The following is a 45,562-nucleotide window of genomic DNA, read 5'->3' as shown; positions in this document are numbered from 1 at the left end:
AACCTGAAGTTGCAGCGAGATGATGTAGTTTGCGTACTTATAGTAAGACATTATAGAACGTATGCTGTACTTCTTTACACGGCACACAAAGTGCAATTAGCCTATGCAGGTTGTTGAGAGTTTCTTGTCCTACAGTATAGAGCCGGACACAGCCATCCTTCGGAGCAGGTGGCTGGCTGTCATCGACAGCGCGACTTACTGAAATGGCATGCTGCACCTGTGCGGGCGTATTGGGCAGGAACATGTCAGTTACTGGCTCCACCATGCCTCGGAGCATTACGCGCCTAACGTCAGTGACCAGGCATGGATGATGGAGGTGCTCTTCTCGCAGCTCACAGGCACCAGCCTCCGTAGAGTGGCTATTGTCGTGGCGGAGGACCTCTTTCTGCAGTCCGTCTTAGAACAGCTGTGCAGCAGGTCGAGGTCCGTCTTCAAGGGCAGTGTTCAGATGCTCACCTTCCACGATGCGGAAAGCGCTGAAGAGTGGCTGCTGGCTGAATGCTGAGCTTTATCACCCGGTGCCTTGCTGAAGTCCTTCACCTGTGCTTTGGATATAGCGGTAGCAGGTGGCCCTGCCGATGCTCAGTATCTTTGCTATCTCCTCCACGGTCTTTGTTCCGGAGTCGAAGAAGGTGCAGCAAATTTACTCAACCAAAATAGCTGTCTGTGCTCGTCCCGCAAAAGGTGGAATTTTTGAGCAGGAAGGTGGAGGTTAGCTTGCTTGGTCAAGTCCACCCCTGTTTCGTCGGCCTGCATGCTAACCGCAACAAGACGCAACATTCTGACCACAACGTAGCGCAACACCGCGTTGAGCAGGCTATTATTGGGGGCCAACACATTTCAAACCAAAACCAAACCGACCCACTGTATTGGGTGTCTTTTGCATAAGATTCGTGCATAATGCATGAAATATGTGCAGATAGCACTTGATTTCGCATGATTTGATGTTTGCTCTAGCTTTAGTATGCCTTCAGACAAAGTGCTTAAAAGCCCAAAAGCGGAGAATCACGTGTTTCTAAAGCCTTTTTTGCAGGTAAAACAGTCTTTTTTCCCTACGCATTTGCAGCGCATTGATTTACCGTGGTTGCAGACGGTTTGCACCTGGTTGAAAACAGTTGATTTCTGCCATGTGCTGTCCCAAATACGGCGGTATACCGATCCAGCAAAAGCAGCAGTTGCTTCATGTTGCCGAACCTGTTGCTATACGTTGCTGGCAAGTGAGCGCTTGTCTCTTTTCAGTAGCCTTCGCGATAGCATACCGCTGTTTCTGGCCTCTAGTCTGTGTACTGCGCTGTGAGTGCTGACTGAATCTAATGAGAAGATACAGCAGCAACGGCAAGCAACGTGGAGCAACAAGCCTTTTAGGCGATGTCCCAGAAAACGTGGATCCTTAGTACAGCCGGAGCAGCAATTGCTGGTATGTTGGAAAGTGTTGCTTTCTGTTGCCGACAAGTGTTGCTGGCACTGTTGATCTAAGTTGGTTTCCGTTGACTGGCCCTGCTGCATTCCTGAAAGCAAGGGTTCAAATCACAGCAGCTACCATGGGTGATTTTTGTCATTTCCGGGATAACTTCTTGCCGCTTTTTTGCCGTCCCAGGTGGCGCGCATATGTCGTTTTTTTGTAGCTTTTTTGCCGGTTGCTTTGTCTGGGACGGCTTATCCTGAGGAACTAGGGGTGCAATTACTGAAACGTACACAAACCGCCACTTATAAAACATACATAATAAAGGCTCATGCCTACTACTCACTCTTCTCCTTTTCTGTTTTTAAAGAATTTCTTGATGTTCACTCCCGAGAACTCCAGGATCTTGTAGAGGGTAGGTCCAATCTTTTCAGGGGGTTGAATTCCTATTCCAGGTTAAACCCACTTCCGAAGGCTTTGAAAGATTTGGACAGGCTTTACTCTACACTGTATACTAAGGTATATCGATCAGCCTGAAATAGCTGAAGTGGCGGTTTGTGTACGTTTCAGTAACTGCACCCATCGTTTGCTTTGAGCTGTTCAGTGTGGTTAAACAGCTCAGGAAATAACCTCTTTGAGCCAATATAATTATTTCTTATATTGCCTTAATACAACTATTCTTGCTACTAAAATGGATCTTTTCATTTTTTCAGTCCTCCAATTGCTGTTCCCTATGACATGACTATCAGCAACAGAAACTTCTCTGACACCAATGCTTGTCCCCTTATATTACAACAGAGAAAGATAGTAAGAGAGAAGCCGGTGTGGCGGCTATACTTTAACCGGTAGAAATATGAAAGCGCTCCTGTCAGAAACAAGCACTGTTATTTATTCGGACATGGTAACCACTTAACATGATATCACATCAAACATCTAACCCGAAACAAATATGAAAGTAACTGCCATTGGACACGCTGGCCTAAAAGTACAGACGGAGTATGCAATGCTTCTCATAGACCCTTGGCTATCACCAGAAGGCTGTTTTCAGGGTTCCTGGTTCCAGTTCCCGGATAACTCACACCTATTGTCGGACCAGGGTTTATACAAACCAACCGCAATTATTATTTCACATGAGCATTTGGATCATTGCGATCCATGGATTTTATCAAGAATTGATCCTGAGGTTCCTGTGATTGTTCCCAAATACCCTTCACCAGCCTTAAAGCAGAAAATATTGCTGGGTGGTAAAAGGCGTATCATTGAGGTAAATGAGTGGAAAACCTATGACATTACCAGCAACACAAAAGTATTCTTCGTCTCTGAACCGCCCATGAACCATGATTCTGCCATTGTCATTCAGGCAGACGGGCATACACTGCTGAATATGAACGATGCGCGTTTGTTTCCTATGCAGTTAAGAGAAATCAAGCAAAAAGTCGGCGGTGACATCCATATGTTTGCTTTTCAGGGAGCTGGCGCTTCGTGGTTCCCCATGGTCTATGACTTTCCAGAAGAGCAAAAGGAAAAACTTAGAAAGCAGAAAAGAGCAGCAAAATTGTCTTATTGCGTTAAGAGTATGAAAATTGTTGAGCCCATTGTTGGCTTTCCCTTTGCCGGGCCTCCATGCTTTTTAGATCCAAACTTATTCTCCTATAATGAGGAAATGAAAGAAGGAATATTTCCGGATCAGGAGCAGGTAGCCAGTTTCCTGGCTAAAAAGAAGATAAAGAATATTGAGGTGCTGTTGCCTGGAGACACTTGGGACTCAGCCGAAGAACAGAAAACACAGGATTCCCAATGGGAAAACTTCAGATTCAATTCACGATGGGATTATCTTAAAGAGTATCAGGAAAGACGAAGGGATCAGATTCAAAAGCCTTATGATCGCTACCCTGTCCCTGAGGCGTCTCTTTGGAAAGCCTTTGAAACTTATTTTGAGGAGCTGCTTACCCTAAGCCCCTACTTTAACGAGCACATTGATATGCGGGTTGGATTTGAAGTTAAAGGGAAGGGCGGAGGAGACTGGCATGTGGACTTCAGAGAGGGGAAACAGGGCGTGGGAAAGGGTGTAGAAGACTGCGGCTATATCTATACCTTTGAATCCCGCTGGCTGCCACCTGTTCTGGCAAAAGAGGTCCCTTGGGAGGATTTCTTCCTGTCCTTGAGATTTAATGCTAGTAGAAACCCAGACCTTTACAACGACCACCTGCTGGGCCTGCTAAAGTTTGCAGACAAAGGAGCGCTAGAGGAAGTAGCCAAATTTGAAACCACTCCTGTTTCTAACAAAAGAATTACCATTCATTCGGATGGCAAGACCTATTCTGTTTCAAGATATTGTCCTCATGCCGGAAATGATTTTTTACACTCAGGCGAGGTACTCCCGGGTGGTATTTTCAGGTGCCTTGCCCACCACTACGACTTTGACCTGGAATCCGGTGAGTGTATTACTAGCAGTTGCGAAAACCTTACAGTAGAACGGATTGATTAGCGTTTGAGCAGACAAAATGTGCAGGCGACAAAAGCGCCAGAAACAAATCGGCCCGATAGTACATCGGGCCGATTTGTTTCAGTTCATGCTTTCAGCGACAACATTCGCCGGTGAACGTAAAACTGTCATCTCCTGAAATCCATGGATAGCGCGAGCACTGTTGAATAAGCATGACAACTGAAGCTCCCTGGAATAGTGCTTATTCCTAACTTGAGCCACTTGTACAGAAAGAGCCTCTGTGATAGCTACTTGAAATCGAGTTGTACAGAAAAGTTGACAGTTGGTCTCGTCCTGGAAAAGAGGTAGATAAAGCTGTGGACTTCATTGCAAAAGCTCCTGGTAGCAAAGATGAAATTCTTTATTTTGAATCATCAGAAAACTACAGCAGGTACCTTTCCCTTACTGCTGAATGACTTGTTCACCTCTTACGTAGTTACAGGATCGGCAGCATCTGCATCATATGTTTTTAATCAATTTATTTTTTGAATAGGGTAAGGAATCGAGCCAGCGTATCCTACATTTTTTTTTGATGAATAATACCTGGCGCAGTTCCAGTGGGGGGCATAAATAATATTGTTTTAGGTAAAAATTATTTATGCTTTGCTCTTATTCTGCTTAAGGTTTCAGCGCTAAGGCCAAGATAGGAGGCGATGTATTTTAAGGGTACTCGTCGAAGCATTTCTTTGTTTTCGAAAAGAAGCTTTTTGTACTTCTCTTCAGGGGTATCGAGTAAGAAGGAAGCTTCACGGTTCTCTTTTCTTACAAAAAGATTTTCAACAGAGAACAATAAAAACTTAGCCCATGCAGGGTATTGCTCTACCAACTGCAAAAGGTGGGGCCTGTCAAAGATCAATAAAGAAAGGTCTTCCATGGCCTTAACATTAAAGCGGGAAGGACTGCCGGTGATAAAGCTGGCATAAGAGCCGCAGAAGGTATTTTCGAAGTTAAATTCCTTTGTTACTTCTTCATCTTCAACCAAAAAGTAAAAGCGCACATATCCTTTTGCAATAAAGGCCATGTGCCGGCATACCTGCCCCTGTTCTAAAAATAGCTCATTCTTTTTAACCTGTTTTGGCTTGAGGATGCTTTGGAAAGCCGCCCATTCAGCATCATTGACCTTTATTACCTTTTCTATTTGTGTCCTTAGTTGTTCAACCATGTTCTTACTTGGTAAATCTTGATCAAAGTCAAGAAAGCAGAATGCCGTTCTAGCTTCCTTTGTATATAAATAAATGTTCACCTAAAATAATCAAAGCAATGTTCACTAGTGTAAAAATGGTATTTTTAGTTCTATATCTCATCGTTGTTTCTCAGGGTATTTTCTACCTCTATGCTTTAAGTGAGGCTTTATCGGGTATCTCAATGGATGCTTATGCCGAAATAAGGAATTCCACTGATAAGGTAATTGAATGGCCCCACAAGTTTGTATATCCAGCTGCAGTGCTCGTAGGTTTGATTGCTGTTGTCCTTTCCTTCATAAAAGCACCAGGTTCTCTGGTCTCTATTACAACTGCTATTGCGTTTGTGTGCGTTGTTGTGGATTTAGCCTTGGCTGTTAAGTTCAATCTGCCCATCAATGCACAGTTTCATACCTATCAGGCGGGGATGCAAGGTGTTGATTGGGAATCACTTAGGAATACATGGCTGCAGGTTTTAAATTATCGAGGAGTGTTGCAGGTGGTGGGATTTCTGGCGCTGCTAGTAGGAATGTTTAAATGATTAGTCTGCTATAATACAGCGTGTCGAAATTGTATGATACGCATATTCGCATGATAGGGCATTTGTACATCATTATTACTTATATCCACCCTTAGTTTTTAAACCTCTGATAGACAGCTTCTCACCTGAGCAACAAGTATGGACTCTGCAAAAAAGACTAAGGCTTTATCATTTGATGTCCAGTTATCAATGCTCAGCAGTTTCGTAACTCTTAACCTTTTATTTTTCTTATGAGCACACTTGCTTATGATCTTGTCGTGTTGATAGTAACATTTTTTTGCTGTCTCGTTTACAATTTTTTGCTGTACAGGCATCCTGCATATGTTGCTAAAAAAGGATTCACCTATTTGCTGGTGTTCCTGGCAATGTATCCGCTGCTGAACATGATTGCGCATTTAATTGCGGTAGGTACTCTTTCCGTAATTCGCTGGCAGCACGGGGTGTTTCAGTATGATATTAAATTTTATGCCCTCACACAGTTTGCTGTTCTTCTGATTCTGATCAATGCCTACCTGCTTAGCTGCATAAAACAGATTAGTCGCGGCAACTGGGGAACTTACCGGCACATGGTGCTTGCCTGTGTTTTGCAGATTGCTATTGTTCTTCCGTTGTTTCCATTCAATCCCATCAGCCTGTTGCCAGTGGCTACTTCCTTTATTTTAGTGATACGACTGATGCTGGCAATGCAAACTGGGCGTGTTAAAGGACTTAAGCTGGAAAAGAGTATAAAGGGTTGTACAACTTATGCATAATCTGTTGCTATTTTCTTATTGCAGAAGGAGCTTGATGTTGTAATGTATCAGTGATGATAATCCAGATTTGTAAATGAAAAAAGTAATACTGTTTGGCGCCACCGGTAACATAGGAAAAGCCATTGCCAGGGAAGTGCTGCAAGGAGGATACCGACTGTTGATTGTTGTTCGGAATAAAAATAAAGCAGAACAACTATCACATATCACAACTAGTTTCGTGGTTGCGGATATTACTGCACCGGGCTCACTGTCGGATATATGTCAGGGACAGGATATCGTAATTTCTGCCTTAGGTAAAAGTGTATCACCTAATGATAGAAGCAGGCAAACTTTCCGGGAAATAGACTTCGTAGGAAACTCTAATATTCTTCAGGAGGCCAAAGCAAGTGGCGTGAAAAAGTTTGTGTATGTTTCTGCCTTTCACTCTGAAAGGTACCTACACCTAAACTACTGTAGAGTGCATCATGAATTTGCCGAATTGTTGAAGTACTCAGGAATAGACTATACAATCATAAAACCTCCGGCTGTATTTAGTGCCTTTTTAGATATGATCGAAATGGCAAAGAAGGGGCAGCTAATTACGATAGGTGCTGGCGATAAAAAAACCAACCCAATTTATGAAGGCGACTTAGCCAAAGTTTGTGTGGATTCCATCAAGCATACCAAAGCTGTAGTTGAAGCTGGAGGTAAAGTTATATATACCAGGCATGAACTAAATGAGCTTGTTCAAATTGCCGTTAATCCGAAAAAAAAGGTTCGACACATTCCGCTAGGTTTAATGAAAACAGCTCTCCCCCTGATCAGGCTGTTTGATAAAAACATGTATGACAAGTTTTCCTTCTTCATTGAAGTAACGCAGCAGGATACAGTAGCGCCTCAACTAGGGGAAATGAGATTTGAGGATTATATCAGGAGCAAAGTGAAAGTATAGTTTTCGCTGTAGCGGTATAGAAGATTCACTACAATGGCCTTCTTCAGACCTCCAGTGAAAAGTATGAGCCATCAGACAAGGTGGAGCTCCCTGGCTCTCTTCAGGTACATGTTGATGGTACCGGTCCTGAGCTTCTTTCCCCTGATGGTTTTCAGGTTGATGCTGTTGCAGGTAACTCTAACTCAAGCTTGTGCTTTGGATGTAGCGGTAGCAGGTGGCCCTGCCGATGCCCAGTATCTTGGCTATCTCCTCCACAGTCTTTGTTCCGGAGTCGAAGAGTATCCTGGCTGACTTTGCCTTTTCCATGGCTGCTTTTGAAAGGCCTGTGGGTCTGCCGCCCTTCTTTCCCCTGGCCTTTGCTGAATCGAGCCCCGCCTTTGTTCTTTCGCGTATGATTTCCCGCTCAAACTCTGCCAATGAGGCAAAAATGTTGAAGGTGAACCTGCCGGTGGGAGTGGCCGTGTTGATGCCGTCCTGCAGGCTCACAAACTCCACCCCCCTTTCCTTGAATTCCGACACCAGGTCTATCAGGTCCCGCAGCGAGCGACCCAGCCTGTCCAGCTTCCAGACCACCACTGTGTCTCCGGAGCGTAACTGGTTTATCATCTTCTGCAGCTCCGGGCGCTCCTTGCTCTTGCCTGATTTCTTCTCACGGAATATCTGTTCGCACCCGTGTTTGGTGAGAGCGTCGAGCTGCAGCTCCAGCTTCTGGTCTTGTGTGCTGACCCGGGCGTATCCTATCTTCATAAGTGTCTCATAAACTCATCTCAAAAATAAAAAAAGATTTTGATTTTTGAGACGGCAAAATGAGACGCCATACAGGCTGTAGGGGCAGGTGCTGCTGCAGGTTCCACGATCTCATTATTCCCACGTTTTATAAGAAAAGTTTGTTAACCTATTTCAGGAGAAGCCCCCCCTTTATGTAACATTCATTTAAGTCGAAGCTAATTATGCGATTGCATCCGCTCATAAAGGAAGCTCAACTAACAGACACAGAATAAACAGTCGCCTTACATTCCCCCCGCCTTTGGCGTCTTTAATATTTTATGTTATATAATGGTATTTTATAAATAAAATACGTAAGAAATAAAATCCTTCAATTCTTTACTCGGCTTTAATTTAAAACTTCAGATATATGCAGACGCTAGAGATTACACTTGAAGCAATTCTTCAACATCATTTGGAGGCTTTTCGCAACAATGACATCGAAGAACTAATGAAAGACTACATTCAAGAGTCAGAGGTGTGGGGTCCGGATGGCGCTATGGTAGGACTAGAAGCAATTTCCTCCTTCTATTCATATGTTTTCACCCTTCTCCCAAAAGAGAACACCACCCTTGATTTAAAGCAACAGGTTGTCAAACAGGATAAAGCCTATATTGTCTGGAGCGCAGACAGTGCAGCAGTAGATATACCTATTGGTACAGACAGCTTCCAGGTGAAAGACGGCAAAATCCTGTGGCAGAGTTTGGCAGCTCACATCATACCTAAACCTTAGTCCATTCACCATATAATGTTGGAGTTATGCTTTCAATGTTTGAAAGTGTGACAGTAATTCTGTTACCGCCACATCTAGTGTAACTACATCTTGTGTAACTACATCTTGCACTTCCATGTTACGTCTTGTTGCGGTTAGCATGCAGGCCGACGAAACAGGGGTTGACTTGACCAAACAAGCTAACCTCCACCTTCCTGCTCAAAAATTCCACGTATTCCGGGACTGCAATTTTGTGAGTTAGTATGATTGCACCTTCTTCGGCTCTGGCATCAAGACCGTGGTGGAGATAGCCAATATGCTGGGTATCGGCAGAGCCACCTGCTATCGCTACATCCAAACTGCCAGCCTGAGTTAGACTCATTGGCTTAGCTATAGGGATGAAATTACTGCAGTAGATAAACACAGTAGCCGGAAAGCAAAAGCATCAATCTGCCATGGCAGGAATTATTACAGCTGTGTTTGTGTCTGCTTTTTAACTCTGAGAAGAGTTTTACATTACATGTTAGTTGGAGAGGGGTAGCTATTAGCTACCTCTTCTTTAGCTTGGCCAGGAGCGGCTGCATCATGCAGTTGATGCAAGCACTAGTCCGCCAAGGAGCAGGAAGGCGGCCAGAACAGCAACTATCAGCGCCAGGAGCCCTTTACCGCTTCTGACCCTCCGCCTGCTCCAGAATTTCCTATGACTTCCCCGCAGCTCATGCACAGGAGGCTGCCAACACCGCTCCCGTGCATGCCTGTAAGCAGCATTGCAAAGCCCTTTATAATGGCCTGTGCTGCGGCCTCTACTGCACCCTTTCTTTTCCCATGTACCGACAGTTTCTCTGAACCGCACTTAGGGCATTTGACTTTGTTCTCTACCATAGGATGTGTTTGCTGCACTCTAATGCTGTGTTCCTCTATAGCTTAGCAATATAACAGAATATTCGGGATGAGGTGCCTTCTCTATGACGAAAGGCCACTGGTTTTAAAGCAGCACTATCCCCCGAGCACGTCACACGCTTCTCGCTTCCTTGATTTATGAACAAAGCATGGGACGCCCCGTAAACTCTTTAACAGAAGCAGGAATGACTTCTGAAATGCCGCCCTAACTGCCTTACATGCCCTCACCTCCCTTTGAGGAGCAGAATCTAAACAAGTATCTTTTATATTCTTACGCGTGCAGTTTCTTAAGCCTCAATACCTCTCCGCATTACTGCTTTCTCCCCTCTACCGAGGCTATACCATAACTTTTTTAACCTAAACTTTATATCTATGAAACACAACTTATCTCAAGTGAGCAAGGACGTGCTGCGTGCCAGCACCCTTCTTGGACTGTTAGCAAGGGGCGCCAGGCTTTTTTCAGTACTGTTTATGGCTTTTTTCTTATTCAGCTGTGACTACATTGAAGAGGTGCTGCCGGACAAGGACCCGGTGGACAAAGCCGACAAGATTCAGCCCAAGGGCCCGAACCCGGAGTGGGCCCCTGACATTGACCCGCAGATGCTGGCTGTTATCGAGCAGTTCCAAAGCTACAACGTGGTGCCCTACCCGATGCTGACGGCAGAGCAGGCGCGGGAAGAGCCAACGTTTAAAGACGCCTATGTAGATTTGCTCCGGGAGAATAACATTATCCCAGAGCCGGCTAACGTGAACATCAAGCACATGACCATACCCAACGGAACCGGTCAGCAGCTGCTGGTGCGCACATACACCCCGCGCAGCGGCACAGGGCCCTTCCCTGTCATCGTGTACTACCATGGCGGGGGCTGGGTGATAACCGACCTGGACACCTATGAGGCGTCTGCCAGTGCGCTTGCTGAGAAAACCGGAGCCATCGTCATGTCAGTGGCATACCGCCAGGCCCCGGAGCACATGTTCCCGGCGGCACACGAGGATGCCTTTGCCGCTTACCAGTGGGCGCGCGAGCACGCCTCGGAGATATACGGTAACCCAGCCATGGTGGCCACTGCCGGCGAGAGCGCAGGAGGAAACCTGGCGGTAGCAGTGGCGATTATGGCCAGAGAGCGGGGAGTGCAGATGCCGGAGCACATTGTCTCCATCTACCCTATTGCAGACGGTGACATTGAGTCTCCTACCTATGAGCTGTATGAGAACGCCCTGTTCCTCAACAAGGCCCTGATGCGCTGGTTCTTCAACCTGTATGTGCCAGACTGGCAGACAGAGGTGCATCCGCTGATTTCCCTGGTGGAGGCAGACCTGAGCGGGTTGCCGCCAACCACCATCATTAACGCAGAGATTGACCCGCTGCGCTACGAGGGGGGTGTGCTGGCCCAGGAACTGGAAGCCGCAGGCGTGCCCGTGGAGCGCAAGGTTTACGAGGGCGTGACGCATGAGTTCTTCGGAATGAACGCGCTGCTGGAGGAGGCGGTGGCTGCGCAGCGCTTTGCCGCCATGCGACTCAAAGAGGCGTTTATGGAGTAAGTAGCTGGGACAGCAGCAGGTACGCTGCCCTAACTCTCAGTAAAGAAAGCGAAAGCTGCTTTATCATGTGATAGGGCAGCTTTCGCTTTCTTCATCCAAGCCAACTTCACCGTTAGGGCAGCCTTACCAATAAATAGCCACAAACAGCATTAGGAAGGCTAGACACTTTATTGGCAATAGCACGTAACAATTTGAATATTCAGGAGAAAAAGCATAAATGAATTGGATTGAGATGCTTGGTTATAGTCAAGCTTTAGCGGAAGTTGCAGCATGAGGGACACCTTTTTATGGTAGATGCATAAGCAAAGGCACGTTTCTTCTTTGCACTTCAAAAGTTGGAGGACGTTGTGCGAATAAGGTGAGAAAACGATTAAAGCCGAGGTGTTGCGGGTGCCCACGCCTCGGCTTTTTTGTTTGCTAAAAACAAGCTTGCTGCTCAGCACCCTTTGCCATGCCCCTCTCTGATGAACCTCCCTTTCAGCCTGCTCTCCTCAAGGCCATGAAACAGAGACACACCGCCTTTAAAAGACAGTGCCACTATAGTTTTTCATAGCTCTTAAAAGTACCTGGGCAATTCATCTATCCCAAATGACAATGCTGCTTAGGTGCCTCCTTAAAATACAGCTCAATATTTCCACATTTGCTGGGACAGAAAGTTTGGATGGCGAGGAGTCTGCAAACCGGCTGTATCATTATCGCAGCATTCTGCAACTTAAGGTAACAGGCACCTGCGAAATAAGAATAACAGCTGCTAAAGCAGCAATAGCCTCAACTAAAGCCACCATGGCTTATGGACGCAGCTCGTGAAGTTCTTTCTTCGGATTATTGACTTCGTTTCTCATTGTTGCATTTTTATGTTGCAGCTACTCTACAGCCAATTTGCAAACCTCCGGCAAACCAGAGCAAACGCAAGGCAAACAAAGAGCCAACCATCACAGCACTGATGAGGGACAGCTAAAAGGGGTGGTTACCACCTTGTCATGTCCTCATTTAAAGGGACGCAAACGGAGAGACCAGTATAATCACAGAAAGATAGCGTTTACATGGTGAACAGTCCTTTTTTAGAAGTTAGGAAAAAATCCAGGGAGAAGGCGCAGCGCGTATATAAGTCTTTAACCTTCAAAATCATACGCTATGAAAAAATCATTCACTTGCAGCACTTTGTTCGCTGCCGCGCTGCTCATTTTCTCCTCCTGCGACCCGGAAGATGACTTTGACTTCGAGCTTCCCGGAGATCAGGAAGGAAGCACAGCCTACGTTAGTAGCAACACCAGTGGCTTGGTGACGGTGCTGGAGGCAGATGGGCTGGGCGATGTAGACGTCATGCAGAAAAGTATTGCCTCGATGGATGCCGACGGCATCTACTATGACGAGGAAAGGAATGAGATCATCCTGGCATCACGAACAACTAACAGGATCGAGGTGTACCAAAAGATGAAAGACGGATCCCTGGAGTTGAAAACCACCAGCACGCCCGACTTCACCAATGCCAGGGAGGTAGCCGTAAGCGGCAACATGATTGTGGTGGTGCAGGATGCTGACCCAGCCCTGAACAACAACATGAACAAACTGTATGTGTACGAGCGCACGCCAAGTGGTGTGCACCTCCGCAATACCTACGATGTAGGCATCAACCTGTGGGGCATCCATGCTGAAGGCAGCACCCTCTATGCCGTGGTGGATAACTCCGGCGACATCGCGTCTTTTGAAAACTTCTTCTCTAATGCAGACGGCATGATCGAGCCGACAAAGCGTGTGACAGTAGGAGGCATCGTGCGGACACACGGCATCACCTACTCTAAAGAAGACCACAGGATGGTACTCACTGATGTGGGCGATGGCGCTGTGGCGGACGACGGTGCGTTGGTTATAATCGACAACTTCAGCAACGTGTTCAGCAGCACCGCACAAGGGGGCACAATTGGTGCCGACTCACAAATTAGGATTGAAGGCAGCAAAACCATGTTGGGCAACCCGGTGGACGTAGCCTACGATGAGGAAACAGGGTACCTATACGTAGCGGAGAGGGCCAACGGAGGCGGGAAGGTGCTTATCTTCGAAATGCCGATGTATAACGGAAACCTGTCGCCTGGCTACTCCAAAGAAGTCGCCGGCGCTTCATCCGTCTACCTAGACCAGGAATAGTTTCTCCGGGGGTACAGTTTCAGGTAGAGCAGTTTGCCTTAAGGCTGCTCTGCTTTCCTGTGCTCCTCAAGCTGCATGACAAGGGCTAACAGCATAAGCTGCAGGTGTCATGGTGCTCACGGCAGCGGGTAAATTGTCACCTAATGGGAAAGTGAACAGGGCTGAAGCATCCTTACTCACTGGTATATTAGTTATTGGTCCTAGTGAGCATAAGAGTCGTAGTAGAACAAGAAAAGGCTCCACGTGATGTGGAGCCTTTTCTTGTTTGTAGCCTACAAGCCCCCTTTATGATAAGCAGGAGCAGCTAAAGCTTGTAACCCACGCGTAATAGTTAGATCAAGGATTAAGCCTGAAGTTCAGGTAAGGGCCTATGTTCAGTGTATAGGTCTTGTTAAACCTACCCGGCATGTTCCCGCTGCCAAGGAAGATGTTCTTCAATCCCCTTTCCACGCTCACTCCATAGCCGATGGTCAGGCCCGCAACTCGCTTCTCCTGCCCCAAAGCCCCGCGCACACCGTAGTCGTGCCGGCTGTACCGGCTTTCAGTGTCCCTCAGCTCTCCCTGCCGCTCATGCAGCAGCCCTGCAAACAGGCCGGCCTGAATGGTGATGCCGGAGAGCGGTGACTTGCTGTTCTGAAGCAGGCTGTGCTGATACTGCAAATATCCTTTGTAGTAGATTAGCTCCAGCCCCTTTTCGCTATAGCTGCCGCCCCCGAAGGTTTTGTAGTCCTGGCCTGCCTTTGCTATGTTGACCCCCAAGGTAACCAGGCTCTTGTTGCCCATATGGTACCCAACCGTAAGGCCTACGCTCTCTTTGAATGTCGGGCTGGCGGAAATAAGGCTCCCCTTCTCAAAGCTCCTCTGCGTCTCATTGTTGAGTAGCCAGCTGTTGTGGTAGGAAAAGGCCAACCCAAGGCTCAGCCTGCCCTCCACCGGCTCCTTTTCACCGGCAGCATCGCTTTCAGCCGCCGTGACGCGCTTGGATGGAAGCAGGTCCGGCACAGCAGGCGCCTGCATGCCAGCCGGGGCCAGGCTTGTTTGCCTTACCTTCAGTAGCCCCACAAGGACCCCATCAGGCAGGCTGTCCGGGACAGGGGCACTGCTGTTTGCCGTAGGAGGTGCTGATGCTCTGTCTAAGGCAACAATGTTGTCCGGAAGTCCAGGAACAGATTTGACAATAGGCCTGGATGCCCTTTCAGCGCCACCTTCAAAGATGGTGCCTTTCTCTGGTTGGCCTGCCCGATGTCCCGGCAGGCTTTCGCCACTCCTCCCAAGCCGGGACAGCAGCCGCTTTCCATCGCTGCCAAAGGCGTTTGCATTGTCGTTGCCTTTATAGAAACCGGCAGCCGGATGCGCTGCCTCACGGGCTTTAGGAGAGGCTATGCCGGCCTCTGCCTTTCCGCCTGATAAAGGGATATTGCCTTCCTTCTTCAGATAATAGGCACCTGCAAACCCTGACATGAGCAGGAGCATGGTGGCTACCGCTGCCCACTGCCGCCAGTGCCTTTCCCTGCCACCCTCTCTGTCTAGCTCTTTGCTTATCCTTGTCCAGACCAGGTCGATGTTGAGTTGCTTGTTGATGGATTTCCAGGCGCGGGAAGGCGCTATGCGGTGCCGGGCCGAGTAACTCTCCCTTATCTTCCGGTATAAACCCAGCTCGGCCTGCTCAGGCGCTGCCTGGGAAGGTGCGCCCCCGTCCAGGGAAGCCGACAGGCCCTCCCACGCAAGGGCGGGAGCCTTCCTGCTTCTCTGGTCGAAGCTGCTTTTTACCTTCTCGCTGAGCTTGTCGTCCTTCTCCTTCATCGCCTATGGTACAGGGCCTGCCAATGTGGCGGCATTAGTAAGTAAACACTGTCTCGGCCCCTTTGCCGAGCCGGCTCACGACAATCTCGTAGATGTGCTCGTTTGCCTCTTCATTGATAAGAATGGTGGCCACTCCGTTCACCTCAAACACCTCCGCGTTGTCCAAAGAGGATGACGGAACTGCCTGGAACCAGTAAAGCGGGTTTAGCCTGATAGTGGCGGAGGCCGGTGCCTCCCGCTTGAGGACAACCTGGCTGCCGCCGGAGACGCTTTTTGCCACTGTCTCAAACTCCCCTGAGGAGCTGAGCTCAAAGAGCAGGGGAAGCTCGCTCCCGCTGCCCGTCCGGTACACGCCTTTCACGACAAGGCCGCTCCCTCCGCTCTCCTCCTCCTCATCCCCCTCAGCGGTTTCAAAGGAGATGGCAATGCGCCTGTAGCTCCCCTGCGGGACCTGGAACTTCAGCTCACCCGGGGCTTGATTTGGGGAAAAGGGGATGTACAGGCCCTGCCCGTACTCTTTTTCAAAATGAACGCTCTCGGCCTGCTCCCTATCTCCCTCAAACTCAAAGGAAGAGAGCACGGCATGCCCTTCCGTGAAGCGAAGGCCGCTGCCGGTGGCCTGCTCCCGCTGCATGTCCACCGCGAAACTGACATCCACGGGTATTTTGAACTCCTCCTCCTTTTCACATGAAAGGAAAAAGCAGGAGAGCAAAAGCGTTAAGCACGCTATATTCTTTTTCATCTGGAGAAGCTGTGGTCAGGAAGCCCTTGCCTTTAGGATTTCAGGGCTGCCGCTGTGTAGACTCGCCGCAGGCCGCAAACGTTGGAAGATAACCGTAATTTATTTTTATTTTCCCTACACCACGGACTCCGCTTTTGTGCCTGCCCCGTCGCTGTCTGCTATGGTGAAGGGGATGACTTTCCCCTCCCGCCTTGTGATAGCCTCCTTCAGCAGGTGCCTGGCCCTGTTTAGCTGCGAGCGGGAGGTTCCCTCGGAGGTGCCCATCAGCTCCGCGATCTCGCTGTGGTCGTACCCCTCGATGGCGAAGAGCTTGAGAACCATGCCCGCCTTTGCCGGCAGCCCGTCGACCAGGGCTATCAGCTCCTCGGCATGCAGGTCGTCCAGGGTGTTGTCTATCACAGGGTCAATGTAGGTTTGGTAGACATCCAGGTGCTCCCTTTCCCTCTGTTTTTTCTGGTAAGAGGCAAGCGCCGTGTTGACCATTATCCTTCGGACCCACCCTTCAAAGGAGCCGGTGAACTCATACGAGGAGAGGCTGCGGAAGACTTTGATAAAGCCCTCCTGCAGCACATCGCATGCCTCGTCCTCATCCTTTGCATAGGTTAGGCAGACATTGTACATTTTGTCTGCGTGCCTCCTGTAGAGCATCTCCTGCGCCTGGCGCTCCTGGGCGATGCACCGCTCGATGAGCTCTTTCTCAGACATAGCAAGAACGCTGGCCGCCTTTAAACGCAAGGGAACTGTGACAGCCAGCGGACTTCAGCAGCTCGCCAAAGGCTGGAATCAGAAAACCAGTAAGGTTGATTCTTCTGTTTTGTTCCATTTTTACTAATGAAAAAGTATTTTAAATATTGGTATAGTCTCAAATATTTAAATCATAAAGGATGTTTCAGGACCTTCTCAACAGGATAAAAGTATGCAATACATGCAAATAAAAGCATATACATAGAATATTTATTTTGAATATCCTATGTTCCTCCCCTGGCGCTTTATTAGAATCTGACAAATAGCGAAAACTCTATAGAAGCAAAACTTCCTGGATGAGACCAGTATCCACAGAAAAATATTCCGGGCTGCTCAAAAAGCTTAATTAACTGTATGTAAATCACTTAGCACGGCGTCCCATTCAATTAGTGCTAAGCTATATAGAAAATAATTGATTTTTTTCTGGTGCGCTTCCAACGTTTAGGGCCCGGGGCCTGTCTATCCCCCAAACAACCTAATTTAAGACCTATATGAAAGCTTTATCCCTATTACTGATCGGTTCCCTGTCACTTGGCCTGCTTGCCTGCGGGGAGGAGGAGACCGCAGCCCCACAATCTCAGGTGGGCCTCAGCTTTAACACCATTACAGCAGCAGCCCCCGTGAGCGGCAGGACGGCCTCCACCAACAGCCTGTCCTTCAGCTCCGGCACCATCACACTGAGTGAGATTCAGTTCGAGGCAGAGGGCGACGCTGACTCCCTGGAGGTGGACTTTGAGCTGGAGCAGGACGTGCGGATAGATTTCGCCACCGGCGCCACCTCTCCTGACATCAGTGCCGTTGCTATCCGCCCAGGCACCTATGAGGAGATAGAGGTGGAGATGGAACTCCAGGATAAAGGCACCCAGCCCGCCATTGTGCTGAACGGCACCTTCACTGACGCACTGGGGCAGGCCCACCCGGTGCGCTTCGAGTTCAACTCATCTGAGAGCTTTGAGGTGGAGAGAGAAGGCACTGTCACCTTTGCCGAGGGGCAGAGCGTAGTAGCACAGGTGACATTCAACCCTGTTGCCTGGTTTGCCGGTGTCTCCGCAGAAGAGCTCTTAACGGCAACAAAGAACGAGCAGGGTGTTATCGTCATCAGCTCGACCCAGAACACCGATATCTTTGAAGAGGTGGCCGATGGCCTGGACCTGGCAACAGAGGTGGAAATAGAGGAAGAGGACTAAGCGGCGGTTTCTCAAACGATTCATCATTAAAGACAAAAGAAGAAAGACAATGAAGCAAGCGAATATACTCATGGTGCTGCTTTTAGCTGCCGTAGGACTTTTTAGCAGCTGCGAGAAAGAGGAAGGCCCGACAGCCAGCGCCACCTTTACCACCATCACAAGCGGTGACATTGACGGGGATGTGACAGGCAACGGAGGCTCTTTCACAAAGACCTACACCTGGCAGAACTCCATGCCCACTGCCGATTACAACATGGACATCACCGCCTCCAGGGGAGGAAGCTTCCAGCTCGTGATAAAGGATGCTGAAGGGAAAAACGTGCTTGACAAGAAGCTCACTGCCGGGGACGGGGAAGACTCAAAGTCAGGAGTGACCTCCTCTTCCGGTTTGCCCGGAGCGTGGACCGTGACCATTGTTTTGACAGACTTTAACGGTGACGGCAGCTTCTCCCTGAGCAAGGGCGACTAGGCCTGTTTTTTTATGAAGAATTATACCTAATACTACTTATGAAAAGCCATCTCTTTAAGAGGTGGCTTTCTTTTTTTATATACACCTGCAACAGTTCATTGCCTTCTAGCGCCAACCCTACCTGTTCCCTTTTTACAGCCCCTGCAGCTCCGGTGTTAACCGCATTGCTGTCATATGAATCGCCTATCATATGAAGTAAAAAGCATATGATAGGCGCATATGCAGGTCATATAACATGATAAACTATTCATATAAACAAGGCTACATATAATATAGAGGCAGGGAAGTCCCTGTGCAGGCGTAAAAGGAGCAACGCTGCATGATGGGAACGGCTGTAAAAAATTGCATTTTTAAAACCCTATATAGGAAACGAATTGCAATGCCAAGCGTATTTCCCTTGCCGCCAGAACATGCCAGTGCTGCATTTTGTGTCACTTCGTGTAAGGCTGCGCAGGTAGGAGATATCCATTTGTTTCATCTGCTGCCTTTGGTTTTTTGCAACATTATTATACCAATAAGATGTGCGCCCTTGAGAACAAAGACTTAAAGCTTAAGTATGATATCATCGTGGCCAAGCTCCGCGCGGCCATCGCCCGGAATAAGAATGCTTTCCCGCAGCTCACCCTCATCAGCACGTACCTGGACGCCACGCTGGCAGATGCTGAGGGGGAGGAAGACTACCTGCAAAAGCTCGAGGGGCTGTGTTCTTATCTGAATGAGATGGGCGCCATCTCCTATATCGTGCGTCACCTGCACCACAACCTGTGCGCAGACGTCGAGTCGGCCAAAAACAACAGCGTGTTCTTCAACCAGAGCAAGGATTATATTACAATGCCGAAATAGATTTTTATTTGAGTGTGTGATGGAAGTCAGGTAGTGCTAATACGCTGCCTGGCTTCTTCTTTTTAGATCAGCTGATGGCTGGAAGCCATACGTGCGCTCCTTTTACTGCTTTATGAGGTCGCTTTACCACAGGCAGTGTAACGCCTACCATTTATCTTGCCCTCCTGGAACGCTTCTGCAGCGATTTTTGTGCTTATTATCGCATTTGCTGCATATAGCTGCTTTAGCCGCTGCAACAGGCAAGACACGTTCACCCACTGACTTTCATAAGTTCATTCCCTATGGCGCCCGAAGAAGTGCACGCCTCTGCCAATGATGGCATAAAGGCAAAGTATGATGCCATCGTAGCCAAACTACAGGCTACCGCAGCCAGGCATAAGGCTGCTTTCCCGCAACTGGCAGCCATTGAAGCGTTTTTGGGCATCAGCCTGCCGGAGCCCGGCAAAGACGAGGACTACTTGCAAAGGCTACAGGAGCTGTGCGCCTACCTCTATGAGCTCAGCGTGAGTTCTTACGTCATCCGCCACCTGCACTACAACCTGACGCTGGACGTGGAGGCGGTAAGGCACGGAAACGAGCTGGTTAGCCAGGACGAGCATTACCTTATCATCCCCAGGTAAGGCGCAGGGTCCGCGTCACCTTCACCCGCCTCCCGAACGCACTAACATTGAATCAGCCTTTGTCCCTGCGACAGCTAAAGTCAGAGGAATTGCCTTATATTTGATTTGTCTCTCCAGTAACAAGGTGCAGCCAGCATCATTCCATTCCCCTGGCCAGCCATGGCACGAAGTACTGCCAGGCAACTGGCCCCGAAGCTACACCTGAGCCTGGAGAAGAAAACCGACTTGACATTTACCTCCAGCTGCAAAGCACACCATGAAGTACTACAAGTTTTTGTCCGGGCTTCCGCTCCTCAACAAGTATTCCTACAAGTTCCTCTTTGTCTCCTTCCTCGGCATCCATGTCCCGCTCATCGGCCTTATCCTGTTTATCGTACTGGGGCCTGCTGCCGTGCTGGAGCCGGCCATCGTGATTGGTATCACCCTGCTGCTGACCCTGGTCGCCACAGGAGTTACCCTCTATATTCTGCATCAGCTCATCTCGCCCATACGCCTGGTGAAGTCGGCGCTGCATGAGTACCTGACAGTGCAGAAACTCCCCGCCCTGCCCACCCAGTACAGGGACGAGGTGGGGGTGCTCATGCATGATGTCCAGCACACCATCACAGCGGTGAGCGGCCTGCTGGAGGAGAAAAGGGATTTGCTGGCCATGCTGGCACACGACCTGCGAAGCCCCAACATCAACATCCAGCAGGCAATGCAGCTGACAAAGGAGGAAAAAGACCCTGATATAATAAAACAGCTGTACAGGAGCGTGGAGCACTCAGCCGAAAAACAGCTGGCGCTGATTGAGGCGGTGACAGGCCTGTGGAGGCACGAGAGCACGGGCGTGCAGCTCTACGACCTGCAGCGGGTGCAGCTATCCGCTGTCCTGAAGGAGGTGCTGCGGCAGCACGACGCCACGCTTGCGCGCAAACAGCTGGTGGTACAGGACAGGGTGCCGGAGGGAACCCATGTCTGCGCAGAGCCCAGCCTGATTGCGGAAATCTTCAGCAATTTGCTTTTCAACGCCATCAAGTTCTCGAGGCCCGGGGGCGAAATCAGCATCTGGAGTGAAGAGGGAAACGGGAGCATCAAGGTCTTTGTAAGGGATCAGGGGTTGGGGGTTGGGGTTCAGGCAAGAGCAGGCCGAAGCCCTGTTCCAGCGCTTTACCCCTTTCCGCAAAAAGGGGACCGGGGGCGAGGACACCATAGGGTTAGGATTGTACCTGTGCCGCAAGATGCTCCACAAGCAGGGCGGCTCCATTACCGCCCACAGCCCCGGGGAAGGGCAGGGAGCGGTGTTCACAGTGGAGCTGAGGGCTGCAGAAGCCTGCTGATTAAGATAACGCAGCAAGGTTATGAACAGGCAATACCACATGTATTTGCCGCCCGCACTCTTTGCCGGAACAGGTTGCAAGGTTCACTTTACTGCCCCTGTTCACTATCTTCCTGTAACAGCAGCAGAAAAATACAGTAGGCATACCTAACTTTATATATACATATTAGCTATGTTTACGTTCCCATAGCATAGAACAGGCTGGCATGAGTGAATTAACTGAGTTTTTAACCCGGCTTACCGACTGCGACATGCTTGTGCTGACGCTCGTCAGCACAAACCGCCTTTACTGCCGCTTCTTTCTCCACGGCCTGTACCAGGATAGGATGTTCCTGTCAGACCCATTGCTGATGGCGGAGCTGAGCCTGCTGATGGGTGAGGGGGAGGTGGTAGACGCCGGCGGGATAGCCAGGCTGAAGCAAACCTTTCTGGCAGTCTGAGGCTGCACATTTTGGCTGTTCCCTTAAACCAAGTAGTTGCCGCATCGTACACTAGGTTTTTTCACAGTTACAGGTAGTTACAAGAAGAGGGGGCATTTAAGATGCATTTCGACATAGACAGGTTTTTCGACAGGGTGCAGGAGGAGGCGCTCACAAGGCAGGAGGCCAGCCGCGCCATCCACGTTGAAATCAGGGACGCGGAAGCCCAGAAGGTGGCTTTCCTGGACCAGGCCACCGAGAATCCCGAGTTCTACAGGTTCCTCAGCGGCCAGATAAACCGCTACGTTCTTTACCTCAAGGTGCTGTACAACAGGATTTCCCCACAGGGAAAAAGAGAGTTTGACGTGCAAGGATATGACACCGGCAGTTCCAGTGCCTGCCACACCATGAGGCTGCTCCTGCAGCTGGAGCAGCTGGAAAAAAGCAGGGCGCGCTAAAATAACTGCATTATCCTTCATAAAACAAGAAGGCTCCTCATCTAGAGGAGCCTTCTTCATAAGCCTGCTGTTATATGGAAAGTAAGAAATGGAAGTTGCCATAGCCTCTAAGATTACGCATTTATCCGTAAGCTTATCCGCCTTTATTTGCTGAGCGAAGGCAACCTACCTTCTGTTCCCCTTTGTTTCCTTGTGCGTGAAGACAGGAGAGGGAAGTAGAAAGCCCCCGCAACGCGGAGGCCCTTTTCAACAGTTTACCTATTCGTTCACTACTTTTTAGAGGCGTCGCCGCCTTTCTCGTCCATTCTGACAACACCTGTCTGGCCCTGCGCGTTGGTCATCATTACCTCATACACCAGAACACCTGCAGTGGCCCCTGCGGCAGGCTTTATGGCATAGATGTCCCCTATTGTCCAGTCTTTGTAGGTGTCGCTCTTCAGCGCTGCCTGAACTGGCGCCGGTAGCTGGTCTTGTGTTACTTTCTCCTTTTTCTCTTCCTGGCCCTGCTGTGTTGCCGGGGCCTGCTCCTGCGTGGTAGTGGTCTGTGCATTTGCATCCATTGAAGACATTCCCATTAATGCGATGGCTGCTGCCAGAAAAGTTACTTTTTTCATAGTTTTATTCTTTAAGTTCTGCCTCATGCAATAGCAGAACCGTGCCAAAACAGTTAAAGGCCATTTTATTAAAAGGCTCTCAGCGCTTTACAGATTTACAGAGAAATAAGCAAAAGACGGGAAGTGTGGAAGCAATGCGTGGACTGTGGGCCTGACTCCACACTCTGTGGATGATTACCTCAGGTGCGCACAAGGGAGGTGAGAGTTGCCCTTCTTCCCTGCCGGGGCGGCTTGTAACCCTGAGGTTGTTTTCCGGGTATGAAGATGTCTTTCTCCCGGATAGAGCCAACTGTCTGGCTTTGGGAGGGTTGATAAATTTAGGCATATGGAGAAGTTCAATGAGCACGTGCTGCCTTTCCTGGAGGGGGAGGACATCCGGTACCAGCACAACGGGGAAGCCAAGGCCATGTCGGCAGACTACTTCAGGCGTAACTTCCGGAGCGTGGCCGCCACGGAGCTGCCCCACATCGGGCAGCGCTCCTTTTACTACCAGAGCGTGCAGGACCCCGACCTGGTCCTGCGCTTCAGACTCTCCCAAACAACCGGCCTGTCGGCCATGCTGATGCTGCACAGCGACTTTGAGAAGCAACTGAAGGTCCTGGGAAGCCTTTAGGTGCTTTTTAGCTTTGAATTCAGGAGATGAAAGAGAACCAGCTCCTACGCATCAACCAGGCTGCCGCCAGCTACTTCAAGCAGGCAGAGGCGGCGCCACAGCCCCACCATTTCGACGACTGGCTGGAGAGCATGAATGGGCCCATGCAAAACTACTTCAGGAGGCAAGGCTTTGAAGCTTCCAAAGACGTACTGGATTTCCGCCGGTTTGTGGCCGAGCAAAATGGACAGGGGCTGAAGGAGTACATGCGGCGGCACCTTTCCGGGCGTGATTACGAGGCATGGCTGCAGCAGAATTCATGAGGTTCTGATGAGCATAACCTTGCTTATAGGCTATAAACAAGATTATAGTTTAATAGGACAGCTCTTACCCTTACCGTCAAAACAGAGCTGGTGGCGTGCGTGTCACAAAAATTCTAATAGCTTATCCAGGGTTAGGGGCTTTTGGATATAACCAATGGTTGGGTAGTTCCTTGCCTTTGCCATATCCAGGTGGTGCGCGGAGGAGCTAAGCAAAACGATGCTGATGGCGGCAGTGCTCAGGTTAGCAGACTCCTGAAACTCCTCCAGAAACTCGAAGCCGTCCATGACCGGCATGTTGATGTCCAGCAGAATTAACACGTGACATTGCTTTCTCAGATATACTTCCCTGAGTATATCAAGGGCTTCCCGTCCATTCTTCGCTAGCTGGACATCTGCTTCTGCCGCCGCTTGTTTAAGTAGTCTCTGCGTTAAAAAAGCGACAGTAGGATCATCATCCACCAGTAGTATCTTTTTTATTTTTGATTCTTCCGTTCCTGTCATACATCTAGCGTTCCTGTCATACATCTAGTATATAACTTAATATACGGGGATATTCCACTAAACAGGCACTCCTGTGAAAGTACCAAAACGCCTGCCCCCTCCAGGAGGCTCTGGGGGCGTTTTCACCTATAACACCTATTATGGTAAGTACGAAGACTGCTGATTATAAAAGCATCTCAAGAACTTCACGTTTTTTTGAGATTTCCTATTTCATTGACCCGTCCTGAAATCAATGGACAGCGCGAGCACTGTTGAATAAGCATGACAACTGAAGGCAGGGTTAAGGCAGGTGGAAAGGGGCATTCAGGCGCTTCAACTAAGTCAGAGTGAGCTTGAAAATATTTTCTCAAGAGCCTCTATTATAGTTACTTGAAATAGAGTTGTACAGAAAAAGCGTTGACCGGTTGGAGAGAACCCTCATGGCTTTCCCTGGTACCCAATGTACAAGGAAGTACAGGAGACAGGGAAGAGCTCAATTGCATTGAGTCGCTGCTTATGAGGTGGTGCACCGAGCCTTCAAAAGCGCTTTGCTTTGTCTAAGGCACGCGCTGGGTGTTAACCCTTCAAACCGTGCTTCGTTTGATAAGCTAACAGAGCAAAAACACAGGCACATGAAAGATAACAGAGGAACAGACGCGGACAGTCCCAAAGATATACCCGGTAAAGGATGGAAGCAGGTAATGCTGAGGGTAAAAGGGCAGTTAGGCGCTGACAATATTCACATTGTAGCAGCTGGTGTTGCCTTTTACTTTTTCCTGGCGCTTTTCCCTTTGCTGACAGCCATCATCTCCATCTACGGACTGGTAACAGAGCCGGCAGTGGTAGAACAGCATATAGAGCAGCTGGCGACCTATTTACCGCAGGAGGCCCACGACCTGCTGGCAGAAAGACTGCGCAGCATGGCAAAGGACGCTTCTGGCTCTGCGCTTGGATGGGGCGTAGCGCTTAGCATTCTGCTTAGTCTGTGGAGTGCCAACAGCGGGACCAAGTCCTTGTTCGAAGGCATAAACATTGCCTATGACGAAGAGGAAGGGCGTGGATTCTTAAAGCTAAATGGCATCACCATGCTCTTCACCGTTGGGGGCATTGTACTGGGCAGCCTTGGTTTTGCACTGGTAGTGGCCTTTCCTGCGCTGGTGGGCAACCTTGGCCTACCCGGTACGCTGGAAACGGTGTTGCAGTGGGGAAGATGGGTGCTGTTGGCTGCTGTGCTGATGTTTGGGCTCGCCGTCCTCTACAAAGTGGCTCCCTACAGAGACAATCCTAAGTTCAGGTGGGTAAGCTGGGGCTCTGGTGTGGCCACCGTCCTGTGGCTGATAGGTTCCCTGCTGTTTTCGTGGTACGTTAAAAACTTCGGCAGCTACAGCGAGACCTACGGTCCTGTTGCCGCTGTCATCATCCTCATGCTATGGTTTAACCTGACCAGTTTTGTCATCCTGCTAGGCGCCGAAATAAACTCGGAGCTGGAGCACCAGACTGCAAAAGACACCACTACTGGGCGGGAAGAGCCGATGGGGCAGCGCGGTGCCTTCCATGCCGACAGAGTGGCCGGCGGCACAGAAGACGATGGCTCACCTGATAACGGTGGGTCAGGCAGTGACAGAAGAGATAACGGCAGGCCAGACAGGAGATACCAACAATAGCATCCGAAATATAGAAAGTTCCTGCTTACTGAACATATAAAGCGTTATAGAACAATAAGCCGCTTCATAGTAAGTAGAACAAGTCCAAGAGTAAGGCTTTTTTCTTTATATTAGCTATACTTGTTCACAGACCCTTCTCCAAGGATAATTAGCCTTGCCCATGAATTGAATTTCTATCGAAGAGCGGCTCCCGGAGCAGGGAAAGCCTATCATCCTGACACTGACAGATGACAAGGGAGCCAGAACTGTTGAGTTAGGCTATGTTGATGCCGCTAAAGCGATACACACTCTCATTCCCACAGAGGCCACCTTCAGCGTTGTCGCCTGGATGCCACTTCCGGACCCTTACATGGGGTAAGGAGGCAGGCAGGTGCTCGTTATCTTATTGGTGGAGCAGCCTTTCGATGTCCTCTATCTTGCCAAAAAGCACCAGGATGTCTCCGGCCTCGAACCTTGTATCGGGGGAAACCACCCCTACGGCGGCTGGTTTTTTGTGAGGCTTTCCAAACAGGTTCCGGCTATCCCTCATCCGGATAACGGTCAGCACGTTGATGTTGAACCGCTGCCGGAAGTTTACCTCCCCGATAGTCTGCCCCACATACCTGTCCGGCACCGTGGCCTCAATAATGTTGTAATCCTCCGTCAGGTCAAAGGAGTCTATGACCCCCTTCATGTCCATGCTCTTGGCATGGCGCTCGGCTGACTCTGCCTCCGGGCTGATTATTTTGTCCACCCCGATAGCCTCCAGCACGGTCTGGTGCAGCGGCGATATGGCGCGCCCGATGAGTTTTTTTACCTGCAGCTGCTTCAGGTTCGCCACCGCCATCACAGAGGCACCGAAGTTCTCCCCGATGCCCACCAGCACCACGTCTGTGTCATGGAGGGGGAGGGTGCCCAGCGCCTGAATACTGGTGGCGTCAAGGGCCACCGTGTGCGTGACCAGGTCTTTATACTGGGTGACCTTTTCCAGGTCCTTGTCGACGGCTATCACCTCATGCCCCATCTCTGTCAGCCTCATGGAGAGCGAAGAGCCAAAATAGCCTAAACCGATGATAATGTACTTCATAAGTGCTGTCTTTGCTTACGTGATGATGATGCTCTCTGTCGGGTAGCGGTAAAACCGGGTGTTCACTTTTGTTACGATGCTGGCAATCAGGGTAAAGATGCCCACCCTGCCCAGGAACATGGTGATGATGATAACGACCTTGCTCCCGGCATGAAGGTTCCCGGTGATTCCTAGGCTCAGCCCAACGGTGCTGAAGGCGGAGAAAGTCTCGAAGGCAATCGTTATCAGCTGTATCTCCGGGTTAAAGTAAGAGACTAGCAGGGTTGCCAGGCCAATGACCAGGAAGGAAAGCAGCATGACGGCGAAAGCCTCCCGCACCGACTTACTTGCAATCTCACGACCGAAGGCCTCTAGCGCGCGATGCTGACGGTGTTCATGACGGCGAGCGCGAAGGTGGTTGTTTTTATTCCCCCTCCCGTTGAGCCGGGCGAGGCCCCTATCCACATCAGCAGCAGGTAAACCAGCACCAGGGGAAGCGTGAGCTGGGTCATGTCCACGGTGTTGAAGCCGGCAGTGCGTGGTGTGACGGAACCGAAAAGAGAGGTTACAAACTTGCCATAGCCTGTGTGGTCTGCCAGCGTGCTGTTATATTCCGTAATAAAGTAGATGATGGTGCCGGCAACAAGCAAAACAGCAGTTGTGATAAGCACAATCTTGGTGTTGACGGTGACGATGCGGGAAGTATGAACATACTTTTCATCAAAGTTGACCTGCCGAAAACGGTTCCGGCTTACTTCCATCAGGTACCCATACAGGTTGAAGAGAATGGGGAACCCGATACCGCCAAGGATGATGAGGCAGATGATCACCAGCTGGAAGTCATAGTTGTACCTGAAGCCAACATCGTTCAGACCTGCGGTCATAGTAGAGAAACCGGCGTTGCAGAAAGCAGAGATGGCATGGAAAACAGAGAATCCTATCCGGTCCGGCACTCCCGCAAAAGCAGCGTCACTGATAGTGGCGTAAATGAAAGCGGCACCCACCGCTTCTACAGTGAATGTGAAAACCACAATTTTCCCGACAGTGCGCATGGTCTCCCCGAGCTTCTCCTCGTTCATGATGTTCTGCATGAAGAGCTGGTTACGGAAAGAGGCGTTCCCTTCAAAGAACATAGCCAGAAAGCTGGTAAAGGTGATAATGCCCAAGGCACCCAGCTGAATCAGAATGAGGATAATGATTTTCCCGAACAGGGTGAAGTAGGTAGCCGTGTCCACCACGATTAAACCGGTTACGCACACTGCGCTTGTGGAGGTGAACAGCGCGTCGAGCAGGGTGATGCCGCCCACTGTGGCCCTGGGAAGAAGCAACAGCCCTGTTCCAATGAAGATGAGGATGAGAAAGCTGAAGACAAAGAGAAGGGCGGGGTTAAAGCGGATGCGGTAGAGGTTAATGCTGCGCTTGGAAAGCTCTATCAGGAAGGTGTAGACGATAAGCCCGGAGGTAAAGAAATTTCGCGTGATGAACTGCTCTGCCCCCGTGCCCCCGAAAAACTGGTCTGAGAGGAAGTGGACAATTATTCCCCCTACCAGGAGCAGGACCAGAACGTACTCCACCACGAACCAGCCCTTGCTTACCCCGTGCCTTTTGGCCAGCAGCAGGCGAAGCGTAAGGATGAGAAAGAGCAGAAGGGAATAGCCAACATAGAAGTTGCTCAGGGTTTCTTTTTCCCCTTCTCTGTGCACAAAGCCCAGGTCGTAGAGCAGAATTCCGATTCCTATCAGGCTCAGGTAGAACAGGGTATTGTCGGCCTTATCCAGAAGGCCGTAGGCTTTCTCATTTATACTATCGCTCAGCTGCTTTCCGAATAGATTTTTGAACATTAGTTTTTCCTGATGTTAAGGAAGAGAACATACCGCTGCAGTCATTTGGCAGCCTCTGCTACTATACTATGCTGCAATCACCTATGTTACTCTTTTTTGCCTGCTGAAAATACTATTTTTAGCAGAACACCTTTGTTACACCGGTAGCCATACAGCGCATTAAAACAAAATCTGGGCAGCAGCGTTGGTTAAAAATTAGTCTACGCGTCTGCCCACTTTTAAAGTGGCACCAGGCCACTGCTTCGCGCTGTTGCACACCTCGAAGTAGTGGCCTGGTGACTTGTGACCAGTAAAAGGAGCTTGTGCCAGAGCCGGAGAAAATAAAGCTGTTAGCCTAGGGAAATAACAAGCTTGCTATTAGCCGGGCGCTGTAGTTTGCCAAAAAGCATTAATTTAAAGAAATGGAGGAGCAACAGTTCCGGCGCATAGGTCAGGCCGCCGCCGATTACTACAGACAAGCAAGGGCAGAGCCGGAGCCAAGCCATTTTGAAGACTGGCTGAGCACCCTCAATGAGTCGATGCGAGACTACTTCAGAAAAGAGGGTTTCGAAGCCTCCAAAGGCGTAGTGGATTTCCGTCGCTTTGCGGCAGAGCAAAACCGGCAGGGACTGAAGGAGTATATGCGGCAGCACCTTTCCGGGAGAGATTACGAGGCATGGCTGCAGCAGAACCCATGAGGATTTGGTGAACATAAGAGCTGTTATGGGCAAGTTCTATCTTTCTTCGTAATTCCAAACCCATGTACCACTCCGCTTATCTATTCTGCCTAAGCCGGGAAAGTCAAAATGAAAGGCGTTTACGAGCATATTGTCCTTATAAGCTAATTCGAGTAGCTTGATTCGGGAGAGTTTTGCCTTCTGGTGATCCAAATCATAGTTGGTTTGCCAGTCTATTCGCTCAATGTGTAAGGGGTGAAGAAAGGCGTCAGAAATGTACAGGAGCTGTTCCCTGCCTGAGTGGATGATCAGGGCTATCTGTCCAGGCGTATGACCGTCGGCCCTAACCGCTGTGATTCCGGGAATTAACTCTACAATATCGCCTTTGATCAAGTGTAGATTTTTATTTTTAAGCTTGGTGATGTTCTTTTCAATGAAGAATTTGAATAAGGCAGGTTGATTATCAGACTGTGAGGAATGCCAGTATTGCCATTCATCTCCGTGCATGTGAAAACGTGCAGCAGGGAAATTTAACTGCGCGTCTGCGGAATAGACGCCGCCAATATGGTCGGGATGAAAGTGCGTGATGATGACATCAGTGATGTCCTCTGTGCGTATGTTTTCTTGCTGCAGCAAATAATGTAGTCTGCCTTTGAACTCATGCGAAGCACCTCTGAAAACAATGGGCTTTTCAGAGAAACCAATTCCCGTATCAATGAGTATTTTCCGATCCTCGTGTTGAAGCAAGATGGCTATAAAGGGAGATGGAATGTTTTCGGGAGTACCGTTATACTCTTTCAATGCTTCAGTCAGTTCCTCTGCATCAGCATTGATGAAAAAATCTTTTGCCATGTATTTGAACTGCATATCCTGGAATATCATGCAATCAAATGCACCTATTTTTAGCTTAACAACCTCTGTATTTATACCAGACGCTGTATTAAGAGTGATAATTGGGCTATTCAGAAGGAAAGGAGATAAGCCCACAAGAGCCGAGCTACTTTTTAGGAACTGCCGTCTTTGCATGGTAGAAGATTTTTGCGTTTACAATATTACCCATGTTCCCCACACCTAGGTTATAAAGTAAACTCCTGCCAGTCCGTCTCTAACTACTATAGGTTCTACTATTTTAGCCTGGTAAAGGTCAATCAACTAAAAGGAGTTATTCCCTCTGCTGTACTTCTCCCTGTCCGCCTCTTTTATTTTCTCTTCGTTTAGAAACACCATTCCTGTGGTGTCTATTTCTCTTTCCAAGAACCATGGAATCATACTGCTCGGGTACATCCTGATACTTTATACTTTCCTCTTTTAAAAGATTTGAATAAAGTGCATGGTTGAAGTTGATGTATCTCCGTCACCTATAATCCTTTTCTGTAAAAAAGCTGTTGAGCAGTTGGTCTCATAAGATTAGAATTTGGAGTTACTAAAGAAGATGGACTCATCAAATACAAAGAGAAGGTTTAAGAGGGTGCGAACTTCTCCTAAGAAGGATAGTATTAAACAAGTTACAATATGCTTTGTTCTTACAGTATAAAAATTTATCAGAAAAGTTAAAGATTAAATTTATTAATGTCAATACTTATTCTATAGTATTAACATCGTAAATCGTTTACGACTGTTAACAGAGCTTTATAATAGAAATCTAGCTAACAACTGCTGCAGCTAATCTTTAAAAACATCTTTTTAAGCAGGAAAAACGCCTCAATCAACTTTTAAAGAACGAGGTATAAGGACAGGCAAACTTGTCCGCTGTCCCAGAGAGGGATAAGTTTGGCAGTAGATTCTTAGGGTAAGTTGTGAGCATGAGCTTATAACGTGCTTTATGTAAAACAGGAGGGTGTCGTGTTGCGCTGCTGTTCAGTTCCTGCCTGCCATCACTCCCCCGTCTACATCCCAGATGGACCCGGTTACCCAGGAGCTTTTGTCTGTGAGCAGGAAATGAATGACATTGGCAACATCCTGCACCCGCCCGACTCTTCCTATCGGGTGAAAGGAATTGAACCCCTGCAGTGCCTCCTCTATTTTATCTTCCTCGATGAACGCAGCGTAGATAGGTGTCACCACCACTGCCGGGGAAACGGCGTTGACGCGGATATTGTAGTCTGCCAGTTCCATGGCCAGGTGCTGGGTAAGGCTATGCAAACCCGCCTTGGCCATGGAATACGCGGAGGAGGGAGTTGCCTTGACTGCCTGTTTGGCCCACATAGAACCGATGTTGACGATGGACCCGCCCCCGTTGCCTCTCATCACCCTGGCAACTTCCTGGGTGATGAAGAAGAAGGCCTTGTTGAATGCGTGGTAGCGGTCATAGTCCTCCTCGGTATGCTCAAGAAAGGGCTTTGGGCTGAAGTATCCTGCTGCATTGAGCAGGTACTTTAAATCAGGAAACGCTGTCTTTAAGTTGCTGCTGAACTGCAGCACCTCAGGCAGGCGCGACAGGTCTACGCCTGCTGCATGAACTTTGCCATGGGCGGAAAGCTCCTCCCTTGCCGCCTCTAGCTTCTTGCCGGGCCGGCCCACGATTACCACTTCGATGCCGCCTCTGAGCAGCAATTCTGCTGTGGCCCTGCCCATCCCTGTCGTGCCACCTACTATCAATGCCTGATCTGCCATCTTCTCTTCTTAGTCGTTAATTCACTTTTGGTTGTTAATCCATATGATACGGAAGCAAGGAAGGTAAGGGGGTGCGGAGAGTGATAAATCAGTATCCCTGTTCAGTTGAAGCAGCCCCTTTTAAGTTTCAAAACCTGAGAAGGCTGTTTTAGCCAGATTCCGGTGGCACAGCCGACGTATGCATGCCACTCCCCTTCCCGAACAAAAGTATAGTCATGCAATGGCTTTCGATTCTTTCCAGCTACATACATTATATTTTTGCTACAGCTCGCTCACATGCCTTCTGAATGAACATTATAGAAAATAGTTGCAGCAGCAACAGCTGGCAGACGTAAATTGAATTTTGATTTAACTCTTCAAGCATGAATGAACCAGAAGAAAAACTCAGGAATCTAGGTATAGAGTTGCCACCGCCTGTTCAGCCGGTTGCCAACTATGTTACTTTTGTTCAGGTCGGAAATTTGTTGTTTCTGTCGGGGCACGGTTACTGCGGAACCCCGACGGCTGTTGACATAGGCAAACTGGGAAGAGACCTGACGGTAGAGCAGGGGTATCAGGCAGCCCGCAACGCAGGCGTGTGTGTTTTGGCCACCATCCAGCATGCACTCTTCACTTTAAGCAAAGTGAAGAGAATTGTTAGGGTTCTGGGAATGGTGAACGCCACCGAGGACTTTGCGGACCACCCGAAAGTAATCAATGGTTTTTCGGACCTGATGGTAGAGGTCTTCGGTGAAAAAGGCAAACATGTGCGTTCCGCTGTCGGCATGGGTTCCCTTCCGGGAGGTATAGCCGTAGAAATAGAAGTAACATTAGAGGTAGAAGAGTAGACCAGGCGAAGGCAATTGTTTAACGAACTAAAACCGCATGTACAGCAAAGAAACAACTTGTGTTTACAACCAGCTGCAACACCAGGGAGTGAACACTCCCGTCTTTGTTTCCACTGCCAACCGGTACATTGGCTTTGATGAAATCCTGTACCCCCGAAATTTTAACACAGAAAACCAGAAAGCCATTGTTGACAAACTCTGCCGGCTAGAACACGGGGAGGCCGGCATGATCTTCAGCTCAGGAACGGCGGCCATAGCCACAGTTCTCTTCTCCTTTCTAAAGGCAGGGGACCATGTCCTGTTTTCGCAGGAAATATACGGCGGTACTGTCAAGCTGATAGAGGAAGAATTCCCCAAATACAACATAGCCTTTGACTTTGTGTCCAGCGCAGATATGGGTAGTATGGAGTCCATGGTCAGGGAAAACACAAGGGTTGTTTACACAGAGACTCCCTCAAACCCCCTGCTTTCTGTTGTTGACCTGGAGGCTGTTGCAGCTGTGGCAAAGCAGCACAACCTTCTATCCGTAGTAGACAATACATTCGCTACACCCATCAATCAAAACCCAATCCTGCTGGGCATTGACATGGTGGTGCACAGCGGCACCAAGTACCTGGGAGGCCACCACGATTTATGTTTCGGCGCAGTGGTCACGTCTCAGAGACTGAAGGACGTCATCTACAAAAGCGCTCTGAATTTTGGAGGCAGCCTGAACGGCTTGGACTGCTACTTGATAGAGCGGAGCCTGAAGACATTGGCCCTGAGGGTAGAGAAGCAAAACGCCAGTGCGATGAAAATCGCAACTGCGCTGCAGGAGAACCCGCAAATCTCCACTGTATATTATCCTGGCCTGCAGCAGCATCCTAACCACGTAGTGGCTGCCAGGCAGATGACAGGCGGATTCGGAGGCATGCTTTCCTTCGAGCTGAAGGATGTGGCCAGGACAGAGGCCTTCTTAGGCAGGTTGCAACTCATTATACCTGCTTTGAGCCTGGGAGGTGTGGACACCACTATCTGCCAGCCCTCCAAATCATCCCATGCCAACCTGCCTGAAGAGGAGCGACTGGCACTGGGAATAAGGGACAGCCTGCTGCGACTTTCTGTTGGGGTAGAGGCTGTGGCGGATCTGCTCAGAGACATTGAAAATGCTTTGAATCATTGATATCGGAAGGACGTGATTTAGCACGAACCGCCACTGCCCATATGTTGAACAGCTTTTGTGCAATTCGGAAAAAGCCAATCAATGGAACAGCTAGTAATAAGCAGCCTGTTTCTTTACTTTTGTAGTACCAAACAAGATTCGGAACATGAATTTATTGAAAGTAGCCCTGGCTCAGATCTCACCGGTATGGTTGAACAAAACCGAAACGCTGGATAAAGTGTGTGCCTTTGTTTCAGAGGCAGGGGAGAAGGGGTGCGAACTCGTTGCTTTTGGAGAAGGATTACTGCCGGGCTATCCTTTCTGGCTGTCTTTAACCAATGGGTCAGCATTCAATTCTTCTGTACAAAAGGAAATACACGCGCACTATGTAAGGAATGCAGTTCAGATTGAAGCGGGTGATCTGGATGAAGTCTGTAGGCTGGCAAACGTACATAAGATCGCCATTTACCTGGGTGTCATTGAGCGCGGTAAAAACCGGGGAGGGCATAGCCTGTACTGCTCTCTGGTTTATATCAATGAGGCAGGGCAGATTCAGTCTGTTCACCGAAAGCTGCAGCCTACCTATGAAGAGCGGTTAACCTGGTCTCCCGGTGACGGTAACGGCTTACAGGTACACCCTCTAAAGGCGTTTGCAGTTGGCGGGCTCAACTGCTGGGAGAACTGGATGCCATTAGCCAGAACGGCGCTGTACGGCCTGGGTGAGAATTTGCATGTGGCCGCCTGGCCCGGCTCAGACAGGAACACGGTGGATATTACCCGCTTCATCGCAAAGGAGTCCCGGTCATTTGTCGTCTCTGTGTCTGGCCTGATGAGCGTAGCGGATTTTCCGGCCGACACACCTCATCTGGAAAAGATTGTAGAAAACGCCCCGGATGTGCTGGCCAATGGAGGCTCCTGTATTGCAGGCCCAGACGGAGAGTGGATAGTGGAGCCTGTTATAGGAAAAGAAGGGCTGATTATCCAGACCCTGGATTTTAACAGGGTGCTGGAGGAGCGGCAAAACTTTGATGTTGCAGGCCACTACTCCCGTCCCGATGTGACAAGGCTAACAGTAAACAGAGAGCGGCAGTCGATATTGGACATCATAGATTAAAATAGAAGAGCAGCTGGACCTTTTTAGTATCAGCTTGAGGTAAACAGGTAGGGATTATGCAGGAGGTGATTATAGTAGGTGCGGGTTTGAGTGGTTTAGCTGCAGCCTACTATCTGAAGAAAAACGGAACAGGTGCCCTTGTGCTGGAGGCACGGGAAAGATGGGGAGGAAGAATAGAAACGGTCAAAGCAGCAGGCAATAATACACCCGTTGAAATGGGTGCTACCTGGTTTGCTGAAAAGCACACGCACCTGATGCGCTTGCTGAAAGAGCTGGGACTGCCGTTTTACAGGCAGTATCAACAAGGAATAGGCATGTTCGAGACGGATGCAGCACGGGAGGCGCAGTTGTTTCAAATACCAGACTCGGAGGAACCGTCTTACAGAGTTGCGGGAGGCACACTAAAGCTAATCGATGTCCTTGCGCAGCATATCGGGCATGACCGGATCATCCTGGATTCTCCAGTAGTAGGTGTATCAGAGCAGAAGGACCATCTGGAAATTACCACCAGCAAAGGGGAAAAGCACGCCTGCAGGTACCTTGTTCTCACCATCCCTCCTTTTTTGATTTTATCGCAGAAGATAACCTTCGATCCGGCCCTTCCTGGTGAACTGGTCCGTGTGATGGGGAGTACACATACCTGGATGGGGGAATCTATTAAGTTTGCTGTTGAATATGAGAGCCCTTTCTGGCGACAGGAAGGATACTCCGGAACGATTTTCAGCCACGCAGGGATCGCCGTCGAGATGTACGACCACAGTGACTTTAAGGAGACCCGTTTCGCCCTTAAAGGGTTTCTCTCTGCTGATGCGTCTGTCTTAACCAAAGAGGAGCGAAAGCTTAAGGTGGTGGAGCAACTGACAAGGCTGCTGGGCGAGCGGGCAGCTGACTTTCTTTCCTACACAGAAAGGGTGTGGAAGGAAGAGGTTTACACCTTTGCCGACTACCAGAAGTATGTCATGCCTCACCAGCATAACGGCCATCCGCTCTATTCAGGCACCCTAATGAACGGCAGGCTGTACCTGGCAGGCACTGAGACTTCGCCCGCTTTTGGAGGATACATGGACGGGGCCGTTTACAGTGGCATAGCCACAGCTCAACGCATTGCCAACAAGATGAGTGAAGCCTGACTTCTCCCTTTGGAATGCCAGGTTGTTCATTAGAGAGCCCGTATTCACTCAAAGTATAGAATGTAAAAAGTAAGTTGGAACTGGTTTGTCAGGTTTTTGTCCTCCAGGCCTTAGGCATAACAGACAGGACAGAGTTGAGGCAAATGGAAACGGCTGCGGCACTTATCGTGACGATGATGTAGTAGACCATGCCGCCGCTGGTGCCTTTCATCCACAGAATCAGTAGCGCGACAGCCACAGTTCCTATCATAACGCCGCCCCAGTAGCGCAGCTTTCCCACAGGGGAGGAAAAGGCCTTGGCAGCGGAGGTGGGTTTCTTAAACAGCAGCCACACCATAAAGGAAAGCCCCAGTACGGAACCCGCTCTTTCGATGAGCCTGTAAAGAGGCAAATGGACAGGGCCGTACTGGACTTCTCTGCTGAAGAACGCGGGGTCCAGGTAAAACACCCACCCATCCGGAGAGGTGAAAATATCCCAGAGAAGGTGGGTCAGCGTTCCCACAAAAGCGGAGACGGCAAAAGCCGGCCATGCGCGCTTCAGGTATCCCATAAAATCAAACCCGAGGCAGTCAGCCCACTTTCTGTCAAGGGGCGAGGGCAGGTGCAGTATCAGCGCGTCCCTGACCCAAAGGTGGAAGGCAACGGCCACCAGGAAGGACAGCGGCAGGTCAAGCAGGAAGATGCCTGCCAAGGTGTGACCGAAGTCCGAGCCGGTGTTCATCTTCAGAAAATAGGGAAAGTCCGGAGCCATGCTGCCAATGACCAGCCCGCTGGAGGAAAACCAATTGGGCTTTAATTTCTTGAGCGGAACTGCTATTGCAGGATGAGAGAAGGTGAAAGGCATGCCTCAGGTAAAAGATGTGCAGAACTGAGAAGCGGGCGGGGCAGGTTTTACAAGTCTAAGCCTCTTTCTTTTGCTTTGAAAGGGAGGGCACAACTGGTTGAATAATCCTCAAGGCAATGCGCTGCCTGCCTCGCAGCATGCCAGCCAGGGGGGTCACTTCTCTACCACCACGATTTCCACGCGGCGGTTCTGCTGCCTGCCGCGCGCCGTCTCGTTGGTGGCCTCGAACATGTGCTCCCCCACCGGCACCAGCCGCATGCGGGCCGTGTCCAGGCCGCTGTTCTGGCGCAGCCAATCCTCCACTGCGCGGGCGCGCTCCCGTGCCAGCTGCCGGTTGTAGGCCTCACCTGCCAGGGAGTCCGTGAAGCCGTACACCCGGAGCATCCCCTCGGTGTTCCTCTCCTTGAGCGTCCGGACGATTTCCTGCAGCTTCTGCTCCCCGCTCGGGCGAATCTCCGCCTCGTCCAGGTCAAACATGATGTCTTCGCCGACCGTGTATATCCTATAGTCTTCTGTGCCGCGCACCTCTATCTCGGCCGCCTGCAGGGCCGGCTCCTCCAGCACGGGAGCGCCGAAGTCCACCTCCTTGAAGGCCAGCTCGTCCGTCTCCAGCACGCCGCCCGCCAGGTTTCCGTCATCGTACATCACGGCGGTGTCTTCTGTTGCAATCTCACGCACCTCGGCTGCGCCGTCCACATTGTCTTCCCTTACCTCGTTGCAGCCTGCCTGCAGAACGGCGGCGGCAAGAAGAGTGACTGTGAAATTTGTCTTCATCTTTGTTAACTTTTGGTTATAGATACTGTACGCGCCTGAAATAACTGCGTTATCTCTTCTTTGCGCTGAGCGCAGGGAGCCTCTGCTCCTTCACCGCCAGGGCACCCGCAGGTACATCAGGTAGTCGATGATGAGGGAGAAGCGGGAGAGCCGGGTGGACTCCTTCACCACGATGGGTGCCGGGTAGCTGCGCCGTATGCAGAAGGTTCTGGAGTCGGTAAGGCAAGGGAAAGGAGGCATACCAGGAGGTAGCCACACTCCGCCTACAACCCCAACCTTCGCCTAATTTCCCTGCTGCGTTTCCTTCGGCGTCTACCGGGACTGATGTACACTTTGTAGATGAGGTAGGAAACCCCTGCCAGCGCCGCCATTAAAAAAACTATCGCCTGATGAACGGCACCTTCTCTGCCCTGGCGCCGGATTGTGAAGCTGTTAGCACAGCAAGGAAACAAGCGGCACAAAAATTTCCTCCGCTACATATTCGTAAATAGAAATTTTTAATACATTGCGCGCCTCAAGAGCCTCCTGCTCTTTTATCATATACCAGAACCCGGAACGGTTCGCTCCTGACATTGTATGATGTCAACAAAGAGGCTGCCCTTTTAGAGCAGCCTCTTTTGCTTTGTCACGTTGACCAATGACGCTAGATATCGCCTTTTCTCTCTTTAAGCGGCCATGGCCACGGCAGGCAGTGCTTCCTTACTTTCCTCTGCCTTCAGGTTCAGGATGTAGCTGGCTGCCTTGAATGCCCTGGTGCCGGCGTAGATTAGCATGGTCTTGTCGTCTTTGAATTTGCTCACCCAGCCCTGCAGATAAGCCACTGAGTTCTCGAACACCTCCTCCCGGATGCCGGTGAAAGCACACAGGAAACTGGCGCCCATCTCGGCTATCAGCTCCTCTTTGCTGTAGTCCTCGTCCCCGAAGCGGCTGACCTTGTCTGTGAAGCGGTCCAACCTGGTGGGATGGCCGACGGAGTGGATCAGCTCATGAAAAAGCGTAGCGTGGTAGGCGTGGGGAGAAACAAAGTACTTCAGCTCCGGCAGCTGCACCCTGTCGCTCACAGGGGCATAATAGGCCTGTGCGCCGCCATGCCCGATGTGGGGCCGCGGCAGAGGGTAATTCTCCACCACGCGCTGGCAGGTTTCTATGACCTGCAGCTCTGTGCGCTCCACCGCTTCCGGCAGGGCAAAGTCCACGCCCTCTATCTGATCGATGTTGAACACGGTCCAGAGAAAGGGGACAAACTTTCTTCCGTGCTCTTTCTCCTCTTCTGCCTGCTCATTAGCATTCTCACTTTCCTTCTCCTCTTTGATTTTCCAGTAGATGATGGGGGTGCCTTTCTCGCCTTTCTTCACGTGCCCGCCTAGCTCCTTTGCCTGTTTAAAGGTGAGGAAGTAAGGCGTGGTGAAGTGCCGCTCTTCGGTGATGTAGTGGAGGTAAAAGGCGTTGAAGCCTTCGTAGTGCCGGCCGGACAGGTAGTTCTTCGGAAGGCCGTAAGAGGTCCAGGGCTTCTGCCAGGGCACCTTGCCCTGCTCCAGCTGCGCAATGACTTCATTTGTTACCTGCTCTGCCAATTGATTGAATTTTTCGAATGCGTTCATAGGAGTAAATATTAACAGATGATTAGATAAATACTATTATGCATGATGGTGTAAGGGATACCTGTGGCTTATCTAGCCTTTAGAGGACTTCTCTTCTGTGGCCTTCTTTTGGAAATCAAGCAGGCCGCTTCCCTGCAGCAGGGCATCCCGCATCCGCCGTAAATCGGAGAGTAGTTCGGCGTAATGCGTCCCATAGGTGCTGGCGTCGCTGACCAGGTACTCAGATAGCAGCGTGTACACCTTGTCCAGGGAGCGGGCCATCTCCAGCGGGGTCCCTTCTTCTGTGAGCACATGGAGCAAGGGGGCCATGTCAAACTTACTTTTAGGAGCACAACTATTAGTTGCCAGCCTGTAAAAGGGCTTCTTTATTTCCGGGGATGGTGTGGACTGTTCCATGGTCTCTATTTCCTGTTAAGGTGTCTTTCTTTTAGTTCTGTCAGCTTGGCCCTTGCCTCCTTCTCTGACCAGGTGAAGCGTACCAGGCAAAGGTTTGCGGCTTCTCTGTTTGTCATCATCTTGGCTTCACGCAGTTTCAGGATATTCTCCCAAATCAGCTGCTGCACTGGCATTCCTTCAGGCTCCTTCTCCTGTTCAGGCTGCACCTGATACTGCAGGGTATCATTAAGTTTCATCGCCTCCAGGAACTCCTTTGCCCACGCCTCATGTGTCTCCCGCTCTGCTTCGGTAAAGGAATCACAGTAAACCCAAGCACCGTTGCGGTAGATTTTCACCTCGCGCATCTTTACCCGCTCCGCTGTTTTGTAGGTCTTGAAGCCAACAGTGTACCTGGCGGTTTCTATGCTGTTTCTTTGCTTTGTGGTCGTCTCCATAGGAATAGGTTATAAGTTGTGACGGATGGCTAAAGCTCTGCTCTGGAGAATGTGCGTCAGGTCCTGCACACGTCCGCGCTCGTCCGTAGACTGCAGCGTCTGTACTCCTTTGCTAATAGCCACCTTCACAGCCCGCTGCCTGGTGGTGTAGTCGAGGCTACTGGCCTTGCATATCAGCTGCTCTTCTCGGGTTTGAAATGTTGCTTTCATAATTCTTAATGTTCTATTTATGGAACACTTTGAAGATTAAAAAAAGGCTTACTTTTATTGCCCTCGCTTTCTTTATTATACGTTGCAGTTTATAAACTGTTCTATATATAGAACAGTTTTAGCAAATATTTTAATCTTATTTTTTCTGAGGCCGCTTATGTTCAATAGGGTAGTCGATTAACCTGGCGGGAGGGAACTTATCTGTGTCTATGAAGCGCTTTGTACTCCCGTCTATTTGAGGCACATCCTCTGCATCCAATACACCTCGCTTAATTCTCCTGTTAATGGCAGTAGGAGAGACACCGCACAGCTCTGCATACTTGTAAGGTGTAACGTATCGGGGATGTTGTTCTTCTGCCATAGTGGAAGTGTTTACGACAAATATACTTTATGTGTTCTACATATACAACCTGCGTTCAAAGACTCGTATTTTGAACTAACATAGAGCAGCGTATCGCTTTCTTTCCCCTTTTGTAATTTTAAATTATTATTCTCAGGCATGATCAAAGTCAAACACCCGAATCCGGCAAAGAACCAACCACAGGAGGGGCAGCGGAGCACGAGCCTACGCATCAGGATTATGAGGAGTGGCTGGAAGGCCTGCCGGAGAACGTTTCCTGGGATATGGCCGCTAAAGGATTCGAAAGGTGCCGAACAGTGCTCAGCTTCACCAGGTATGTGAATGAAAAGAATGATGTAGGGCAGGAGGAGTATGTGCGGGGCCTGATGGGAGAGGAGGAATACGAGGAGTACAAAGCGTTAACGGCATAGCTTGCTTCCTTTTCCCTTTTGTAGTAATAATAGTTTACCTAGTAATATGATATTATTAGATTTACCCAGTACGTCTAGTAATACCATGTTTGCCTGTTTGTTCTTTCTTCAACTATAGCAGGGAGGTGCTTGCTTTGCGCGGGTGGGAAAGTCACTGTTATGACAGCTGCAGAACACAGCGCAGCGCAGAGAGGCAGATGGCGGAAGGGTGGCCAGCACACCTCTCTCTGGCAAATGAGCAGCATTTGGCAGAGTGCTGGATGGTGGAGCAAAGCTTGCTGGGGAGGGGCTGCCTTTCCCGCTAGGCATGTGGCAGGCAGTAACGTTTTTTAAAGTGCGTTTGTAAAACGTTATAAGCTGTCATCCTGACAGACTGCCCTGCGCAGCCAGGGATTTGAGAAATCAATAAGTCAAAAGGAGAATAGAACCTACAGGGAATAACCGTCTGGTGTCGGCAGGGGAGGAGGTAAAAGCTGGACAGGGTAAGACTTCGATGAAGCACATATACACTATTGCAGATTTAGCTATAGGTCATGCATGAAAATTTATGGGCTACAAAAGCTATAATCAATGACAGTTTTTTAGACAAGATGTATGCCTTATCACAGGCAGTGTTTTGCATTACCTGCTTGCGTATGTACTAAAGCGGGTAGATATGATTTCCAAAACAGTTACTATTTCCTCCGGGGCTGGCAGCGTACCATACACGAGTGAGCGGAATTCCTGCTGGTATGTAGTCTCTAAAGAGTTCCAGGTTCCTCTCACATCTGTAAACAGCAGGCACGCATCCAGTGGCTGCATAGCCCAGTCCCCCTGAAACTCGCTATTGCGGGCATCGTCAGCCTGCACGGCCCGACTCATCTCGAAGAAGTTCTCGCTGTGCAGAAAAGTGGCCACTGCAGGCGCTTTCAGCATGGCGTGCAGGTCATAGACATGGCGGATCTTACTACCCAGCTCAGCTACCGGGTCATCGGCATAAGATGCCCGCACCAGGGCCAGAACCTTCTCGGTAAAGGTGCGCTCCAGGCTCACCACATTCACCTCAAAGGGAGCCAGACCGTACTGGCGAATCAGGTCCAGCAAGTTACGCTGGGCCATAAACTGGCTGATGTAGGTCTTGATTGACATGCGCTGATGTGGATTAGGGCTGGCGAAGGAGTTTATTTCCACCAGAATCTTGTCAGTTGCTTGACCGTAGTCTCCTTGCACGGAGGCTCCGTAGTCGTGCAGCGTTTTGCGGAAGCGGGAGCCTTTGCTGGTCCGGTACGGGTCATCTACCTCGACCATGTCCTTTGTGATTTCTTTTGAGATTCTGCGGAGCAGCTGCATGACCTGGTTGTTTGTCATGCCTTCATCGGCATTGATGGCCAGGTCGATGTCCTCTGAAAAGCGCTCAATCAGGTTGTAGGCCTTGGATAGGGAGGTGCCGCCCTTGAAGATGGCCTTCTCCACGTAGGGGGAGTGGGCCAGGCGGTAAAGTACCAGCGTCACCCAGTAGTCCTTTTCCACGTACACATCCCTGATCTGCAGGGCCTCTGCCGTGGCCGTGATGGCGTCCCGGAACACCTCCGGGTTTTGGTGTAGGTTCATACGATATTCCAATCTTTTCCGTTAGGCAATATGCTCTCGCTTATGCCCAGTTTGTATTTGGTCAGTAGGTTGAGTGACTGCCTTAGCCTGTCCGCCTCCTGTGCATAGCCCAGCTGATCCAGCAGGGCTCCCAGCAGGGCACGGGTAGCGGGGTTGTAGTCCAGCGCCAGTTCTATGAGCCGATCCATGTCGCCTTCAGCTAATTTTCTGATATACTCCAGCAGAATGAGGATTGTCTTCTCGCTGTTGCGGTCCGGGATCTTCTTGTAACCGCGCAGTGCATCCAGGACCTGAAGCTTGTCAATGTCAGACTCCTTGAAGTTGGTAGGGCTCTGAACATAACGAATCTTGGTTTTGCCAATATTCGCCACCCTGCGCTGCTTGCGGGTCATCAGCGTCACCTCCTGAGGAACCTGCGTCGTCAGGCCCAGTTGGTTGTAGAGCCCCAAGCCGCTTTCGTATCCCTTTACTTTGCCTTTGGAGGTGCTCAGGCTTTTGATGATCTCTTTTTCCGATGGTTTTACTTTACCGAACACGGTTTCCTTCGGCTTATAGTAGCGACCTTTTGCCAGCCGATTGATCACCCCTTGCCTGGCCAGGCGGCTGAGCGCCGCTGCTAGGGCCTCCAGCTGGCTACCATTTACCTGAAAATCGGCATAAGTCAACAGCTGCCCGGGTTGGGCCTGTTCGATTCTTTCCCGGACTTGCTGCATAATGCTCATGTTCTGCTTCCTCTGTAGCGTAAAACTAAACCCAAAGATAAGCTAAATCAGTTTATTTTGTCAAGTTTTATAACAAAAAAACTTGACAAAATAAACTGATTTAGCTCGAGAATAGGAGTTAGTTCAGATGATTGGAATCCATGATCTACAATAACACCACAAACATCAGTTATTATCCATCTGGTAATTAATGTTGGTAGGGCTTTTCTGTCACTCAGCCTTTTTGATGGTTAACTTATCCAAGAGCGACCAAGTCAGGACCAAGCTGGTGACTAAGCTGAAGAAAAGCTAGCAAAGGACCTGACTAAGTTAGTGGAGAAGGGGCTGCTTGTAAATAAGGGGAGAAAAAGGCAACTGTATGCATTTACAGGAACTGGAATGTCGGATAAAGGGCTTGAATGTCGGTTAAATGTCCGATAAATCACTTTGCTTACCTGGAGCAGTCCCTACAAAGCAAGTGGCAGAGACAGCCCCTATTTAACATAAGAAATATTATAAGACACATATATAGCTATAACCAACGACGGTTAATTTATAACAACCTGTGTTCTGCCTCTTTTGTTTTTTCCAAACAATTAAATACAAGCTTGTAAAATTCAGGGTGCGACTGCCATGTTTTCCCGGTAATAATTTTTCCGTCCTGAACGGCCTGTTCCGCGGTCACATAAATCCCACCGCATGATTCAACTTCAAATTTTACATGCTCATAACAAGCGATTTTTCGTCCATCTACCAGGCCAGCGGTTACCAATATCTGAACGCCATGGCAAATAGCAAAAATATATTTATCGCTGTTATAAAACGCTTTAACAATGTTTATTACCCGTTGATCATTGCGTAAAAATTCGGGTGCCCTGCCGCCAGGAATAAGAAGGGAATGGTAGTCACCAGGATCTACATCTTCAAACGCAAGGTCAGATTCTATAAGGTAACCGGGACGTTCTATATAGGTATCCCAACCCGGTTCAAAATCGTGCATCACCAGGTTCATTCGCTTTACGGCAGGTGCTGCAATTACAGGTTGGTATCCGGCCTCCAACAGGCGGTGCGATGCATACAAAATTTCAAAACTTTCACCTGCATCACCGGTTATAATAAGAATCTTTCTACTGTAATTCATAAAACTGATTTAGGATAACATAACTTTAAATATCTTCAATATTTTACAATTAAAAAATTAGCAAAGCAAGGCATTAATAAATTTCCCGAAATTAAAAGACATAAATGAGCTTTACTGTGGAGTATCTACAGAATCTTTACCTATCAGCGTTATGAATGATATTCTGAATTAGGAGCAATAGCTTTTATGACTTCGGCAAGCCACTAACCAAAGAGCTACAGGGGATGCTGAAAGCAGAACAGGAGCTGCCAGTTTCAAGACAGCTCCTGTTCTGTGGTCTACAGGCCTTGCTCGTCGGCACTTGGCCCGTAGCTACCTGGGATAGGAATGTTCAGAAGACGCAGGTATAAGCCAAGCTGTGCCCTGTGATGGACAGTTTGTGCCAGCGCATGGCGAATGGTGTCATACTTTGACAGGGTCATGTACACAACAGCACCGTTCCGCAACGTCCAGGGCTCATCCAGTTGCTCTTCTGTTACCTGCTCCATATTTGCTTTCGCCTTTGCCAGGTTCTTCTCGAAGAGCGTTAAGAGCCCCTCTGTGTTATTTACATCACCTGGATTATAAGGGCTGGCGGCAAAGTCAAGTTCATCTGTTGTAACAGCTAAGGTTATCCAGGTGGGCAAATCGGCAATGTGCAGTGCGAGGTCTTTAACAGGCATGCTTTTGGGGTGAGGCTGCCAATCGTATTTATCGTCTGGCACGATCACTAGCATTTTGCGGGTTTTCTGCCCTTCTTCCTCGATTTCCTTCAGAAGCTTTTCGATGATTTTCATAGGTTTATTCTGTTGATTTAGACGAAGCAATATTACTAATTAAATTAGCGTTTGCCAACACATTTAGCTTAAACCATTGTCGTTGTTAACCTTTGCCAATCTAAGTAAAAGGCATTGTGGGTAAAATCTCAATAGTCCTTCTTAAGCAGTGCTCTGGCTGGGTCTGAATGTACCGCAGATCTGTCCCCTGATAGGAGTGGCTACGATTAGGACACAAACTTTGAGGCGCATTTGTTCTCTGTTCTAAAAGGAGCAAATGAGCGGTGACATATTCAGCGACCGGCGTATCAGCCGTCGTGTAGAGGATTTGGCAACGAGGATACTA

Annotated in this window: 51 protein-coding genes; 25 read left to right on the top strand and 26 right to left on the bottom strand. The window is 49.4% G+C overall.

The genetic code is table 11. The annotated features are described in order from the left end of the window. The first annotated feature begins 208 nt into the window (after positions 1-208). Together E1919_RS23415 and E1919_RS23410 are read left to right on the top strand one after the other, a co-directional pair. Positions 209-505, top strand: coding sequence for a hypothetical protein (locus E1919_RS23415; RefSeq protein WP_162055840.1), 297 nt, complete (start codon positions 209-211; stop codon positions 503-505). A 1,846-nt stretch (positions 506-2,351) separates the two neighbouring features. Then, entirely contained in the window at positions 2,352-3,890 is a 1,539-nt protein-coding gene (locus E1919_RS23410; protein ID WP_162055839.1) for a Rieske 2Fe-2S domain-containing protein, read from the top strand. Between the two features lie 589 nt (positions 3,891-4,479). Here the strand turns inward: E1919_RS23410 and E1919_RS23405 are convergent. Continuing rightward, positions 4,480-5,130 carry a Crp/Fnr family transcriptional regulator gene (locus E1919_RS23405; RefSeq protein WP_162055838.1) on the bottom strand — a complete coding sequence of 217 codons (651 nt, stop codon included), beginning with the start codon at positions 5,128-5,130 and terminating at the stop codon, positions 4,480-4,482. A gap of 17 nt (positions 5,131-5,147) precedes the next feature. Between E1919_RS23405 and E1919_RS23400 the strand changes: the two genes are divergently transcribed. From E1919_RS23400 to E1919_RS23390, 3 genes are all read left to right on the top strand, one after another. After that, complete coding sequence (locus E1919_RS23400) at positions 5,148-5,609, top strand: DUF1772 domain-containing protein (RefSeq protein WP_162055837.1); 462 nt, start codon at positions 5,148-5,150, stop codon at positions 5,607-5,609. Between the two features lie 230 nt (positions 5,610-5,839). Beyond that, positions 5,840-6,361 carry a hypothetical protein gene (locus E1919_RS23395; protein WP_162055836.1) on the top strand — a complete coding sequence of 174 codons (522 nt, stop codon included), beginning with the start codon at positions 5,840-5,842 and terminating at the stop codon, positions 6,359-6,361. Positions 6,362-6,434: 73 nt separating this feature from the next. Then, on the top strand, positions 6,435-7,292 hold the full coding sequence (locus E1919_RS23390; protein ID WP_162055835.1) for an SDR family oxidoreductase: 858 nt from the start codon (positions 6,435-6,437) through the stop codon (positions 7,290-7,292). Between the two features lie 177 nt (positions 7,293-7,469). On the opposite strand, the gene E1919_RS23385 is transcribed toward E1919_RS23390, so the two are convergent. After that, the gene (locus E1919_RS23385; RefSeq protein WP_162055834.1) at positions 7,470-8,039 is read right to left on the bottom strand and encodes a recombinase family protein; all 570 of its coding nucleotides are present in this window, start codon (positions 8,037-8,039) and stop codon (positions 7,470-7,472) included. A gap of 388 nt (positions 8,040-8,427) precedes the next feature. Here E1919_RS23385 and E1919_RS23380 point away from each other — a divergent pair, with 388 nt between their 5' ends. After that, entirely contained in the window at positions 8,428-8,790 is a 363-nt protein-coding gene (locus tag E1919_RS23380; RefSeq protein ID WP_162055833.1) for a nuclear transport factor 2 family protein, read from the top strand. 118 nt (positions 8,791-8,908) lie between these two features. Here the strand turns inward: E1919_RS23380 and E1919_RS23375 are convergent, their stop codons facing one another. Together E1919_RS23375 and E1919_RS23370 are read right to left on the bottom strand one after the other, a co-directional pair. After that, positions 8,909-9,151, bottom strand: coding sequence for a hypothetical protein (locus E1919_RS23375; protein ID WP_162055832.1), 243 nt, complete (start codon positions 9,149-9,151; stop codon positions 8,909-8,911). Positions 9,152-9,414: 263 nt separating this feature from the next. Beyond that, complete coding sequence (locus tag E1919_RS23370; RefSeq protein ID WP_162055831.1) at positions 9,415-9,651, bottom strand: hypothetical protein; 237 nt, start codon at positions 9,649-9,651, stop codon at positions 9,415-9,417. Between the two features lie 390 nt (positions 9,652-10,041). Here E1919_RS23370 and E1919_RS23365 point away from each other — a divergent pair, with 390 nt between their 5' ends. Both E1919_RS23365 and E1919_RS23360 read left to right on the top strand, forming a co-directional pair. Beyond that, positions 10,042-11,211, top strand: coding sequence for an alpha/beta hydrolase (locus E1919_RS23365; protein WP_162055830.1), 1,170 nt, complete (start codon positions 10,042-10,044; stop codon positions 11,209-11,211). A gap of 1,134 nt (positions 11,212-12,345) precedes the next feature. Next, positions 12,346-13,356, top strand: coding sequence for a hypothetical protein (locus E1919_RS23360; protein WP_162055829.1), 1,011 nt, complete (start codon positions 12,346-12,348; stop codon positions 13,354-13,356). A 336-nt stretch (positions 13,357-13,692) separates the two neighbouring features. Here E1919_RS23360 and E1919_RS23355 read toward each other — a convergent pair whose 3' ends face one another. From E1919_RS23355 to E1919_RS23345, 3 genes are all read right to left on the bottom strand, one after another. Continuing rightward, positions 13,693-15,159, bottom strand: a complete 1,467-nt coding sequence (locus tag E1919_RS23355; protein WP_162055828.1) for a hypothetical protein — start codon at positions 15,157-15,159, stop codon at positions 13,693-13,695. A 34-nt stretch (positions 15,160-15,193) separates the two neighbouring features. Then, positions 15,194-15,901 carry a hypothetical protein gene (locus E1919_RS23350; protein WP_162055827.1) on the bottom strand — a complete coding sequence of 236 codons (708 nt, stop codon included), beginning with the start codon at positions 15,899-15,901 and terminating at the stop codon, positions 15,194-15,196. Positions 15,902-16,015: 114 nt separating this feature from the next. Further along, positions 16,016-16,606: an RNA polymerase sigma factor gene (locus tag E1919_RS23345; protein ID WP_162055826.1), complete on the bottom strand. Its 591-nt coding sequence runs from the start codon at positions 16,604-16,606 to the stop codon at positions 16,016-16,018. Between the two features lie 530 nt (positions 16,607-17,136). Between E1919_RS23345 and E1919_RS23340 the strand changes: the two genes are divergently transcribed. From E1919_RS23340 to E1919_RS23310, 7 genes are all read left to right on the top strand, one after another. Further along, entirely contained in the window at positions 17,137-17,832 is a 696-nt protein-coding gene (locus E1919_RS23340) for a hypothetical protein (RefSeq protein ID WP_162055825.1), read from the top strand. Positions 17,833-17,881: 49 nt separating this feature from the next. Further along, positions 17,882-18,301: a hypothetical protein gene (locus tag E1919_RS23335; RefSeq protein ID WP_162055824.1), complete on the top strand. Its 420-nt coding sequence runs from the start codon at positions 17,882-17,884 to the stop codon at positions 18,299-18,301. Between the two features lie 519 nt (positions 18,302-18,820). Then, a complete protein-coding gene (locus E1919_RS23330) occupies positions 18,821-19,144 on the top strand; it encodes a hypothetical protein (protein ID WP_162055823.1) in 324 nt (107 codons plus the stop codon). 281 nt (positions 19,145-19,425) lie between these two features. Then, the gene (locus E1919_RS23325; protein WP_162055822.1) at positions 19,426-19,764 is read left to right on the top strand and encodes a hypothetical protein; all 339 of its coding nucleotides are present in this window, start codon (positions 19,426-19,428) and stop codon (positions 19,762-19,764) included. 256 nt (positions 19,765-20,020) lie between these two features. Continuing rightward, positions 20,021-21,223 carry a sensor histidine kinase gene (locus E1919_RS28290; protein ID WP_162055821.1) on the top strand — a complete coding sequence of 401 codons (1,203 nt, stop codon included), beginning with the start codon at positions 20,021-20,023 and terminating at the stop codon, positions 21,221-21,223. A gap of 65 nt (positions 21,224-21,288) precedes the next feature. Beyond that, positions 21,289-21,522: a hypothetical protein gene (locus E1919_RS23315; RefSeq protein WP_162055820.1), complete on the top strand. Its 234-nt coding sequence runs from the start codon at positions 21,289-21,291 to the stop codon at positions 21,520-21,522. Between the two features lie 101 nt (positions 21,523-21,623). Next, positions 21,624-21,959 (top strand): hypothetical protein, encoded by a 336-nt coding sequence (locus E1919_RS23310; RefSeq protein ID WP_162055819.1) that lies wholly within the window; start codon positions 21,624-21,626, stop codon positions 21,957-21,959. Between the two features lie 269 nt (positions 21,960-22,228). Here the strand turns inward: E1919_RS23310 and E1919_RS23305 are convergent, their stop codons facing one another. Beyond that, on the bottom strand, positions 22,229-22,573 hold the full coding sequence (locus E1919_RS23305) for a hypothetical protein (RefSeq protein ID WP_162055818.1): 345 nt from the start codon (positions 22,571-22,573) through the stop codon (positions 22,229-22,231). A gap of 325 nt (positions 22,574-22,898) precedes the next feature. Between E1919_RS23305 and E1919_RS23300 the strand changes: the two genes are divergently transcribed. Continuing rightward, positions 22,899-23,186: a hypothetical protein gene (locus E1919_RS23300; RefSeq protein WP_162055817.1), complete on the top strand. Its 288-nt coding sequence runs from the start codon at positions 22,899-22,901 to the stop codon at positions 23,184-23,186. Positions 23,187-23,212: 26 nt separating this feature from the next. Then, a complete protein-coding gene (locus tag E1919_RS23295; RefSeq protein WP_162055816.1) occupies positions 23,213-23,488 on the top strand; it encodes a hypothetical protein in 276 nt (91 codons plus the stop codon). Positions 23,489-23,590: 102 nt separating this feature from the next. Here the strand turns inward: E1919_RS23295 and E1919_RS23290 are convergent, their stop codons facing one another. Beyond that, complete coding sequence (locus tag E1919_RS23290) at positions 23,591-23,989, bottom strand: response regulator (protein ID WP_162055815.1); 399 nt, start codon at positions 23,987-23,989, stop codon at positions 23,591-23,593. A 611-nt stretch (positions 23,990-24,600) separates the two neighbouring features. Here E1919_RS23290 and E1919_RS23285 point away from each other — a divergent pair. Next, the gene (locus E1919_RS23285) at positions 24,601-25,632 is read left to right on the top strand and encodes a YihY/virulence factor BrkB family protein (RefSeq protein WP_162055814.1); all 1,032 of its coding nucleotides are present in this window, start codon (positions 24,601-24,603) and stop codon (positions 25,630-25,632) included. 169 nt (positions 25,633-25,801) lie between these two features. Next, the gene (locus E1919_RS28175; RefSeq protein WP_162055841.1) at positions 25,802-25,990 is read left to right on the top strand and encodes a DUF551 domain-containing protein; all 189 of its coding nucleotides are present in this window, start codon (positions 25,802-25,804) and stop codon (positions 25,988-25,990) included. A gap of 24 nt (positions 25,991-26,014) precedes the next feature. Here E1919_RS28175 and E1919_RS23275 read toward each other — a convergent pair whose 3' ends face one another. From E1919_RS23275 to E1919_RS23270, 3 genes are read right to left on the bottom strand one after another with little or no spacing between them, the layout of a single operon-like run. Beyond that, positions 26,015-26,698: a potassium channel family protein gene (locus E1919_RS23275; RefSeq protein ID WP_162055813.1), complete on the bottom strand. Its 684-nt coding sequence runs from the start codon at positions 26,696-26,698 to the stop codon at positions 26,015-26,017. Between the two features lie 15 nt (positions 26,699-26,713). Next, positions 26,714-27,016: a potassium transporter TrkG gene (locus E1919_RS27965; RefSeq protein ID WP_262888757.1), complete on the bottom strand. Its 303-nt coding sequence runs from the start codon at positions 27,014-27,016 to the stop codon at positions 26,714-26,716. Between the two features lie 32 nt (positions 27,017-27,048). Beyond that, positions 27,049-28,518, bottom strand: coding sequence for a potassium transporter TrkG (locus E1919_RS23270; protein ID WP_202915981.1), 1,470 nt, complete (start codon positions 28,516-28,518; stop codon positions 27,049-27,051). A gap of 401 nt (positions 28,519-28,919) precedes the next feature. Here E1919_RS23270 and E1919_RS23265 point away from each other — a divergent pair, with 401 nt between their 5' ends. Next, positions 28,920-29,195: a hypothetical protein gene (locus E1919_RS23265; protein ID WP_162055812.1), complete on the top strand. Its 276-nt coding sequence runs from the start codon at positions 28,920-28,922 to the stop codon at positions 29,193-29,195. 36 nt (positions 29,196-29,231) lie between these two features. On the opposite strand, the gene E1919_RS23260 is transcribed toward E1919_RS23265, so the two are convergent. Further along, positions 29,232-30,200, bottom strand: coding sequence for an MBL fold metallo-hydrolase (locus tag E1919_RS23260; protein WP_162055811.1), 969 nt, complete (start codon positions 30,198-30,200; stop codon positions 29,232-29,234). A gap of 831 nt (positions 30,201-31,031) precedes the next feature. Further along, on the bottom strand, positions 31,032-31,787 hold the full coding sequence (locus tag E1919_RS23255; RefSeq protein WP_162055810.1) for an SDR family NAD(P)-dependent oxidoreductase: 756 nt from the start codon (positions 31,785-31,787) through the stop codon (positions 31,032-31,034). Positions 31,788-32,149: 362 nt separating this feature from the next. Here E1919_RS23255 and E1919_RS23250 point away from each other — a divergent pair, with 362 nt between their 5' ends. The 4 genes from E1919_RS23250 to E1919_RS23235 all read left to right on the top strand — a co-directional run bounded on the left by E1919_RS23250 (position 32,150) and on the right by E1919_RS23235 (position 35,999). Next, positions 32,150-32,614, top strand: coding sequence for a RidA family protein (locus E1919_RS23250; RefSeq protein ID WP_162055809.1), 465 nt, complete (start codon positions 32,150-32,152; stop codon positions 32,612-32,614). A gap of 37 nt (positions 32,615-32,651) precedes the next feature. Further along, positions 32,652-33,776, top strand: coding sequence for a trans-sulfuration enzyme family protein (locus tag E1919_RS23245; protein WP_162055808.1), 1,125 nt, complete (start codon positions 32,652-32,654; stop codon positions 33,774-33,776). Positions 33,777-33,921: 145 nt separating this feature from the next. After that, positions 33,922-34,869 (top strand): carbon-nitrogen hydrolase family protein, encoded by a 948-nt coding sequence (locus E1919_RS23240; protein WP_162055807.1) that lies wholly within the window; start codon positions 33,922-33,924, stop codon positions 34,867-34,869. Positions 34,870-34,925: 56 nt separating this feature from the next. Continuing rightward, complete coding sequence (locus E1919_RS23235; protein ID WP_162055806.1) at positions 34,926-35,999, top strand: flavin monoamine oxidase family protein; 1,074 nt, start codon at positions 34,926-34,928, stop codon at positions 35,997-35,999. Between the two features lie 88 nt (positions 36,000-36,087). Here E1919_RS23235 and E1919_RS23230 read toward each other — a convergent pair whose 3' ends face one another. From E1919_RS23230 to E1919_RS23195, 8 genes are all read right to left on the bottom strand, one after another. Next, positions 36,088-36,843 (bottom strand): DUF4184 family protein, encoded by a 756-nt coding sequence (locus tag E1919_RS23230; RefSeq protein ID WP_162055805.1) that lies wholly within the window; start codon positions 36,841-36,843, stop codon positions 36,088-36,090. Positions 36,844-36,996: 153 nt separating this feature from the next. Then, complete coding sequence (locus tag E1919_RS23225) at positions 36,997-37,617, bottom strand: OmpA family protein (protein WP_162055804.1); 621 nt, start codon at positions 37,615-37,617, stop codon at positions 36,997-36,999. Positions 37,618-37,707: 90 nt separating this feature from the next. Further along, positions 37,708-37,857: a hypothetical protein gene (locus tag E1919_RS23220; RefSeq protein ID WP_162055803.1), complete on the bottom strand. Its 150-nt coding sequence runs from the start codon at positions 37,855-37,857 to the stop codon at positions 37,708-37,710. Between the two features lie 425 nt (positions 37,858-38,282). After that, positions 38,283-39,218: an ArdC family protein gene (locus tag E1919_RS23215; protein ID WP_162055802.1), complete on the bottom strand. Its 936-nt coding sequence runs from the start codon at positions 39,216-39,218 to the stop codon at positions 38,283-38,285. Positions 39,219-39,290: 72 nt separating this feature from the next. Then, positions 39,291-39,614 (bottom strand): hypothetical protein, encoded by a 324-nt coding sequence (locus E1919_RS23210; protein WP_162055801.1) that lies wholly within the window; start codon positions 39,612-39,614, stop codon positions 39,291-39,293. A gap of 5 nt (positions 39,615-39,619) precedes the next feature. Further along, entirely contained in the window at positions 39,620-40,048 is a 429-nt protein-coding gene (locus E1919_RS23205) for a hypothetical protein (protein WP_162055800.1), read from the bottom strand. A gap of 9 nt (positions 40,049-40,057) precedes the next feature. Next, positions 40,058-40,258, bottom strand: coding sequence for a hypothetical protein (locus E1919_RS23200; RefSeq protein WP_162055799.1), 201 nt, complete (start codon positions 40,256-40,258; stop codon positions 40,058-40,060). Positions 40,259-40,394: 136 nt separating this feature from the next. Further along, positions 40,395-40,619 carry a hypothetical protein gene (locus tag E1919_RS23195; protein ID WP_162055798.1) on the bottom strand — a complete coding sequence of 75 codons (225 nt, stop codon included), beginning with the start codon at positions 40,617-40,619 and terminating at the stop codon, positions 40,395-40,397. Between the two features lie 263 nt (positions 40,620-40,882). Here E1919_RS23195 and E1919_RS23190 point away from each other — a divergent pair, with 263 nt between their 5' ends. Beyond that, positions 40,883-41,029 (top strand): hypothetical protein, encoded by a 147-nt coding sequence (locus tag E1919_RS23190; protein ID WP_162055797.1) that lies wholly within the window; start codon positions 40,883-40,885, stop codon positions 41,027-41,029. 621 nt (positions 41,030-41,650) lie between these two features. Here E1919_RS23190 and E1919_RS23185 read toward each other — a convergent pair. The 4 genes from E1919_RS23185 to E1919_RS23170 form a co-directional block, all read right to left on the bottom strand. Continuing rightward, positions 41,651-42,619, bottom strand: coding sequence for a nucleotidyl transferase AbiEii/AbiGii toxin family protein (locus E1919_RS23185; RefSeq protein ID WP_162055796.1), 969 nt, complete (start codon positions 42,617-42,619; stop codon positions 41,651-41,653). After that, the gene (locus E1919_RS23180; protein WP_237144813.1) at positions 42,616-43,332 is read right to left on the bottom strand and encodes a DUF6088 family protein; all 717 of its coding nucleotides are present in this window, start codon (positions 43,330-43,332) and stop codon (positions 42,616-42,618) included. Before E1919_RS23180 ends, E1919_RS23185 begins: the two co-directional genes overlap by 4 nt. A gap of 541 nt (positions 43,333-43,873) precedes the next feature. After that, on the bottom strand, positions 43,874-44,461 hold the full coding sequence (locus E1919_RS23175; protein WP_162055794.1) for a DJ-1/PfpI family protein: 588 nt from the start codon (positions 44,459-44,461) through the stop codon (positions 43,874-43,876). A 278-nt stretch (positions 44,462-44,739) separates the two neighbouring features. Then, positions 44,740-45,237, bottom strand: a complete 498-nt coding sequence (locus E1919_RS23170; RefSeq protein WP_162055793.1) for a DinB family protein — start codon at positions 45,235-45,237, stop codon at positions 44,740-44,742. Positions 45,238-45,562: the final 325 nt, after the last annotated feature.

Origin of the sequence: Pontibacter pamirensis (assembly GCF_010015475.1) — a bacterium.
GTDB lineage: Bacteria > Bacteroidota > Bacteroidia > Cytophagales > Hymenobacteraceae > Pontibacter > Pontibacter pamirensis.
Note: the sequence above shows the minus strand (reverse complement) of the source record. Positions and strands in the feature narration are given on the sequence as shown.

What these genes read in the sequence shown, in the direction of transcription:
- E1919_RS23195 (WP_162055798.1), bottom strand. Translation starts at nt 40,619, where the DNA reads ATGGCAGAAGAACAACATCCCCGATACGTTACACCTTACAAGTATGCA.
- E1919_RS23370 (WP_162055831.1), bottom strand. Translation starts at nt 9,651, where the DNA reads ATGGTAGAGAACAAAGTCAAATGCCCTAAGTGCGGTTCAGAGAAACTG.
- E1919_RS23315 (WP_162055820.1), top strand. Translation starts at nt 21,289, where the DNA reads ATGAGTGAATTAACTGAGTTTTTAACCCGGCTTACCGACTGCGACATG.
- E1919_RS28290 (WP_162055821.1), top strand. Translation starts at nt 20,021, where the DNA reads ATGAAGTACTACAAGTTTTTGTCCGGGCTTCCGCTCCTCAACAAGTAT.
- E1919_RS23350 (WP_162055827.1), bottom strand. Translation starts at nt 15,901, where the DNA reads ATGAAAAAGAATATAGCGTGCTTAACGCTTTTGCTCTCCTGCTTTTTC.
- E1919_RS23365 (WP_162055830.1), top strand. Translation starts at nt 10,042, where the DNA reads ATGAAACACAACTTATCTCAAGTGAGCAAGGACGTGCTGCGTGCCAGC.
- E1919_RS23325 (WP_162055822.1), top strand. Translation starts at nt 19,426, where the DNA reads ATGGCGCCCGAAGAAGTGCACGCCTCTGCCAATGATGGCATAAAGGCA.
- E1919_RS23300 (WP_162055817.1), top strand. Translation starts at nt 22,899, where the DNA reads ATGGAGAAGTTCAATGAGCACGTGCTGCCTTTCCTGGAGGGGGAGGAC.
- E1919_RS23245 (WP_162055808.1), top strand. Translation starts at nt 32,652, where the DNA reads ATGTACAGCAAAGAAACAACTTGTGTTTACAACCAGCTGCAACACCAG.
- E1919_RS23220 (WP_162055803.1), bottom strand. Translation starts at nt 37,857, where the DNA reads ATGCCTCCTTTCCCTTGCCTTACCGACTCCAGAACCTTCTGCATACGG.
- E1919_RS23410 (WP_162055839.1), top strand. Translation starts at nt 2,352, where the DNA reads ATGAAAGTAACTGCCATTGGACACGCTGGCCTAAAAGTACAGACGGAG.
- E1919_RS23170 (WP_162055793.1), bottom strand. Translation starts at nt 45,237, where the DNA reads ATGAAAATCATCGAAAAGCTTCTGAAGGAAATCGAGGAAGAAGGGCAG.
- E1919_RS23295 (WP_162055816.1), top strand. Translation starts at nt 23,213, where the DNA reads ATGAAAGAGAACCAGCTCCTACGCATCAACCAGGCTGCCGCCAGCTAC.
- E1919_RS23240 (WP_162055807.1), top strand. Translation starts at nt 33,922, where the DNA reads ATGAATTTATTGAAAGTAGCCCTGGCTCAGATCTCACCGGTATGGTTG.
- E1919_RS23415 (WP_162055840.1), top strand. Translation starts at nt 209, where the DNA reads ATGCTGCACCTGTGCGGGCGTATTGGGCAGGAACATGTCAGTTACTGG.
- E1919_RS23360 (WP_162055829.1), top strand. Translation starts at nt 12,346, where the DNA reads ATGAAAAAATCATTCACTTGCAGCACTTTGTTCGCTGCCGCGCTGCTC.
- E1919_RS23345 (WP_162055826.1), bottom strand. Translation starts at nt 16,606, where the DNA reads ATGTCTGAGAAAGAGCTCATCGAGCGGTGCATCGCCCAGGAGCGCCAG.
- E1919_RS23265 (WP_162055812.1), top strand. Translation starts at nt 28,920, where the DNA reads ATGGAGGAGCAACAGTTCCGGCGCATAGGTCAGGCCGCCGCCGATTAC.
- E1919_RS23200 (WP_162055799.1), bottom strand. Translation starts at nt 40,258, where the DNA reads ATGAAAGCAACATTTCAAACCCGAGAAGAGCAGCTGATATGCAAGGCC.
- E1919_RS23225 (WP_162055804.1), bottom strand. Translation starts at nt 37,617, where the DNA reads ATGAAGACAAATTTCACAGTCACTCTTCTTGCCGCCGCCGTTCTGCAG.
- E1919_RS23395 (WP_162055836.1), top strand. Translation starts at nt 5,840, where the DNA reads ATGAGCACACTTGCTTATGATCTTGTCGTGTTGATAGTAACATTTTTT.
- E1919_RS23205 (WP_162055800.1), bottom strand. Translation starts at nt 40,048, where the DNA reads ATGGAGACGACCACAAAGCAAAGAAACAGCATAGAAACCGCCAGGTAC.
- E1919_RS23255 (WP_162055810.1), bottom strand. Translation starts at nt 31,787, where the DNA reads ATGGCAGATCAGGCATTGATAGTAGGTGGCACGACAGGGATGGGCAGG.
- E1919_RS23330 (WP_162055823.1), top strand. Translation starts at nt 18,821, where the DNA reads ATGTGCGCCCTTGAGAACAAAGACTTAAAGCTTAAGTATGATATCATC.
- E1919_RS23275 (WP_162055813.1), bottom strand. Translation starts at nt 26,698, where the DNA reads ATGAAGTACATTATCATCGGTTTAGGCTATTTTGGCTCTTCGCTCTCC.
- E1919_RS23340 (WP_162055825.1), top strand. Translation starts at nt 17,137, where the DNA reads ATGAAAGCTTTATCCCTATTACTGATCGGTTCCCTGTCACTTGGCCTG.
- E1919_RS23260 (WP_162055811.1), bottom strand. Translation starts at nt 30,200, where the DNA reads ATGCAAAGACGGCAGTTCCTAAAAAGTAGCTCGGCTCTTGTGGGCTTA.
- E1919_RS23185 (WP_162055796.1), bottom strand. Translation starts at nt 42,619, where the DNA reads ATGAACCTACACCAAAACCCGGAGGTGTTCCGGGACGCCATCACGGCC.
- E1919_RS23250 (WP_162055809.1), top strand. Translation starts at nt 32,150, where the DNA reads ATGAATGAACCAGAAGAAAAACTCAGGAATCTAGGTATAGAGTTGCCA.
- E1919_RS23335 (WP_162055824.1), top strand. Translation starts at nt 17,882, where the DNA reads ATGAAGCAAGCGAATATACTCATGGTGCTGCTTTTAGCTGCCGTAGGA.
- E1919_RS23270 (WP_202915981.1), bottom strand. Translation starts at nt 28,518, where the DNA reads ATGTTCAAAAATCTATTCGGAAAGCAGCTGAGCGATAGTATAAATGAG.
- E1919_RS23305 (WP_162055818.1), bottom strand. Translation starts at nt 22,573, where the DNA reads ATGAAAAAAGTAACTTTTCTGGCAGCAGCCATCGCATTAATGGGAATG.
- E1919_RS23390 (WP_162055835.1), top strand. Translation starts at nt 6,435, where the DNA reads ATGAAAAAAGTAATACTGTTTGGCGCCACCGGTAACATAGGAAAAGCC.
- E1919_RS23375 (WP_162055832.1), bottom strand. Translation starts at nt 9,151, where the DNA reads ATGAGTCTAACTCAGGCTGGCAGTTTGGATGTAGCGATAGCAGGTGGC.
- E1919_RS23215 (WP_162055802.1), bottom strand. Translation starts at nt 39,218, where the DNA reads ATGAACGCATTCGAAAAATTCAATCAATTGGCAGAGCAGGTAACAAAT.
- E1919_RS23180 (WP_237144813.1), bottom strand. Translation starts at nt 43,332, where the DNA reads ATGCAGCAAGTCCGGGAAAGAATCGAACAGGCCCAACCCGGGCAGCTG.
- E1919_RS23380 (WP_162055833.1), top strand. Translation starts at nt 8,428, where the DNA reads ATGCAGACGCTAGAGATTACACTTGAAGCAATTCTTCAACATCATTTG.
- E1919_RS23385 (WP_162055834.1), bottom strand. Translation starts at nt 8,039, where the DNA reads ATGAAGATAGGATACGCCCGGGTCAGCACACAAGACCAGAAGCTGGAG.
- E1919_RS23210 (WP_162055801.1), bottom strand. Translation starts at nt 39,614, where the DNA reads ATGGAACAGTCCACACCATCCCCGGAAATAAAGAAGCCCTTTTACAGG.
- E1919_RS23290 (WP_162055815.1), bottom strand. Translation starts at nt 23,989, where the DNA reads ATGACAGGAACGGAAGAATCAAAAATAAAAAAGATACTACTGGTGGAT.
- E1919_RS23310 (WP_162055819.1), top strand. Translation starts at nt 21,624, where the DNA reads ATGCATTTCGACATAGACAGGTTTTTCGACAGGGTGCAGGAGGAGGCG.
- E1919_RS23230 (WP_162055805.1), bottom strand. Translation starts at nt 36,843, where the DNA reads ATGCCTTTCACCTTCTCTCATCCTGCAATAGCAGTTCCGCTCAAGAAA.
- E1919_RS23175 (WP_162055794.1), bottom strand. Translation starts at nt 44,461, where the DNA reads ATGAATTACAGTAGAAAGATTCTTATTATAACCGGTGATGCAGGTGAA.
- E1919_RS23400 (WP_162055837.1), top strand. Translation starts at nt 5,148, where the DNA reads ATGTTCACTAGTGTAAAAATGGTATTTTTAGTTCTATATCTCATCGTT.
- E1919_RS23355 (WP_162055828.1), bottom strand. Translation starts at nt 15,159, where the DNA reads ATGAAGGAGAAGGACGACAAGCTCAGCGAGAAGGTAAAAAGCAGCTTC.
- E1919_RS23285 (WP_162055814.1), top strand. Translation starts at nt 24,601, where the DNA reads ATGAAAGATAACAGAGGAACAGACGCGGACAGTCCCAAAGATATACCC.
- E1919_RS23235 (WP_162055806.1), top strand. Translation starts at nt 34,926, where the DNA reads ATGCAGGAGGTGATTATAGTAGGTGCGGGTTTGAGTGGTTTAGCTGCA.
- E1919_RS23190 (WP_162055797.1), top strand. Translation starts at nt 40,883, where the DNA reads ATGGCCGCTAAAGGATTCGAAAGGTGCCGAACAGTGCTCAGCTTCACC.